We start from the raw sequence: 44,038 nt of genomic DNA on the forward strand, positions 1-44,038 counted from the left end.
TCAATGTCGTAGGTGCGGGCGGCGGCAAAGCCGATGTCACCACTACAGAGCGAGACCACTCGATAGGGCAAACCGAGTCGCCGCAACACCGCCTCGGCGTGCCCAGTCAGCGCCTCTAGTGCATTCCACGACTCGTGCGGCCGCACCACCTGCACCAACTCGACCTTCTCGAACTGGTGCTGACGAATCATACCGCGGGTATCTTTACCGTAGCTGCCCGCCTCCGCCCGAAAACAGGGGGTGTGGCTGACAAAGCGCAGCGGCATATCGTGCTCTTCAATGATCTGCCCCTGCACGAGATTGGTCACCGGCACCTCGGCCGTCGGTGCTAGATACCACTCCGGGTCGTGGTCGATGCAAAAAAGATCGTCGGCAAACTTCGGCAACTGCCCGGTTCCGATCAGCGCCTGGGCGTTGACTAGATAGGGGACGTAGACTTCTCGATAGCCGTGCTCACTGATGTGCAGATCGAGCATGTACTGGATCAACGCCCGATGCAGACGGGCGAGATCGCCGCTTAAGGTGACAAAGCGGCTGCCGGTGATGCGGGCAGCGGCCTCGAAGTCCATACCGCCGAGTTGCGCACCGAGGTCGACGTGATCGCGCGGAGTAAAATCGAAGACAGGAATACCGCCCCACTGCCGCAGCTCCAGGTTATCCGCCTCATCACTACCCTCCGGCACCCGCTCATCGAGCAGATTCGGCAGCTCGAGCTGCCATGCCTCAAGGCGCTGCTGCACCTCGGTCAGCCGCTGCTGTGCCTGTTCGAGGCGATCGCCGAGATCAGCGACCTCCACCTTCAACGGCTCGATCGCCTCGCCGCGCTGCTTCGCAGCACCGATCGCCTTCGAGCGCTGATTGCGTTCGTTCTGTAGCGCCTGCGTTACACTCTGTAACTCCCGGCGCTGCGCCTCAAGTGCACGATAGGCCGCAACATCGAAGACGTAGCCGCGACGGGCCAGATTGGCTGCAACCGCTTCCGGTTCGTTACGCAGGTGCTTCGGATCGATCATCGGTTGGGTTGGCTCCTTTGGTTAGCACTGATCCTTTCTCAGTCTGCCTTATAGACATCTACCCCAGCTGGCGGTTCAAAGCGCAGTTTTGCCTCATCGACCGACTCGTTGACGCGCACCTCCAGCAGTTCGACGCGGGTCGTCTGACCAAGCGCATCGTCGATCTCCAACGCAAACGGGCGGCCATCGCGCAAACCCAAACGCGCCTCATCGAAAGCTTGACCGGCCTCTTTCGGGACCAAGCGGACGAATTGCTCCTTTTCGATGATCTCAAAGGCCGCGGTGAGCGCGGCATAGTCACCGGAGAGCAGCTGCGCCGGGGCACTGCCAAGGGCGGCGTGCTGATCGCGCACTGTCACCTGATCGAGATCGACCTCGTAGACCCATAACCGCTCGCCATCAGCCACGATCTCTTGGGCAAAGGGCTCGGCGTACGACCAGCGAAAACGCGCCGGACGTTCGATGACAAACTCTCCGCTGGCCTGGTCGATGATGCGGTCACGTTCATCAATCGTCCACTGCTCAAAGAGTCCCTGCAGGGTCTCGGCACGCTCATAGTACGCCTCCAACTCGGCCTGCTGCCCCGCTGTGGCCGTAATCACCACACCGCCACCGACAACAAGAAGCCCGCTCAGGAGAACGATCCGCAATCGTTGCGCGTAGTCTTTCATTATTGATTCTCCGCAAATGCTCAAGGCTCAGGCGGCGGCGGGGGCGCAATCACCTCGCGCGCACCATTCGACTGCAGCGGCCCGACTACACCCGCCGCCTCCATCTCTTCGACCAAGCGCGCCGCCCGGTTGTAACCAATCTTCAGCCGACGCTGCACACCGGAGATCGAAGCACGCCGGCTCTCGGTGACGATCTGCACCGCCTGATCGTAGAGCGGATCGCTCTCTCCCGAAGAGCCCCCACCATTGCCTTCCCCCGGGATCCCCGGAATGGGGGTCGTCTCGGCAGTCTCTTGCAACACACCGTCGACGTAATCCGGCTCACCGAGCTGTTTTAGGTACTCGACGACCCGATGCACCTCGGCATCAGAGACGAAAGCGCCATGGACCCGCTGCGGCATCCCGCTGCCTGGGGGCAAAAAGAGCATATCACCGTGACCGAGCAAGGCTTCGGCGCCCTGTTGATCGAGAATCGTGCGCGAATCGACGCGCGAAGAGACCTGAAAGGCGATCCGCGTCGGGATATTGGCCTTTATCAAACCGGTGATGACATCGACCGACGGCCGCTGTGTTGCCAGGATAAGATGAATCCCCGCCGCCCGTGCCTTTTGCGCCAGTCGCGCGATCAGCTCTTCGACCTTCTTACCGACGATCATCATCATGTCGGCCAACTCATCGACGACGACCACAATCAGCGGCAACTCCTCCAACTCCGGAGCCTGCGGAACCTCGTCCTCCAGGGTCGCCTGCTGCGGATCGCCGGCATCGAAGAGCGGATCGCGCAGTGGTTCACCAGCCTCGCGCGCCCGTCGCACCTTCTGATTGAAACCGGTGATGTTGCGCACGCCCATTGCCGCCATCAAACGGTAACGCCGCTCCATCTCGGCGACACACCAGCGCAACGCATTGGCCGCGTCGTTCATATCGGTGACGACCGGGGCCAACAAGTGCGGGATGCCGTCGTAGACCGACAGCTCAAGCATCTTCGGATCGACCATGATCATCCGCACCTGCTCGGCACTATTGCGATAGAGCAGCGAAAGGATCATGGCGTTGATGCCGACCGACTTTCCTGAGCCCGTCGTCCCGGCGACCAATAGGTGTGGCATCTTAGCCAGATCGGCGACCTTCGGCTGACCACCGATATCGTGCCCTAAGGTAACCGTCAAAGGCGCCACACTACCGCTGTACGCCTTGGACCGGATGATCTCAGAGAGGCCAATGAGTTGGCGCTGTTCATTGGGGATCTCCAAACCGACGGTCGATTTGCCCGGGATGACTTCGATGACGCGCACCGCGATCACCGACATGGCACGTGCGAGATCTTTCGAAAGGTTGGTGATGCGGCTGACCTTGACCCCGGCCGCCGGTACGATCTCAAATCGTGTGATAACCGGCCCAGGCTGCACCGATTCGACCTCGACCGAGACGCCAAAATCGGCGAGTTTCTCTTCGAGCAGGCGCGACATCGAATCGAGCGTCTCTTGCGAATAACCGCCCTTGCGCTCCGGCGGGGAATCAAGCAGGTCGATCGGCGGTAGCGGGTCGGTCACAGCGACAGGGCGAGGCTCCGCCCGCCTCTTTTCCTGAGTCTGAGCCGCTGGCGCCGGCGCATGCACGCGCTGCACCTCAGGTGAAGAGTGCTGCGACGCCTCATCCTCTCTGCCACGACGGGCCGTCGCCCGCGGCGGCGGGCTCGCGGCCGGACGACTCACCTCCTCAGAAGGAGTGGTTACTGCCTCCGCTGCAGAGGGCGTCACTCGATCCAAAATGCCTTCTGGAATGCCACCACGCTGATCGGCTGTCACTGGATGCGGCGGTCCGATTCGTGGCAAATCGGTTGCCGGACTGCTGAACCGGTTGCGCCAGTACACTAGCCATGGGTGATCGGCAGCCCACCGCTGCAACTGCCACCGGTACTCAGCAAGGCGCTCAAAACGATGTCCTTGCCCGTGCCCCGAGAACAGAGTCCGCAGGCGCTCGACCGCTGCTAAGGTCCACCCCCCGACCCACTCGCTCACAGCTAACCATGACAAACCGGTCGACAAGGTGACCCCGGCCAACAACAATGCACTAGCAATCAAACAGGCACCGGTAAAACCCAGCACGGCGTAGAGTGCACCACCAACCAAAACACCGACCAGCCCTCCCGCGCCCTCGGGCATCCCCGCCCCAGTGGCGTTCAGGCTAGCCAGAGCAGCTCCGGCGAGCAGCACGAGTACGCCGCCGCCCACGCGGGTCAGTAGCCAACGCGCTTCGAGCGTACCTCGGCTATGGTGATAGTAGAGACGATAGGCGGCTACACCGATCAGCAGCGGCAGCAGGTAGGCCAGGTGTCCCAGCAAGAAAAAGACGCCATCGGCAAGAAGCGCACCGACCAATCCGCCAAGATTGGCAACGTGCTGTTCACTGACACTGCTGCTACGCCAAGTCGGGTCTTCGGGGTTATAACTCAACAGCGCCAAGAGGACGAAGGCCCCCACGGCAGTGAGCAGCACCATGCCCGCTTCGCGTAGACGCCGCGACAGTTGGTGACCGAGCAGGCGCTCCACCGCCTTACCATTGGCATCCGGGTCGTCACTGCTCACTGCGTTCGCTCACTGCTCCTGGTCGTTCTGACGATTGAGGATGAGGCATTCTATCAAATTGCGCCGCAGTGCTCCGCCCGTAGTTACTCACCTGGGGGCACACCCATGGCTTTTGGGGGCACGCTCGCCACTCACCGTGCGGTGCGCTATGCGGCGGGCTTGCACCGGAAGGCGAGCGATCGCACATCCTTGTGCGCGCTCGCCCGTTCGCTCCAAGCGAACGCCCTTACGGGTTGACTCCGGTGCTTCGCTGCGCCGCATGGACGCGAAAACCGCACGGTGAGTCGCTTCGCGCACCCCCCCCAGCCTTCCAAGGCCTACAAGGCGCCCTCTCCTGCCCATCCAAAAGAAACCAGCGCCGCATTTGCTCCCGGGAACCAGTCCCCGAAGAGTGCCAGCGGGGACGCCAGCGCCCCCAGGAACCAACCCCCAAAGAGTGCCAGCGGGGACGCCAGCGCTCCCAGGAACCAGCCCCCAAAGAGTGCCGGCGGGGACGCCAGCGCTCCCAGGAACCAGCCCCCAAAGAGTGCCGGCGGGGAGGTGACGTCGTAGCCCATCCCCCCTGGCGAGGTTCGCGTCTAGCGGCCGGCCAGCGCCGGATCAGGCCCGTAGGGCGCGCGCAGGGATGCGCGCGGTCGACTGGCGCACATCGGATGTGCGCTCAGTCGACCCCCGGCGATGGACCTGCCGCGTAGCGCCTCGCCAGCGGGGGGATGGCGCTGCGGCGGCACCGGTCAACGGCCATCGCAAAAATCAGCCGCCGTAGACAACAGACAACAGACAACAGACAACAGACAACAGACAGCGAAGCTACCAACCTCGACCACTCAACGGATCGAAATCGGCATCAAAGCACCACCTTAACCCCCACTCACAAGCACCACCAGCCCCAGAAGAGTCATCCCCCACCAGCGCCGCATCAAGACACCGAAGATACTCCGCGCGCGTCACCTCCCGCACCCCGAGTCGCTCCAAGTGCGGATTGCTCATCTGACAATCGAAAAAGTGGAACCCCCACCGCCACAGTTGCGGCAACAACCAAGCTAAAGCAAATTTCGAGGCATCGCGCGCGCTGCTGAACATCGACTCGCCAAAAAAGGCCCGATCCAGGGCTACACCGTAAAGCCCACCGACCAGCCCACCCTCATCGTCCCACACCTCGACCGTATGGACATGCCCTAAGTCGTAGAGTGCCAAATAAGCGGCCTGCATCTCGCGCGTAATCCAGGTGCCGGTATCCCCAATCCGAGGACTGGCACAACCGGCGATCACCGCCTCCGGCGCCTGATCGAGCGTTACCGCATAACGCCGCTGCCGCAGCGTACGAAGGAGACGACGGCTGAGGTAGAGATCGCCTGGACAAAAGAGCCCGCGCGGATCGGGGCTCCACCACAGAATCGGCTGCCCCTCACCGTACCACGGAAAGACTCCACTGCGGTAAGCGGAGAGTAGACGCGCAGGCGAGAGATCACCGCCGACGGCCAGCAGACCGTTCGGCTCCGCCAGCGCCTGCTCAGCCGGCGGGAAAGGTTCCTCTGGGCGGTTCGCGTTCAACCAACGTAGCGGCAACATAACCTTAAAACAGCACGGCGCCCCTTTGACCCCGAGGCCTCCGAGCGCACCCCCTCCTCTAAGTGAGTTGAGCCACTACATACGCCTTGTCGCCACGCGCAGACCCCTGTATAGTCTGCGACCTTATAAGGGCCTGCTACGCATGGTATCAGATGCGAGCAAGCGAGCGAATCCATCGAATCGATCCGAGAAACGGACCAGAGAGGCGCATGGCCAAAGAAGACTCCATCCGCATGCAAGGCGTCATCCTCGAGACGTTACCCAATACGATGTTTCGGGTAGAGCTTGAGAATGGACACGTTGTCACCGCTCACATCTCCGGAAAAATGCGCAAGCACTATATCCGCATCTTGACCGGAGACAAAGTCACCGTCGAACTGACGCCCTACGACCTCAACAAGGGCCGGATCGTCTACCGGGAACGCTGAACCCACGCGCCAAGACCAGGCAGGGCGACGACCGCTACACGAGGCCGCCTCTGCGGATCCGCGCCAGCCGCCCCTCCTCCCCGGGTCGGCCAGAGCGGCTTTTATCTCCACGGCCTTAGGCCCCCTCGGTATCGCGCTCCCGCACATGCACCGCCAACTCACCGTCGACGACCGTCACCTCGACCTCACCGCCGTCGGTTAGATCACCGAAGAGCAACTGCTCAGCCAGCGGCTTCTTAATATGCTGCTGAATGACCCGGGCCATTGGCCGCGCACCCATCCGCGGATCGTAGCCCTTCTCACCGAGCCAACGCCGGGCCGCACCATCAACCACCAGGGTCACCCGCTTCTCCGCCAACTGCACCGAGAGCTCGCGGATAAACTTATCCACCACCCGCTGCACCGTCTCGTGATCGAGCGGCTGGAACTGCACCACAGCGTCGATTCGGTTGCGGAACTCCGGAGAAAAGGTGCGCCGAATCGCCTCCATGCTGTCCTGAGCGTGCTCTTCTTCTGTGGTAAACCCGATCGCCCGCTTGCTCAACTCCTCGGCCCCGGCGTTCGTCGTCATCACCAGGATGATGTTGCGGAAATCGGCCTCCCGACCATTGTTATCGGTCAGCGTCCCGTGATCCATCACCTGCAGCAGCAGATTAAAGACATCCGGGTGCGCCTTTTCGATCTCATCCAGGAGGACAACCGAGTGAGGATGTTTCATCACCTCCTCGGTCAACAGCCCGCCCTGATCGTAACCAACGTAGCCTGGCGGCGCCCCGATCAGCCGCGAGACGGTGTGCCGCTCCATGTACTCCGACATATCGAAGCGCAGCAGCGGCACCCCCATCAACTCGGCCAACTGCCGTGTCACCTCGGTTTTACCGACGCCGGTCGGCCCCGAGAAGAGAAAACTGCCGACGGGGCGATCGGGAGTACCCAGCCCAGCACGCGACATCTTGATCGTCGAGGCCAGGCTCTCGATGGCTTCATCTTGCCCAAAGATGAGTCCCTTGAGTTCGCGCTCCAGACCCTCCAGCACCTTCATATCCTGCGCTGAGACCCGTTTCGGCGGGATCCGCGCAATCTTAGCGACGATCGACTCGATATCGGGCAGACCGACCGTCTTGCGCCGCTTCGAGCGCGGTCGCAGCCGCAGCCGTGCTCCCGCCTCATCGATGACATCAATCGCCTTATCCGGGAGTCGCCGATCGTTAATGTACTTCGCCGAAAGCTCCGCGGCCGCCTGCAGCGCCGGCTCGGTAAAGCGGACGTTGTGGTGCTCCTCGAACCGGCTCTTGAGCCCCTTGAGAATCTGCACGGTATCCTCAATCGACGGCTCACTGACATCGATCTTCTGAAAGCGCCGAGCCAACGCTCGGTCCTTCTCGAAGATCCCACGATACTCCTGATAGGTCGTCGATCCGATACAGCGCAGATCGCCCGAGGCGAGCATCGGCTTGATCAGATTTGAGGCGTCCATGACCCCGCCCGAGGCCGAACCGGCGCCGATGATCGTATGAATCTCATCGATGAAGAGGATCGACCCACGATCCCGCTTCAGCTGATGGAGCAGCCCCTTCAAGCGCTTTTCGAAATCGCCGCGATACTTCGTCCCTGCTACCAAGGCGCCGAGATCGAGCGCATAGATCGTACTCTGCTTGAGCACATCGGGGACCTCACCATCGACGATATGCTTCGCCAGCCCCTCGGCAATCGCGGTCTTGCCGACACCGGCCTCGCCGACGAAGAGCGGATTGTTCTTGCGCCGCCGACAGAGCACCTGCACGGTGCGCTCAATCTCGTAACGACGCCCGATCAGCGGGTCGATCTGCCCAGCGCGGGCGCGCGAGTTAAGGTTAGTCGCGTACTGCTCCAGCGGCGAGCTGCCACTCTGCGCCTGCTCAACCGCCCCCTCCTCTTCCGGCGGACCGCTCTCCTCCTTGCTCATATCCCCCTCCCCCCCAACCGAGGAGATCCCATGCGAGATGTAATTCACCACATCGAGCCGAGAGATGTTCTGCTTGTGCAAGAAGTATACCGCCTGCGACTCTTGCTCACTGAAGATGGCGACGAGAACATTCGCCCCCGTCACCTCACGCTTCCCGGAAGACTGCACATGGAGGATGGCGCGCTGCAGCACCCGCTGAAAACCGAGCGTCGGCTGCGTCTCGCGGGTATCGTTAACCGGTAACAGCGGTGTAGTTTCAGCCAGAAAGGCCTGCAGTTCGCGGCGCAACCGATCCAGGTCGGCGCCACACGACTTTAGCACCTGCGAGGCGGCCGGGTTATCGGTCAACGCAAGCAGCAGATGTTCGACCGTCAAGAACTCGTGGCGCCGCTCGCGCGCATCCTTAAAGGCCAGATTGAGGGTAAACTCCAGCTCTTTGCTCAACATGCCCTACCACCTCGCCTGGGGCCTCGATCCGCGACCGCCGCTGTTGCGGCTGGCGCTCTGGATCGGCGGCGTGATCTCTATCTGCCTCCCATTCTAAGCTTCTTCCATGGTACATAGTAGGGGGTGACCGTTCTCGCGGGCATAATCGTTCACCTGCACCACTTTACTCTCCGCTACATCACGACTATAGACCCCACAGACCCCTTTGCCGCGCGTATGCACGTGGAGCATCACCTGTGTGGCGCGACTTCGCCCCATGCCGAAGAAGCGCTGCAGCACCTCGACGACAAAGTCCATGGGCGTATAGTCGTCGTTGAGCAACACCACACGGTAGAGTGGTGGACAGCGCATCTGCGGGCGCGCCGTCTCGACGCCCGGCTCCTGCGGTTCGTCCTGGTGCGACTGCTCCTCACTCATGCTGGTCATTCTATCGGCTCGCAACAGGCCTCGCCAATCACTGGATTTTGCCGTTTCACAAATGGCTACGCCCCGCGCGGTGGCAACCACCGGCGGGGCGCAGAACAGTACACCACATCAACCAACGCAAAGGGGCTGGTCAACGCCTTTGCGCTTAGAACTGGCTCTCCTCGGTCGAGCCTTTAAGCGCTGTCACCGACGACTGCCCCGCCTGGATCACGTTGGTCACCTGGTCGAAGTAGCCAGCACCCACCTCACGCTGGTGACGAGTCGCCGTGTAGCCGTGCTTTTCGGCGGCGAACTCGGCCTGCTGCAGCTCGGAGTAAGCCGCCATCTGCCGCTCCTTGTAGCCGCGGGCCAGCTCAAACATCGAGTAGTTCAGGGAGTGGAAACCAGCCAGCGTGATGAACTGGAATTTGAAGCCCATCGCGCCGAGCTCATCCTGGAACTTACGGATGGTCGCCTCGTCGAGCTTGCCGGCCCAGTTGAACGACGGCGAGCAGTTGTAGGCGAGCAGCTTACCGGGGAACTTCTCGTGGATCGCCTGCGCAAAATCACGCGCAAAGCCGAGATCCGGGGTGCCGGTCTCGCACCAGATCAGGTCGGCATATGGGGCATAAGCCAGACCGCGGCTGATCGCCTGCTCAGCACCCGGCTTGGTGCGGTAGAAGCCCTCGACCGTACGCTCGCCGGTGATAAAGGGCTTGTCGTTATCGTCGACATCGGAAGTCAGCAGGTCGGCCGCCTCGGCGTCGGTCCGCGCCACCAAGACCGTCGGCACGTCAAGCACGTCGGCCGCCAGACGCGCAGCGATCAACTTCTGAACCGCCTCTTGCGTCGGCAGCAGCACTTTACCGCCCATGTGGCCACACTTCTTGACCGAGGCGAGCTGATCTTCGAAGTGCACCCCGGCAGCGCCGGCCCGGATCATCCCCTTCATCAGCTCGAAGGCGTTGAGCACACCACCGAAGCCGGCCTCGGCATCGGCCACGATCGGCTTCATGAAGTCGAACGGCGGGTTGCCTTCGGCGTGGTTGATCTCATCGGCGCGCAGCAGCGCGTTGTTGATCCGCTCGACGACCGCCGGGACCGAGTTGGCCGGGTAGAGCGACTGATCGGGATACATCGTGGAACCGAGGTTGGCATCGGCCGCCACCTGCCAGCCCGAGAGGTAGATCGCGTTCAGGCCGGCCTTAACTTGCTGCAGCGCTTGGTTGCCGGTCAGGGCGCCGAGGGCGTTGACGTACGGCATCTCATGCATATACCGCCACAGCTTCTCAGAGCCCAGACGGGCCAGCGTGTGCTCGACATGCACCGTCCCGCGCAGACGCACGACCTCTTCGGCCCCGTAACCGCGCTTGACCCCCTGCCACCGCGGGCTCTCTGCCCACTCACGCTCAATCGCCGCTTGATCTTTCTGATGCATAGATTCTGTCTCCAAAACAGTCCGTCCGGCCCAACTCAGGTGGGGAGCCATTCTATGGCGCGGCGCAACATTTGACAACACTTGCGAAACGATGCGTTTCTCTGATCCTTCGCGCGCTGCAGACCCGCACCGATCGGGCCGGATCGAGTCGCGCGGCAAGACACTTGCAGCGGTATAATGGTCGGATGACTGACCGATATCCACAACAACCGAAAAGGACGGACGCCGCCCCCACCCCTGCGGCGCCCACCGCGTCGGACGGTCCGCGCGTCGTTGTCGGCCTCTCCGGTGGCGTCGACTCAGCCGTCGCTGCGCTGTGGCTGCTGCGCGCCGGCTACCGGGTCGAGGGGCTCTTCATGAAAAACTGGGAGGATGACGACACCCTCCTCCACTGCGCTGCCGCGGAAGACTTCGCCGCGGCCGCAGCCGTTGCCGAACAACTCGGCATCAAACTGCATCGGGTCAACTTCGCCGCCGCCTATCGCGAACGCGTCTTCGCCGCCGCTTTAGATGAGCTGCGCGCCGGACGCACGCCCAACCCCGATATTCTCTGCAACCGTTACATCAAGTTCGATCTTTTCTTGCGCCATGCCCGCGAGCAACTCGGTGCCGAGTGGGTGGCAACCGGCCACTACGCCCGTCTGCGCCGCGACCCCGACACCCCCGACGGCGAACCACCGCAGCTGCTGCGCGGCCTCGATCCTGAAAAGGATCAAAGCTACTTTCTCGCTGCGATCGAGCCAGAGGCCTTACGCCACGTCCTCTTTCCGCTCGGCGAGCACACCAAAGAGACCATCCGCGACACCGCTCGCGCCGCCGGCCTAAGCAACGCCGAGCGCCCCGATAGCACCGGCATTTGCTTTATCGGCGAGCGCGACTTCGCTACCTTTATGCAGCGCTACATCGCACCAACCCCCGGCCCGATCCTCACCCCGGAGGGCGAATCGATCGGTGAGCACCAAGGGTTGGCCTTTTACACGCTCGGACAGCGCCGCGGCTTAAGAATCGGCGGTCGCTCAGGACAAGCAGCTGGTCCGTGGTACGTAGCGGCGAAAGATGCGAGCCGCAACGCCTTGATCGTCGTCCCAGGGGATGATCATCCGTGGCTCTTTAGCCGTGCGGTGATCAGCGCCCCGGTGCACTGGCTCGCCCCGCCGCCACCGGAGGGCAGTCTGCTTGAGGCACAGGTGCGCTATCGCCAACGCCCACAGCGTGGCCGCCTCTTCTACCACCCCGACGGCGGTGTCACCTTCCACTTTGAGCAGCCGCAACGGGCCGCCACACCGGGGCAGCAACTGGTACTCTACGCTGGCGCGCGCTGTCTCGGCAGCGCCCCGATTCAACAGACCCAGCCGAGCGAGGCAGCGGCGACCGAACAGCCGCTGCCCGGCGCAAACAGTTCGTCCCTTTCTTCTATTTCAGAACACTCGGAGGCCGTGTGAGCGAGTCCCAAGACTGTCAGCAGGCCTTGACCCTGGCTGTCATCCTCCAAGCCGTACAGTGCGTCAAAGACGTCGCCCACCACGGGCAGGCGGAGTCGGCGCGCTACCGCCCCTTGATCAGCGGACTCCTTGAGGAGTACCAGGGCAGCGCCGCGGCCCTCTATGGGCCGGAAAACCTCGCCCCGGGTCTGCGCCGCGTCGTCGGTCAGCTTGAGAACTTGCGCGAGGCCGAAACCACCCGTTACGCCGCCAATATCCTCCACTTGGAGCAGCGGTTGATGAAACGCCCCGAAGTCCTCGGGCGCATCACCGAGGGGCTGGCGCAAGCTCGGCAGAAGGCCGAATACTTCGGCGACATCCAGCATATCAACATCATCCACCACCTCGGCGAACTTTACGCTCAGACCATCAGCGAGATGGGGCCGCGCCTGCTCGTCCAAGGGGAGCAGAAACACTTAGAGAACGCCGATAACGCCGCCCTGATCCGCACCTTGTTGTTGTGCGCGATTCGCGCCGCAAGCCTCTGGCGGCAAAACGGCGGCGGCCGCCTCGCTCTAATCCTACGGCGCCGACGCATCACCAGGGCGTGCCGTGAACTGCTCGACGCTTTACCGGAGGAGGCGCTGACCTAAACCACTAGAGGCGCCTAGAGGCGCCGCTCTCTTAAGCCGAGAGGCAGCAACAGACAGCTACCGACGACGCGCCGACGGCAACAGCGCCGGTGCCACCTGCCGCGATCAGCCAACAAACTGCTAGAATCAGCTCCTTTTATCATCCACCAGACCTCGGAGGGACTATGCCGGACAGCTTTCAAGCACGGACTACACTGCACGCTGCGGGGACCGACTACGAGATCTTCAGTCTCGATGGCCCACGCCGTGAGTACGATGTCGACCGCCTACCCTACTCACTCAAGGTACTGCTCGAGAACCTGTTGCGCACCGAAGATGGCGTCAATATCACCCGCGAGCAGATCGAGGCGGTGCTGAACTGGGATCCACACGCCACACCGAAAGACCAGATCGCCTTTACGCCAGCCCGCGTTGTACTGCAGGACTTCACGGGCGTCCCGGCGGTGGTCGATCTAGCGGCGATGCGCGATGCCATGAGTGCGCTGGGCGGCGATCCAAACAAGATCAACCCGCTCTCACCAGCCGATTTGGTCATTGACCACTCGGTCATGGTCGATCACTACGGCTCGCCGGCCGCCCTCGGGCGCAACATCGAGATCGAGTATCAGCGCAACCGCGAGCGCTACGAGTTCTTGCGCTGGGGCCAGACCGCCTTTTCGAACTTCCGCGTCGTCCCGCCGGGCACCGGCATCGTCCACCAGGTCAACCTTGAGTACCTCGGACAGGTCGTCTTCTGTAACCGCAACGGCGAACGCCCACAGGCCTACCCCGACACCTTGGTCGGCACCGACTCGCACACCACCATGATCAACGGCCTCGGCATCCTCGGCTGGGGGGTCGGCGGCATCGAGGCCGAGGCGGCCATGCTCGGACAGCCGATCAGCATGCTAGTCCCCGAAGTCATCGGCTTTAAGCTTGAGGGCAAGGTCCCTGAAGGCGCCACCGCCACCGATTTGGTGCTCACCGTCACCGAGATGCTGCGCAAGAAGGGCGTGGTCGGCAAATTCGTCGAGTTTTACGGCGACGGGCTCGATCATCTGCCCCTGGCCGACCGGGCCACCATCGCAAATATGGCCCCGGAGTACGGCGCCACCTGCGGCATCTTCCCGATCGATCAAGAGACACTGCGCTACATGGAACTCAGCGGCCGCGACCCGGCGTTGATTGAGCTGACCGAGCGCTACGCCAAGACACAAGGCATGTGGCGTGAAACCGGCAGCCGCGAGGCGCAGTACAGCGATACCCTTAGCCTCGATATGAGCACCGTGGTACCGAGCCTGGCTGGACCGAAGCGGCCGCAAGATCGTATCGCTCTAACCGAGGCCAAGCCCCGCTTTATGCAGGTGCTCGACGATCACCTCGAGTCACACCACACCATCGCCGTCAGCCCCGAGGAGCAGAGCTTCGAGGGCGAAGGGGGGCATACCGCACCCGGAGTCGAAGATGCCCACGATAAGGGCGCGGTGGAGATCGAGATCGACGGTCAAAAGACCTTTTTACGCCACGGCGATGTCGTGATCGCTGCGATCACCTCGTGCACCAACACCTCGAACCCTGCAGTCTTGATCGCCGCCGGGCTGCTGGCACAGAAGGCGCGGCGGCGCGGCCTGCAACCGAAGCCGTGGGTCAAGACCAGCCTCGCCCCGGGCTCACAGGTGGTACCGGCCTATCTCAGCAGCGCCGGTCTGCTCGACGACTTAGAGGCACTCGGCTTTGCCGTCGTCGGTTTCGGCTGCACGACCTGTATCGGCAACTCCGGACCGCTGCCCGAGGCGGTCGCCGACGCCATCCGCGAGGGCGATCTCTGCGTCACCTCGGTGCTCTCCGGCAACCGCAACTTCGAGGGGCGGATCCACCCCGATATCCGCGCCAACTACCTCGCCTCGCCGCCGCTGGTGGTCGCCTACGCCTTAGCCGGCACCATGGCCAAAGACCTCTACAACGAGCCGATTGGCCAAGATAGCGACGGCAACGACGTCTATCTCAAAGAGATCTGGCCGAGCCAGCACGAGGTCGCCACCCTGGTGGCCCAACATATCTCGGCCGATATGTACCAGCAGCAGTACGCCGAGGTCTTTGCTGGCGATGAGAACTGGCGCTCGATCGACGCCCCGCAGGCCGAGCTCTACGACTGGCGCCCCTCGAGCTACGTCAAGAACCCGCCCTACTTCGCCGGTATGGGCAAAGAGCCGCAACCACTCGAAGACATCGAGAGTGCCCGCTGCCTGATCTACGTCGGTGACTCGATCACGACCGATCACATCTCGCCAGCCGGTGCCATCCACCCCGATAGCCCCGCCGGGCAGTATCTGCAAGAGCAGGGTGTGGCGCCGCAGGACTTCAACTCGTACGGGTCACGGCGTGGCAATCACGAGGTGATGATGCGCGGCACCTTCGCCAACGTGCGTTTGCGCAACAAGATGGCGCCGGGCACCGAGGGCGGCTGGACGACCTACGTGCCGACCCAGGAACAGATGACCGTCTACGACGCCTCGATGCGCTATCAGCAAGAAGGGACTCCGCTGATCGTACTCGCCGGCAAGGAGTACGGGACCGGATCGTCCCGCGACTGGGCGGCCAAGGGCACCAATCTGCTCGGCATCAAGGCCGTGATCGCCGAAAGCTACGAGCGCATCCACCGCTCGAATCTGGTCGGCTTCGGAGTGCTGCCGCTGCAGTTTACCGAGGGTGAGAACGCTGCCAGCCTCGGCCTTGCAGGCAATGAGACGTTTACGATCGCCGGGATCGCGGCGGAGCCGCAACACGTCGACGTCATCGCCCGCCGCCCCGACGGCAGCGAGCTGACCTTTACCGCCCGTGTCCGCGTCGATACGCCGCAGGAGTGGGCGTACTACCGCCACGGCAGCATCCTTCACTACGTGCTGCGCAACCTCGCCTAGAAGGCAGAAGGTGCGCGCTGGCAGGGAGGCCGGCGCCCACCGCACCGCCACTGGGCAACTGGCCGCTGCGCGCGGCCGCCCCACACGGAAACGCCCCGGCCACTCACTGCGACCGGGGCGTTTTCTTCATGCGCAACCCGTAAAACGGGCCGCACGGGGCAAATGAGCGCTCCGCAGACCGAAAAAAAGCCGACGGGACTGAAGAGACTGTCCCGCCGGCCTTGCCGGTATGCCGCCTCACGCAACATCCCTCCCTGGCTCGCTTAGCCTAGAGAGGGACCCCGCGTCCGACCCGTTGTACGCGCAACGCGCTAACAACGAATCTTAGACTCAACGAGTCTTAGACTGTGCGCGGCGACAGCGCCGTGCTGTCCTCAATCACCTCACTGTAATACTCTGCAGCCGGCGCGCCCTGCAGCCAGTTGAACCGCTCCGTGTGCATAAGAATCACATGGATCGTCAACGAGATGATGATGAGCCACAGCGCCGTCGCGATTAGGATGCGGCGGGGATCAAATACCTTCCAAATTCTCCACATAGCTCACTCTCTCCTCATCCAGCAAAGGGCGCGATGGTATTGACTACCGTAGCCAGTTGGGCAGCCACCTGGTTGAGCCCTTCGGTCAGGGAATTCCAAGAGGTCGTCGGCAGGAAGTCGCTATAGAAGGAGTCCGTCCGGACCTCTTCCGGTGCAAAATCCTCCAGACGATAGCCTTGCTCCGGTGGCCAAAACGGCCGCCACGCCCAAACCAGAAGGTGCGCCACAAAGGCTACCGCGATATAGAGGAAGAAGCTCTGCACAGCAGCGTTGTGAAACTCCTGAGCCTCTTCGTCCGTAAAGTCTCTGAGTGGCCTTATATCATTAGCCATAAGTTTTCGTCCTCCGTTCAGCGTTTCAGCCAGCGCCCGCGCACTACCCCTGCGCGGTAAGGGATTCCCCCACGCTTACGTGGGACTGCCTTAGTCGGACCAAGCCCGGTCCCCAGCACCGAGCCCGAAGCATTCGCTGCGCCCACCTCCAGGACCTCGCCACTCTCTGGGTCCGTCCATCACCAACATGGTCCACGAGCACAGCTTCCATACCTTCCGATGCAAGAGCACGATAACGCAAAACAGGGACGAGGTGTGGTGGCGTATAACCGCATCCCCCACCCCGTCCAGCGCGCGCTACCGCCGCCCGCCTTCCCCGTCCAAGCATCGTGGGGCCGCCTTAAGTCTATCGAACTCGTGCCGACAATACTGGATGTAGCGTCATAATGCACCCCTTCGGCGGCCCGCTAACCAGCTGGTGCGGCGAGTCGCCACCTGGCCAACCGAGGCGACCCCGGGTGAGTCCAAGTGAACCCGGGCTGTCCAGCCGAGGCAGCACGGGATAAGAAGGAAGGGGCGGTAAGGGGATGGACGATTGAGCCGCGAGAGCCGAGCAGCCATGGAACGACAACAACGGGTATCCGCTAAGCCAGTCAGTGTGCCGCGCTGCCGCGTGCGCAAGCATCGGCGCAGCGTCGCCGCGATCCTTGCCGGTGGAGTGTCGCTAGCGCTGCTGCCGCTTGCGCTTCTAGCCCTCCCCGTAGCTGCACTGGCTGGGCATCCCGACCTGGAGCGCCTCGTTCACCGGGCGACTCCGCACGAAGCTCGCTGGCACGCCTTCGAGGGGCGCTCTGGCTGCCATATGGTTCACGAGGTCCGCGGCGCCGGAACCGCCATAGTGACCTATCGCCACGACAACGCGCGGCGTTTTTTGAGCTTTTTCGCTCATCAGCCACCTCGTCAACTCCGCGAGGGCGATCTCTATATCGGCGAACCGATATGGCGCGGCGATCGCCGGCACCACGTCGAACGACTGCGCGTCCACCCCGAACCACGCACCCTGCGCTTTAGCAGCCGCACCACCGATCAACTGCTCGACGCCCTACGCTCTGGCCTTGAGCCGCGGTTTCGCTACGCGGGTGGCTTTGGCAATCAGCAGATCGAGATCGCCCTAACCCCGGCCTCTTTTCAACACGCTCACCACCACTTTATCGACTGCATCGACCGCCATGAGCGCGTCGACGCTGGCACCGCAACCCGCGGCCTGGTCATCCCCGGGCGCACCGGTGAAGCGCTGGCCGACAGTGCTGCCGATGCCACCTGGGAAGGCGACCTGCCACGCTTACCGCGCGGCCCCCGCACTGAGGTCTTCTTTGCCACCGCCAGCGCCGACCTGACCCACGATGCCATCAACAGCATCCGCGGCTTCGTGCGCGACCTAGAAGACAACCCGCACTGGGGCGTGGTCCTCTCGATCGGCTACGCCGACACCCGCGGCGCCCCCGAGGCCAACGAGGCGCTGGCCCGCCAGCGCGCCTCTCGGGTCCGCGACGAACTGATCCGCATGGGGATCCCACAAGGGCGCATCGAGGTCGAGGCGCGTCTTCTCGACCCCGAAAACCGGGAGGAGGACACACTGGAACTGGCCAAGAACCGCCGTGTCGAGCTGCGTACCGCGCTCTAGGAGGCGGCGGCCACCCCGCGCTCCAGGGCGACATCGCACTCGGCCTGCTGGAGCACGCGACGCGCCACACTACCGACAACGGCCCCATACCAGTGCGATAGGCCTCGTGTACCCAAGACGATCAGATCGGCGCTACGCTCCAGCGAGGTTGCTACAATCTCGGCCGGCGGATAGCCGGAGCGTACATGCTGGGCGCTGATCCGCTCAGCCAGCTGCGGCGCCGCCACCTCCAAGCGTGCCAACCACCGTTCAAGCGCCTGCTGACTCTCTCGGCCACCCAATTCGACGACTTCGCGCAACCGACTGCCGGCGGAACTGGCGCTGTAAAGGCGCTCGAACGGCATCGAGTCAAAGACGTGAACCACCTCGAGATCGGCGTTAGGCGCCAGCTGCACAGCGTGCTCAAGAGCGTGCTGGGCGCGATCGGAGAAATCGAGCGGCACCAACACCCGCTGATACGGCTCAACCTGTGACGACTTCACCACCAATACGGTCTGTTCAAGGGCGTGAACGAGGTTTTCAGCCGTCGTCCCAAGCAGAAAATCACGCATACCGTGGTGACCATGGGCTCCAATAACGACCAAATCGGCCCCCCAAGCTTGCGCTTCGGCAGCGATCTCCGGGTGCCCCCGTCCGACAGTACAAAAGACCGAGTAATCGGCCAGCGAACGACCGGCAAGGGCGTGCTCAATACGCGCCGCCACACTCTCCTGGGTGTTTTCGATGAGCTCAGTGGCGATCTGCTCAACCCCGGGACCATCCCGAAAGAGGCGCTGCAACTGCACCTCTTCTAGATCGGCTTCGATAATGTGCACGGCACGCAGCTCGGACTGCTGTGCCTGCGCAAGCACGACCGCTCGTTGCGTAGCACGATCGGCGCGCACCGAAAGATCGGTGGCCAACAGAATCTTATCCATAGCGAGGAGTCCATAGCAGGTCTGCTGCAGCGAGGCGCGCGCGCTCCGAGACATCCGACCAACCCAAGAGCGAGCGTCCACCCCAAAGAGAGACGGGCCCGCTCATAGCGCGAGCCCGCCCGCCCAACCACCTAGCCGTGCGCTTTCACCAGGCGGCTTCAGTGGCTAAAGAACCGCACTCGGGGGTCGGCCATGTACTCACCGATCTCATCCGGGGTCGCAACTCCAACTCCTTCAACCAGATTCTCTTCGGTGTGTCGAGTATTGGGCAGGAAGACGCCGCAGACCTGCACCGTCACCTCGTGCTCCTCGATCAACGTCTTCATCATCTGCTGTGGATTGGCCCCCGCCGGCTCCAACGTCGCACCGCGGTAGCGCCCAACGGCAAGCTTAGTGCCATCACCGCAGAGCAGCACCCGGACCTCTTGGCCACGCTTGACCGCCTGTGTAGCTAGGATCATGGCCATGCCCTGAGTGTGATTGTGATCCGAGGTCACTGTGATCAAAAGCTTGCTCGGCTCCGCAGCGGCCTCCGTGCCGTGCTCATCGGCCTGTGCTGCCGTCATGGCAAAGAGGGCCAACCCGAGAACCACCCCTAAGCGTTTTATCATGCTCATTGAATCCTCCTTCTCAGACAACCTATTCTATTTTTTTATGTCAGCGGCATTTCGCCGACACGTTCTTATTTCGACGACACGCTCACTGCAACAACGCGCCTTGCGATCGATCTCACCACACCAGGCCGGGCCAGGGCCAGGCCGTGCCGCCGCTCAGTGTTTGACTGGGCGCTTGCTCAATTTGCGCTGCAGCGTCCGCCGGTGGATCCCAAGTGCGCGCGCTGCCGCCGAGATATTGCCGTCGTGCTCGTTCAGGACGCGCTGAATCTGCTCCCACTCCAGACGGCGCAGCGACATCGGCCGCTGCGGCGGCTTGTCCGGCTCGGTCGTCGCCTTGCCCTCTAGCGTTGCGAGCACGGTATCGGCATCAGTCGGTTTCGGCAAGTAGTTGAAGGCACCCAGTTTGATCGCTTCGACGGCGGTCGGAATGCTCGCATAGCCAGTCAGCACAAGGATGCGGGACTGCTGCGGCAGGGCCTCCTTGAGCGGCTCGACCAACGTCAACCCAGAGTAATCGCCCAACTTAAGATCAAGCACCACGTACTGCGGCTGCATACTTCGCGCCTTCTGGATCGCGCTCTCTGGCTCCTCCGCCGTCTCAATCTGACACCCGCGGCGCGACAGCGACCGCCCAAGCACCGCAGAAAAGGTTGTATCGTCGTCAATGATGAGGATCGATGGGCCGTTCAGCATGGTCTGCCTCCTTCTACTGCCATCTCGCCGTACTCATCATCCGAAGTGTAGACACCGCCAGAGCGGAGTCGATCAAGGGGCAGTTCGATATGGGTCCGTGCCCCACTGCTGCGCGGAGAGTCCATCAGCGTCACTCGCCCCCCGAAGCGGTCGACCGTCGCGTTCGCTAAGACCAGCCCGATCCCCATGCCCGATGGCTTGGTGGTCTGAATGACTCGCCCGGCACAGCGAACCCGATCGGAGTCCAGCCCCGTACCCTGATCGTCGATGGTCAGCACCAGTGTCTGGCCATCGCTGCGCACCGAAACCTCAACGCCAGTGTGCCGATTCTCGACCGAGGCCTCCGCGGCGTTGTTGAGCAGATTCAACAGCGCGTGCATCAGCGTCGGATCTTGGCGCAACTCGACATCGACAAACGGCTCTTCATACTGAATACGCGGCTCAATCTTCGGATGCATCAAACGCCATGTATCGAGAATGCGCGCAATATAGTCGTACAAGTCGACTGCACGCCCTCCCTGCTCTTTGCTTCCCGCTTCGATATTGCGCAGGTCCGCCTTAAGATCCTCCATAGTCTCCTTACAGACCGCGAGCTGCGAACGCAATAGTTCCAACTCCTGCTGCAGCTCTTCGTCGTCCTGCCGCTCGCGGCGCAACTCATCAACCACCATCGCCATCGTCGACAGGGGGGTGCCGAGCTGGTGTGCCGCCCCGGCAGCTGCCGTGCCCCAGGCAACGATCTGCTCGTTGCGCAGCGTCTGCTCGCGCGCGCGCGACAGGCGCAAATCCTGTCGGCGCAGCATCGAGGCCATAAACCGGACAAAGACGGTGATCATCCACGCCGCAATGACGAAATTAACCCACATACCAATCAGGTGCAGATTAAAGTCACCACCCAGCACGGGATGCGGCTCCTCCATCGGCAGGAAGAGCCCAAGCAGCATCCCGTAGAGCAGCACGCAGAGGACGGTAATGATGGTCGCCTGGCGTGTCGGCATCGCCACCGTCGCCAAAGCAACCGGCACCAAGTAGAGCGAGACGAAAGGATTCGACGGCCCCCCCGCCAACCCCAACAGGGCGGTCAAGGCAGCCACATCGATGAGCAGGTGAAAGAGCACCTCGTAGTGGGTAATCTGCTCGGGAGCGCTGCGCAAACGGATAAAGACGACGCCGTTCCAAGCCGCCAGCCCAGCAACAATCAGCAACATCGGCCCCAGGGGCAAGCTAAGACCGAGTACAAAGTGGACAAAGAGAATCGTGATCAGCTTACCGGTGATCGCCGAGACACGCATCCACGCCAAGATCCGCGCAGCACGCGCCGGCTCGAAACGCAACATACCCTCTGCCGTTGTAGAACCCGCCATGTTCACCGCGCCATCCGTCGCACCGCCTAACCCGAATCCGGGCGGTTGCAGTAGAGTTGGTAGAGACAACTTAGCAACGCTTCGGTCTCGGTGCTCGCCAAGCGGTAGTAGATCGTGCGTGACTCGCGCCGTGTAGCCACCAACCCCTCCTCACGCAGCCGTGCTAGCTGTTGCGAAAGCGCCGGCTGCCGCATCTGCAGCAACTCCTCAAGCTCACTGACCGAGCGCTCCCCCTCGACCAAGTGGCAGAGGATCATCAAGCGACGCTCGTTAGCCATCGTCTTCAGGAAGGCCGCGGCCTCTGCTGCCTTACTCTCCATCTCAGCTGGATCGGGCTTACCCGCTGGCGCCATTTCTTGCTCCATCCACGACTCCCGCCTCATCGGCTGTAGCCTGTAGTTCAGCCATCGATCGTCTCGAAATAGTGCATCAGATGATCTTGTTTGTCTGGGTCATCGTCCACAAAGCGCAGTGTGATCTTCAAAAAATCGGTGTCCTGGCGCTTCTCTCCCGCCTGCAGGGCGTAAATGTAGGCATTAACGCGCGAGGTGCGGTCGTCGTCCTCAGTGGTAAAGTCGAACGTTGCCTGCTCGAGCAACCCCGGCATCGACTCCGGGCGCTTGGTAATCCCGATCAGTTGCTGCAGATCGATCTCCTTGACCAGGCAGGCCATGATCCCGCCCGCGTAACGAATCTGACCGACGATCTTCTCGCGCGGCACCGCCCGTTTGCGCCGGCGCGCCGGCGCCGGGGCGTCGGCCTGGATCGTCTCCGCAATACTCAGATCGCCGGAGAGGCCGCCGGCGAGCAGCGAGGCCGACTCCCCGGCCGAGGAGTGCCCCTCGAAACTGCCAAGCTTCTTGAGTGCCCGCGCTGAAATCCCCTTCGACCGCGTCAAGGCCCGCGTTACGACATCGAGCAGCTTCTCGTTGGTAAAGGGTTTGACGATGTAATTCGTCGCGCCCCGCTCGACGGCCTGGACGACGTGCTCACGATCCCCACGGCTCGTGATCATAACAAACGGCACCGTCGCCAAACTCTCATCCTGGCGCATCCACTCCAGCACCTCGAGACCGCTGAGCTCCGGCATCTCCCAATCGCAGAGCACCAGATCGAACCCCCCGGCGGTGAGCTTGTTCTGCGCCTGCCGACCATTGGCCGCCTCGTGGACGACAAACCCGGGATAGCCCGCCCGGACTCCCTTCTTGACCAGATCGCGAGTAAAGCTTGCATCGTCGACGATCAGTACGTGCACCTTCTCAGTCATCGCGCCTCCCCATCCGATCCGTCGGCCAGCTTACCAGATCGCAGAGGAGAGCCCCACATCGGTGCACGACCTGCGCGCAAACCTTCACGCGCGAGCGCGAGCCACAGCACGGTGCCACTGCTCCAGGCGCTGCTGCGCCTGATCACGCGAGCACTGCGGTTCAAACCGCCGCGCGACCTGCCACTGCGCCGCCAACTGCGCCTCGTCGGCCCAAAAGCCAGTCGCCAAACCAGCCAAATAGGCCGCCCCTAGCGCGGTGGTCTCGAACGTCGCCGGACGCACCACCGGCACCCCGAGCAGATCGGCTTGAGTCTGCAGCAGCAGGTCGTTGGCCGCCGCGCCGCCGTCGGCCCGCAACTCATCGAGTGGCCACCCAGCATCGGCCTCCATCGCCTGGACCACATCACAGACTTGCAGCGCGATCGCATCGAGCGCAGCGCGGGCGATATGCGCCGCACTCGTCCCGCGCGTCAGACCGCAGAGCAGGCCGCGCGCCTCGGCATCCCACCACGGCGCCCCGAGGCCGACGAACGCCGGCACCAGATGGACCCCGCCGGAATCTTTGACACTCGCCGCCAGGCTCTCGACCTCCTCCGATTTGCGGATGATACCGAGCCCATCGCGGAGCCACTGCACGACCGCACCAGCGACAAAGACACTGCCCTCCAAAGCGTAGTGATCGACGCCGTTGCGGCGCCAAGCGATCGTCGTCAGCAGACCATTGGCCGACGGGACGGCCTGCTCGCCGGTGTTGAGCAGGACAAACCCCCCGGTACCATACGTGACCTTGGCCAACCCTGGGCGTAGACAGGCTTGGCCAAAGAGGGCAGCCTGCTGATCGCCGGCCACACCGGCAACGACAGGCCCCGGCGGCACTCCGGGGCACTCGACCGGCGCAGCAAAACCGCTGCTGTTGCGTACTTCGGGCAACAGGGTCCGGGGAATGTCGAACACCCCGAGCAGCTCGTCATCCCACTCACCGCGGTGGATATCAAACAGCAAGGTGCGCGAGGCGTTGCTGGCGTCGGTAGCGTGGACCCGCCCACCGGTCAAGCGCCAAATCAGCCAGCTGTCGACGGTTCCAAAGGCCAACTCGCCGGCCTCAGCCCGCTGCTGCGCCCCCTCGACGTGATCGAGCAGCCAGCGGATCTTGGTTCCAGAGAGGTAGGGATCGAGCAGCAGCCCAGTACGCTCGCGAAAGAGTGTCTCTTTGCCCTGGTCGCGCAACGCTTGGCAGAGCGGCGCGGTGCGCCGGTCTTGCCAGACGATCGCCGGATGGATCGGCTCACCGCTGCTGCGCTCCCAGATCAGGGTCGTCTCGCGCTGATTGGCCACCCCAATCGCGGCCACATGCGACCAGTCGAGGTTGGCACGCAGCAACGCCCGCCCCATGACCGCATTCTGCGTCGCCCAGATCTCCTCGGGATCGTGTTCGACCCACCCCGGTTGCGGGTAGCGCTGCGTAAACTCCTCCTGCGCCAGCGCGAGTATTCGCCCGTGAACGTCGAAAAGAATCGCCCGCGAACTGGTCGTACCCTGATCGAGGGCCAGGATGACGCCGCCTTCAGTCGAAGATGGACTCTTGCGGATAGCCGGCACGCTCCAAGACCTCCCGTAGGCGACATAAAGCATCGATCTGGATCTGCCGCACCCGTTCGCGCGTCAGTCCCACCGCAGCACTGGTCTGTGCCAACGTCAACGGCTCCCCTCGCTGCAACCCGAAACGCTTCTCCAGGACGAGCCGCTGGCGCTCATCCAGTTCTGCCAACCAGTCCTGCAACTGCCCCAAAACCTGCTCCTGCAGCAGATTGGTCTCGATCATACACGCCCGCGCCTGACTGTCCCCCTGTTGCACACGGCGTGCTAGCGTGCATTCCTCATCAGCAGTAAGCAGGGGCAGATAGCCAATCTCCTTTAGATAGAGATAGGTTGCATCGAGCGCCGTCGACGCACCCGTGCTGCCGCGCTGCCGCGCCGTCTTGGCAGTGTCACTCTGCCGCTCTTCCACCCCATCCACCCACCGATTCGCGACCATACCACGCCCCCCCCGTTACCCAGCGGGCAAAATCAGACGATAATACGCCGGTCGCTGCAGCGCAATAGCACAGCCGAGCCGACGATCGGTATCTATGTTTGGCACAAAAAAACGGGTAGAATGTGGCGGTAATGAAGCTCTTTGGCCCCCTTTACCGCTGGACAATCCGCTGGGCCGCACACCCGCGCGCGCCGTGGGTATTGGGCGGCGTGAGTGTCGCCGAATCTTCCTTCTTCCCGATCCCCCCCGATGTGCTGCTCGCTCCGATGAGTTTAGCCAAACCGCGACGAGCGTTGCACTTCGCCTTAATCACGACGCTCGGCTCAGTCGCTGGCGGTCTGATCGGCTATGCCCTCGGTTACTTCGCCCTCTCTCTGGTCGAGCCGTGGATTGCAGCGGCCGGTTATACGGGGCACTACCAGACGGCCGTCACCTGGTTCCAGACGTGGGGCTTCTGGATCGTTTTGGTTGCTGGTTTTTCGCCGATCCCTTATAAGGTCTTTACCATCGCCGCCGGAGCGACCGGGGTCGGCCTCATTCTCTTTATCATCGCCTCGCTCATCGGCCGCGGGGCGCGCTTTTTTATGGTCGCTCTCCTGGTAGGCTGGGGCGGAGCGCAGCTTGAACCGTGGCTGCTGCGCCACGTCGAACGCATCGGCTGGCTCAGCGTAGTGGCGCTGCTGCTGGCCATGCTGTGGTTGCAGTACGGGTGACGATGACCGACTCGAATCGGCTCGACTAACAACCCACAGCAACCCGGCTAACGAGGCTTTGCGGATAGTACCGATGTCGTTCCGCCGCTGGCTCTTACAAGTTGTACTCTCTCTCTTGCTCGCTGCGCTGGCGAGCGGCTGCGGGCTCATGTGGCGCGGGGACTGGGAGGCGGACGGTCACCGCCGCATCTACCTCTATGAAGTCGAGGCCGGCGACACCCTCCACTCAATCGCCTGGCGGCACGGGCTGCGCGTCGAGCAGCTGGTCTCGTGGAATCAGATCGAGAATCCGGATCACATCCGAGTGGGACAACGGCTGGTACTCAACCCGCCGGCGGGCGGCCGTCGCGAGCGCCCAAGCGACGCTGATGAGGCTGAGCGTTCGGCGCGCGCCGAATCGCCGCACGATGCCCCAACCACCGCGCCACCGCCGCCGCCACGGCGACTGCCTGATCATCAGTTAGAGTGGACCTGGCCAGCCGAGGGAGAGATCATCCGCGCCTACGCCACCGACAGCGGCGGCAAGAGCGGCATCCAGATCGGCGGCTCGGCTGGCGATCCCATCCGCGCCGCCGCCGCCGGCGAGGTCGTCTACAGTGGCAGCGGGCTGCGCGGCTACGGCAACCTGGTTATCATCATGCACGATGACGACTATCTTTCAGCCTACGGCTACAATCGGCGTATTCTTGTCGCTGAGGGCGATCGGGTCAGCGCTGGCGACCGGATCGCCGAGATGGGTTATGCCAGCGGCTCGGAGCAGGCCAGCCTCCACTTCGAGATCCGCATCGGCGGCCAGGCCGTCGACCCGGAGGACTACCTGCCCGAATAGCATCTCGCTCCGCCCCTTATTGCCTCGATGAGCAAGCCCGCACCAGCGAGCAGGCACCACAGCCGCCCTTGCCACCGCACCCCTGCCCCTCCTCTTTAGCCGGACCGAAGTGCGGATGGCGAGCGGCAAAACGCCGCGCGAGCCCCTGCACCGCGGCCCAAAGGGCAAGTAGACCGAAGATCACCCCGCTGCTCACCAGATAGCTGCCCACGCCCTAGCCTCCCAACCCCGAAAAGCCCATAAAAGCGAGCGACAGCACCCCGGCCAACATCAGGCTCATCGCGGCACCGCGGGCAATCGACGGCACATCGGCCAGATCGACCCGTTCACGCAGCCCAGCCATCAAGACAATCGCCAGGATAAAGCCGGCGCCCGCTCCCAGGCTATAAAAGAGCGACTGCACAAAGTCGTACTCATAGCTCGTTTGAAAGAGTGCCACCCCGAGAATCGCACAATTGCTAGTGATCAATGGCAAAAAGATGCCGAGTGCGCGGTAGAGGGGGGGGGAGAACTTCTTAACCGTCATCTCGACGAGCTGGACCGCCGAGGCGATCACTGCGATATAGGCAATTAAGCTTAGAAACTCGAGCCCAAAATGGTTAAGAATGATATTAATCAGCCACGCCGAGACCGAGGCGATCAGCATCACGAAGGCGGTTGCAACGCCCATCGGAAAGGCGGTGCTGAGCTTTCCTGAAACGCCGAGAATCGGGCAGATGCCGAGAAAGAGCGCCAGCACAAAGTTATTGATAATTGCCGCATTAAGAAAGATATACGAGAGCGAATCAGCGGACATCGTGACCGGCCTCCTCTGTCCGTTGACGGACTGCACGCTGCTGCTGCCGCTCCTTGATCCAGGCAAAGAGCAGCAGCCAGCCACCGAGGACGAAGAACCCACCGGGCGGCAGGAGCATGATGACCCACGGCTCGAAGGCCGCACCGAAGACCGGGTAGCCAAGCAACTCGCCGGACCCGAGCAATTCGCGCACCGAGCCGAGACAGAGCAACGCAATGGTAAAGCCGATCCCCATCCCGAGCGAGTTGACCATCGTTCGGCTCAGCCGATTGCGCGAGGCGAAGGCCTCGGCCCGCCCAAGGATCATGCAGTTGACGACGATCAGCTGGATAAAGGCGCCAAGGGCGTTGTAGATCTCAAGGCTGATCGCCTGAATCAGATAGTCGACCACCGTGACAAAGGTGGCGATGATGACGATGTAGGCCGCGATCCGCACCTCCTTAGGGATCACGCTGCGCAAGATCGAGACCATCCCCGTCGAGCAGAGCAGCACGAAGGTCGTCGCCAACCCCATCGCTAAGGCGTTGGCGACCGAGTTCGTCACCGCCAACACCGGGCACATCCCGAGCAGCATGACGAAGACCGGGTTTTCGCGCCAGAGCCCGACCAAAAAGGTATCCATTGTGATCGGCTGTTGCTGCTGACCTGCGGCCATCACCTCTCTCCCTCAATAACGGGCGTTCCAGTCACCCCGCCATCCGCTTCATCTTCATCGTCTTCGTCGTCTTCGTCGTCAGCGGGTGCAGCCTGCAGCACCTCCTCAAGATCGATCTGCAAATCGTCCCGATGCGGCACGATTCGCGGCACCCACTGCTGCGCACTGTGGTTGACGATACGACCGACCGCTTCGGCCGAGACCGTTGCACCGGTGATCCCGTCGATCTCCCCAGGCGCTGCTGCCGCCCCCGGGGCGACGGTGCGGATCGTATGCGCCAGCCCCTCGCCATCGTCGGCCAGTGCAGCAGCCAAATCACGGAACGAGGCTAAAAAGCGCTCATCGCTCTCGATCCGATCACCGAGCCCCGGTGTCTCGCGACTCGATAAGATCGTCATACCGATGATCCGCTCGCGCTGCGGGTCAAAGCCGTAGAGCACCCGGATGACGTCTTCGTAGCCGCGACCTGAACCGCTGAGGGCGACTCCGACCAGGGCTCCGTCGGCGTCGTAGCCGGCGTGGATGCGCTGCGCCTTCGGGTCGGTTGTAGACTCCTCGCTCCCGCGCACCGGGGCTAAGCCATCCTCGCTGACGATAAAATCGACCCGGTTGACCGCCCCCGGTAAGACCTCGAAGACTGCGCGCTCGAGCGCAATGCGGTGGTTTTCGGCGATCGCCGAGCGAGTCGCCTCGACTACGCTGACCACCAGCAGCCCGGAGAGTAAGGCGATCAGCCCGAGGGTTGCGATGAGTTTGAGGCTGGAGGTCGGCGCGGGCGCGTGAGCGTGATCCGGCTGCTGCACGGCCTGATTCGCCGTGCTTTCAGTGACCCCGTTGGCCCCGTTGGCCTCACTCGCCTTGTTGTCGGTGCCCTTGGCTTGGCTCATGACGCCCTCCTGCGGCCGCGCCTGCCGTAGGGCCGCGGCTGGGTATAGCGCTCAATCAGCGGTACCGCGGCGTTACCGAGCAAGATGGCGTACATCACCCCCTCCGGCAGGCCGCCGAAAAAGCGAATAATGACCGCTAAAAAACCGATCAACAGCCCGTAGATCCAGATCCCGGCCGATGTCACCGGCGAGGTCGACAGGTCACTGGCCATAAAGACGGCCCCGAGCATCAAGCCGCCCGAGAAGAGCACAAAGAGCGGCGTCGGATAGTGCCCCGGATCGAGAAGATAGAAGACCCCAGCCGTCGCCGCCGCACCGCCGAGCACCGCCGCCGGGATGCGCCAATCGAGCATCCCACGAGCGATCAAATAGAGCCCACCGAGGGCGATGATCAGCGCCGAGGTCTCTCCGAGCGAGCCCGGCGTCATCCCAGTAAAGAGCGGCAGCAGTGCGCCGTGCACCTCGTCGAACTTCCACTGCGCCAGCGGGGTTGCCGCGGTATAGGCATCGACCGAGGCCGGCGAGGTGAAAGGAAGCGCCAGAGTCGAGGGCAAAAACTCGCTAAAGCGCTCCGGTAGCCCGGCCTGCGTCCAGGTCGAGGCGGCCTCGGGGAAGGCGGCAGCGGCAAAGGCCCGGCCGATCAGCGCCGGATTGAAGGGATTGAAACCCAAGCCGCCGAAGAGCGCCTTGCCCAGGGCGATGGCGACCACCCCGGAGAGGGCCGCCATCCACAAGGGAAAGGCCGGCGGCAGCGTCAAGGCGAGCAGCAGGCCGGTGATCACAGCACTGTAATCACCCAGCGTGCTGGCCCGCCCGGAGAGGCGATTGAGAAACTGCTCGGTGAGCAGGCAGGCCAGCGTCGTCGTCGCTAGCAGTGCTAGGGCGCTCAAGCCGAAGTGGTAGACGGCGAAGGCACAGACCGGCAACAGCGCCAAGACGACGTTGCGCATGATCTGCTCGACGCTGCTCGCCTGCTTCATGTGCGGCGAGCTTTTCAGTTCGATGCGCGGTGGAGTCAAGACATACGCTCCCGATTCAGCGATTTGGCGATACGAAAATACTGCACAAGGGGGATATTCGAGGGACAGACGAAGCTGCAGCAGCCGCACTCGAAACAATCATTCAGATGGTACTGCTCGGCCATCGCCTCGTACTCGCGGGCGGCGGCCAGGCGTGCCAACTCGGCCGGATTGAGGCCGACCGGACACGCCCCAAGACAGTTGCCGCAGCGGATGCACGGCTGAATGCGCGGCCCGACCTCCAGCGCCTCACGCTCCGGCAAGATCACCACCCCGGAGACCCCCTTAGTGATCGGCACATCAAGGGCTGAGACCGTATTGCCCATCATCGGCCCACCGAGAATGATTCGGCTCGGGTCGGCCGATGGGTAGCCGACCTGCTCAAGCAAGTAGCGCAGCGGCGTCCCGATCGGCACTCGATAGTTGCCGGGGCGCTCGACCCCGGGGCCGGCGACGGTGATCACCCGCTCGATCAACCCCTGACCGCGCGGCACCAACTGCCCGACCTGCGCCATCGTCCCGACGTTGTTGACGACGACACCGACGTGGTACGGGAAGCCGCCCGAAGGCACCTCGCGCCCGAGCAGCGCCTTGATCAGCATCTTCTCGGAGCCCTGCGGGTACTTACTCTGCAGGGCAACGACCTCGATCGGATCGGCGGCACTGAGCTGCGCGCGCAGCGCGGCGATCGCCTCCGGCTTATCGTCCTCGACACCGATGACCGTCTTCGCGGCCGTGACCGCCCGCATGACGAGGCGAATGCCGGCGATGACCTCGGCGCTGTGCTCGATCATGGTGCGGTGATCGGCGGTCAAATACGGCTCGCACTCACAGCCGTTGATCACCAGCGTATCGACCGTAAACCCATCGGGTACGGCCAACTTCCGGTGGGTTGGGAAAGCCGCCCCACCCTGGCCGACGATCCCGGCCTGTTGAATCGCGGTCAGCAGTTCCTCGGCGCTGCAGCGGCGCAAATCGCGCGGATCGGCCCATCGCACATGCTGACTATCACCCGGAGTGGTGCGCAGCAGGATCGCTTCGGTCTTCGGCCCGCGCGCCGTCGGCATCAGCTCGATCCCTTCGATCACGCCGGTAACCGGGGCGTGAATCGGCACCGCGTAGACATCGCCGGCGGCCGCAATCGGCTCGCCACGGACCACCTCTTGATGGCGGGTCACCAGCGGACGGGCCGGTGGCCCGTAGTGCTGATCGAGCGGCAACACCATCCGCGGGGCAAACTCAAGACGCCGGATCGGCAGATCGCGGGTCTCCTCTTTAAGCCCCGGCGGACGCACCCCGCGCGGGAAGGTTAAACCGTGTAAGAAAGACAACCAGCCCATCGCCCATCGCTCCTCTCACAACCGCTTGCGAGGCCTTGGCCTTGAGTCCGCCGGGCCGTGGCAACCGTCGCAGTCGCAACACTGCCGCGCCTAGCCCTACGGTCGCCGCGCACACCGGCGGACTCACCAACTGCCTCTAGCCTGCTCGTCTCACTCTGCTCAATTAAGCTTTTCAGCTCGCTTCATGAGCTTATCGAGACCCGGCTCGTTCGGATCGAAGGGCGTTCCGGGGTGGACCGCCAGCGAGGCGCACTTCTCGGCCGCCTTGACGATGTCCTTAAACGGCGCCCCCTTCGCATCCTTGACGATGACCTGCTTGTTGTCGTCGTAGGCGAAGACGCCAGGAGCGACATCGATGCAGTCGTCACAGGCGGTGCACTCGTTGCTCTCGACCCAGACCGGCTCGTAGGGCCAATCGAGCCCCGCAGTGGCATTCGCCGCCGCTGCCGCCGTGCCACCGCTGCCATCAGCGGCCTCACCGGCGCTGCCGCCGGCCGCCGCCGGGGCCGCTGCAGCCCCCTGCAGACTTGCCGCCAGCTCCCCGGCTCCAGCACCTTCACCCGAGCCGAGGGCCACCAGAGCGGCACTGATCCGCTGTGCCATCTCCTGCCGAGTCCGGGCAGCGACCTCCTCCGGGCTCGGGCCTTCCCGATCGAGGCCCAGCAGCCCTTTCAGCTGCAACCAGAAGTCGCGCCGCTCCTCGGTCGAGCGCACCAGCTCCTCGGAGACGATCACCCGCTTGAGGCGGTTCTCACCATCGACCGCCCATAGGTAAGGGAAGAGCCCCTCACGATCGTCCTCGGGCATTTCCAGCAGCTCGGTCAGCGGGATCATCGCCTCATCGTCCCACTGCTCCGGCGCCACCGGCTTAAAGTGCTTGCGGAAACGGCCCTCCGTCAGCGCGAAGTCGGCAAAGGTCATCGGCAGCTCCATGCTCTGCTCGGCCCCCTGCTCATCGACGTAGCGCAGCGTATAGGTCGCCCACTCCTGCTCGATCGCCGGATTGCCCTCAAGATCGCTACACTCGCGGAAGGTCGTGCCGCGATCGGGGTTGTAGCGGAAGAGCGGATAGGCCCGTGAGTCGACCGCCAACCGCGACTGCAGGAAGGCGACATCGTCACCGATGCCGTGCTCCGGCGGACAGGCGGCGTAGACGTTAAAGAGCGCCGGACGGCGTGAGTTGAGCCCTTCGATAAAGCTCTCAAGCAGGTGCGTCACATTGCTGATGCTCCCCTGGGCGACGTAGCTTGAGCGGTGGGCCAGCCCGATCAGGCTGATCTCCTTACGGATCTCCTCTTTACCCTTCCACGCCTTACCGTACGGCGCCATGTCCGAGACCTGGCTGATAAAGCCGGAGGTACAGGCCTGACCGCCGGTATTGGAGTAGACCTGCGTATCGAGCACCAGCACCTTGATCGGCATCCCCGAGATCAGCGCCCGTGAGAGATTCTGGAAGCCGATGTCGTACATCGCCCCATCACCACCAAGGCTGACCACCGGCGGGCAGAGGGCGAACTCCGCATCGCTGAACTTCTCCCAGTTAAACTGGGCGAAGAACTCGTCGTGCTCGATCGGATCGTACTTGCCGGCCAACTCCAGCTCGGCCATCCGGATCGCCTTAAAGCCGTCAGCCATCTTCTGCATGTGGCCCTCGAAGATGCCGATGGCCATCGACGGGCTGTCCTGGAAGAGGTGGCTGGTCCACGGCACCGGATAGGGGTTGTAGGGGTAGGTGCTGCCCCAGACCGAGGTACAGCCGGTGGCGTTGATCACCCCCATATCGCAGCGGCCGCGCCCGGTCGGTCCCTCGGTGTAGCGCCAGCGCAGATCCTTCAGCTTAGCGAGCAGGCCGCTGACCCAACGCAGCCAGTCGGGATCGACCGTCTGCGGATGACCACTGCCACCGAGTGCATCGGAGAGGCGCGAGAGGGTCAGATCCTTGTCGGCGTGGGCGTCGACCACCTCATTCACCGCCCCGAAATCGGACAGATCCATGCCGGCGGCCAGCTGCAGCCGGATATGCTGCTCTAAGCGGTTGATCAGGTTATCGAGCTTCTCCACTTCGGCCTTGACGCGCGGCTGCATCAGCGCCGTGACCGTCGCTGTAAAGAGATGCACGGTCGTCTTCTCACCGCAGCCGATACACGCCCCATCGCCAGAGTTCAGCGACTGATAGGCGCTCTTATCGAGCAGCAGCGTCTCCAGCGCACCGATCCCTTGATCGAGGTCGTCGATGCGGATGTAGTCGCGCCGCGTGCTCGGCAGATCGAGCCAGATCTCCCAGTTGCGGCGCATCCGCGCGACGTCTTCCGGCGTCTGGGTCACCGCCGAGAGCGCATCCTCCTCGCAGATCTTCACACACTCCATACACCCCTTACAGGTGTAGGGGTTGACCGTCAGCGAGAAGAGCCCGCCGCTGCCCGGAGAACGCTTCTCTTGCGCCGTGAAGAAGGGCTTAGTCGCAGCGAACTGGAACTCATCGAGACTATTGCGCAACCACCCGAGTTCCTCGGCCAAACGCCGCTTATCCCCCTCTTGCAGGGTGCTTTCACTGAGCAGGCCATCGATCGCCCAAGCGAGCTCGGCGCGCACATCGGCACCATCGCCGGCCTCCACGAGCGCCGCTCGCAGCCGCTTCTCCAGATCGCGCACCGCCCGGCGCAGATGGCGCGTCGGTCGGCCGCCGGTCTCAATGCGGCGCACGGCGGTATCGAGCACCTCGCCGATGGTATTGACCAAGCCCGGTAGCGCCGTATCGGGACAGACCGCGTAGCAGTCGCCACAGGCGGTACACTTGCTCGGCTCCCAGGCCGGGTACTCGAAGCGCACCTGCGTCATGTCGCGATAGAGTCCGGTCGAGGCCGGGATCAGCGACTGCGCCATGAAGGGGTCGACGAGGTTATCGCTGCCCTGACCGGCGACGTAGAAGCTGCCGGTGCGCTCCCAGAAGCGGTGGATATCGGAGCGGGCATCCGTGCCGGTCGGCAGGCGCTTGACCATCACCGGCAGCTCCGGCAGCGCATTCGCCTCCGCACTCGGCACCAACGCGGCGCTCTTACCGACTGGCTTCTCGGTGATCTCATGCAGCTCTTCAAAGCCGCGCCGCACCACGCGCAAGTTGTCCTCGACGACGCGCGCGCCCTTGCTGCCGAACTTCTCCTGCAGCTGCTGCTCGATGGCGCCGAATAGTGAATCACGTGTCAGTCCACGGCGCGCCATAAGCGGCGAAGCGGCAAAGAAAGCCCCCTGGAAAGCGATCCCCTGCATGCGGAACTGCAGATCGGCATCCGAGGCCTCATCGCGCGCAATCTGGAAGGCATCAAGATAGAAGACGCGGATCTCGTTCTCGACGATGTAGCGCTGTGCTGCCTCCGGGAAGGTTTTCCAGACCGCTTCCGGTGAGTCGAGATTCGACTGAATCACGAAGGTCCCACCCTTGGCCAAGCCGGCCAGCGGGTTCGAGTGGTCGAAGACGTTCGGATCGGGCGAGAGGACGACCTCGACCTCTTTGAGCTCGCAGCTGATCCGGATCGGCTCCGGAGCGGCGGCCAGATAGTAAGTCGTCGGCTGGCCCTTCTTCTCCGAGCCGTACTTCGGGTTGGCCTTGATGTGGTAGTCGAGCAGGTCGAAGAGGGTCATGGCCAGGTTCTTGCCGGTGGTCACCGCGCCCCAGCCACCGACTGAGTGCAGACGGGCCGTGATCGCCCCCTCCGGCAGCAGACTCGGGTTCTCCGAACCGCGCAGTGCCAGCTGCTCGATCCTCGGGTAGGCCTCCAGCAGCTCCTGCTGACGCAACTCCTCCTTCGGGGTCGCCGGGGTGCTGCGAACGAAGTCGACCGAGAGGTAGAAGAAGGGACGCTGCGCCCCCTCGGGAAGCATATTCTCAATGGCGGCGATCAGCGCTTCCGGCTGCAGATCGCGCGACCCGAGCCCATAAGCGCCGGAGTAGATGCGCGGCAGCTCGCCGCCACTGAAGGAGGGGTAGTCGGGATAGGGCTGCCCCTTGCCGGCGATGCGATTCTCCAGACACTTCGTCAGCGCCGCGCGGGCCTCGCGGGCGAGCGGCAGATCTTCGGCCAGCGGCTGATCGACCCGCTCTAGGATGGCCACACCGCGCCGTCCCTTGAGCAGCTTAGCGAGCTCGGCCCCCGGGAAGGGGCGGAACATCGTCAGGTTGACCACGCCAACGGCGATCCCGCGCGTCTCCCACAGGTAGTCGGCCACCGCCTCAGCGCTCGCCACCATGCTGCCCTGCCCCAGGATCAGGTACTCGGCACCATCGGTGCGATAGCCCGAGACCCGGGCATAGGGCCGCCCAGTGAGCAGGAAGTACTCCTCCATGCACTGATCGGTGAGCTCGGCGATATGGTCGTAGAAGTAGGGACGCTGTCCGGCGACCTGCTGCATATAGGCGTCTTGGTTCTGCACCGAGCCGGAGAGCATCGGATTATCGACATCCCAGATCGCCGGAATCCGCCGCCGCTTCTCACCGTAGAGCAGCCGCTGCGCTGGGGTCGGGCACTCGATCCAATCTTCAGGCCGGCCGAGGAACTCAGCGATCAGCTCACGCTCCGGGATGCGCAGCGAGTCGATCAGGTGGGTCGTTAAAAAGCCGTCCTGGGCGACGATACCGGGGGTCAGCCCCAACTCGGCGACCTTATGGGCGATGATATTGAGGTCGGCGACCTCCTGGGCGTTCTTGGCAAAGACCTGGAAGAAGCCGGTGTCGTCGACGCAGTGGTAGTCGTCGTGGCCGGCGTGGACGTTCAACGCTCCCTTAGTCAGCGCCCGGCACCCCATGTTGAGGATATAGGGCAGACGCTTGCCGGCCGCCGCATAGAGCGACTCGTGCATAAAGGCGACGCCCTGCGCCGATGAGAAGTTGATCGCGCGCATGCCGGTCATCGCCAACCCGGCGGTCACCGCCGCCGCGGCGTGCTCCGACTCCGGCTCGATAAACTTCAGGGCCCGTCCGGAGATATTAATATGCCCCTTCGAGACCTCTTCGGCCCACCGCTCGCCCATATCGGTCGAGGGCGTGATCGGATAGGCGCCGGCGGCATCCGAGGCCTCCCGCTCACACTGAATGACTGCGGAATTGCCGTCCATGGCACCGCGCAGCCCCTGATACTTGATCATCTCGGGTGAGATTTTGCGTTTAAAGAGCATGTCGCCTCCCTCTCCTACCGGCCGCGAGGACCGTTCTTGTAGCTTGAATGCGTTGAAAGCAAAAACCCAGGACCACAATTCGGCCTTCAATTGGGCCTTAGAGGGCCTAGACGGCGGTCAGGGCTCAGGGGGGGGAAAGAGCAGGCGCGACGCTGCCGATGGCGCCGCACTTCTGCCCTCGAACCACCGCCAGGCCACGCTAGATCAGCGACCGGCGGTGCTCTCCTGCCTTACCCCTGCCTGACGCACGCCCGCCCCTCTACACTCGGGGCAAAGGCTCCATGCGCGGCAATGGCTCCTTGCGCGTAATTTTGCGCGCCCCAGCCCCTTTGCGAGGCTTTTGACCCTCTAGCCAGACGATGGCGCCGGTTGGGCAACGCTCGATGGCGACGGGTGAGGCCAAAGCGTTTTTCTCGTAATCGATGATTGCGAGGTTACGCTCGATACGGATGAGCCCTTCTGGGGCATCGGCAGCACAACGACCACAGCCAGTACAGACCACTTCACACTGGGCCATGGCCTCATCCTGCGGATCTTGGTTACGGCAATTGACCCACAACCGATGACTCTCCGGCTGCAGGCTCAGCAAATCTTTCGGACAGATCTCGACACAATCATTGCAGGCGGTGCAGCGCTGCGGGTCGATCATCGGCAGGCCGTAGCGATTCAGGCGAATGGCATCGAAACGGCAGACCACCGCGCAATCACCCAAACCCAGACAGCCCCAGGTGCACCCCTTGCCACCGCCGGCGACCAAGGCCGCGGCGCGGCACGACTTCAGCCCTTCGTAGCGCGCTCGCGTCGCTGCCACGTGGGTGCCTCCAGCACACGCCAAGCGGGCAATCTGCCGCTCCTGATTGCCGAGGGCGACACCGAGCCGATCGGCGATCTCTTGATTGAGCTCGGCCGAATTCGCCGTGCAGCGCGCCGGCTCCGTCTCGCCTTTGACCAGCGCCTCGGCGAAGGGGCGGCAGCCGGCCAACCCGCACGCCCCGCAGTTCGCGCGCGGCAACAGATCCTCGAGTTCGTCGATGCGCGGATCTTCGAAGACGTACAGACGCCGATTGGCCACCGCTAGAATGCCCGCCAGCAAGACGCCGAGGGCGGCCATAACGCCGCCCGCTAAGGCGATTTGTACGATCAGAGCCGAAGACATGGGTCGTGCGATCTACCGTTTAGTTAGTCGTGCATCCGTGGATCCACGGTTTGAACCGGGGTCAACTCGGTTTATTGTGCAGTGAACAATAAGCCGGGGCAAGCTACCCTGCAGCCGGCTGCGGGTCAAGCGTTACCGAGGCAGAACGCGCACCTTTTAGGTGCTAATATTACCCGTCAACGGCGGCCGCGACAACTTGCCGCAACCCCAAAGACCCCGATTCGCGAACCTTAAGGGGGCGAGCCACAATCGAGGAGTGGCGCCACACTCCGTTTGCCAGTATCCTCCCAAACCCGCCGAAAATCGGTACACCCATGCTTCAGCGTGTTACTCGGCGCGATACCGATTGACCGGAGCTAGCGCACAAGAGGTCCAACATGAGCTTCCACGCCTTACCGCCCAAGCAGGGCCTGTACGATCCTGCCTACGAGCACGACGCCTGCGGCATCGGCTTCGTCTGCCATATCCGCAACGAGAAGAGCCATCACATCGTCGCGCAAGGGTTGGAGATCCTTGAGCGCCTGCACCACCGCGGGGCCGTCGGCGCCGATCCGAAGGCCGGCGACGGTGCCGGCCTCCTTGTACAGATCCCCGACGCCTTCTTCCGCGATGTGGTCGATTTCACCCTGCCGCAACCGGGCGACTACGGCGTAGCCATGCTCTTTCTCAGCGCCGATGCGAAGCAGCGCAGCGAACTGCGCGCCCGCGTCGAGCAGCACATTACTGAGGGCGGGCAACAGGTCCTGGGCTGGCGTGAAGTACCAGTCGATAACGCCGATCTCGGCGAAACGGTCCGCCCGACCGAGCCGGTCATTCAGCAGCTCTTTATCGGCCGCGGCAGCAACTGTCCCGATCAGGAGAGCTTTGAGCGCAAGCTCTTCGTCATCCGCAAGCGCATGGACAACGCCATCCACGCGGCCGGCTACGCCGTCGGCGACTACTACGTCACCTCGATGTCGTCGCGCACCATCACCTATAAGGGGATGCTGCTCGCTGGGCAGGTCGGCAGCTACTACCGCGACCTGCACGATGAGCGCTTTGTCAGCGCGCTGGCCTTGGTCCACCAGCGCTTCTCGACCAACACCTTCCCGACCTGGGATCTAGCACAGCCGTTTCGCATGATCTGCCACAACGGCGAGATCAACACCTTGCGCGGCAACGTCAACTGGATGGCGGCACGGCGCCACACCATGCGCTCGAAGGTGCTCGGCGACGATCTCGACACCATCTGGCCGCTGATCCCTGAGGGGCAGTCCGACTCGGCCTGCTTCGATAACGCCTTAGAGCTGCTGGTCATGGGCGGCTACTCGTTGGCCCACGCCATGATGATCCTGATCCCCGAGGCGTGGTCGGGCAACACCCTTATGGATGAGAAGCGGCGCGCTTTCTACGAGTACCACGAGGCACTGATGGAGCCGTGGGACGGCCCGGCGGCGATCGCCTTTACCGACGGCCGGCAAATCGGCGCCACGCTTGACCGCAACGGCCTGCGCCCGGCGCGCTATCTGGTCACCGACGACGATCTGGTCATTCTCGGCTCGGAGATGGGCGTGCTCGACATCCCCGAGGAGAAGATCGTTCAGAAGTGGCGCCTGCAGCCGGGGCTGATGCTGCTGATCGACCTCGAAGAGGGGCGCATCATCAGCGATCAGGAGATCAAAAAGCAGCTCGCCGAGGCCCATCCCTACACCGACTGGTTGCGCCGCACCCAGATTCGTCTTGAGGAGCTGCCGACCAGCGTCGGGCCGATGGCCCCCGATGAGAGCACGCTGCTCAATCAGCAGCAGGCCTTCGGCTACACCCAGGAAGATCTCAAATTCCTGCTCCAGCCGATGGTCATCAGCGGTGCCGAGGCGATCGGCTCGATGGGCGCTGATAACCCGCTCTCGGTGCTCTCGAACCGGCCCAAGCACCTGTCGAGCTACTTCAAGCAGAACTTCGCTCAGGTCACCAACCCGCCGATCGACCCGATCCGCGAGGAGCTGGTGATGTCGCTGGTCTGCATGATCGGCCCGCGCCCCAACTTGCTCGGCTTCGATGAGGCCGGTCAGAACTGGCGCTTGGAGACGCCGCAACCGGTTCTGACCAACGAGGACTTAGAGCGCATCCGCCACATCGAGTACAGCTCGGCTGGCGCCTTCCGCACCCGCACCCTCGATGTCAGCTATCCAGCCAGCGCCGGCTCTGCGGGGATGGAGGCGGCACTGGAGCAGCTGTGCCAGGAGGCGGAGAACGCCGTTCTGGATGGCTACAACATCCTGATCCTCTCTGATCGCAACACCAACCTCGACCACATCCCGATCCCGATGCTGCTCGCCACCTCGGCGGTCCACCACCACCTGATCCGCCGCGGCCTGCGCACCAGCTCCGGGCTGGTCGTCGAGACCGGTGCTGCGCTCGAGGTCCACCACTTCGCCACCCTATCGGGCTACGGCGCCGAGGCGATCAACCCCTACTTGGCCTTCGACACCATCGAGTCGCTGCTGCCGGGGCTGCCCGAGTCGCTGCACTTCGCCGAGGCGCAGCAGCGCTACATCAAGGCGATCGGCAAGGGGCTGCTCAAGGTCATGTCGAAGATGGGCATCTCGACGCTTGAGTCGTACTGCGGGGCACAGATCTTCGATGCCGTCGGTCTGAACAGCGCCTTTATCGAGCGCTACTTCGCCGGCACGCCGACCCGTATCGAGGGGGTTGGCCTCGCTGAGGTCGCCGAAGAGGCGGTGCGCTGGCACCAGATCGCCTACGGCAACGCCGAGATCTACCGTCATCACCTTGATGTCGGCGGCGACTACGCCTACCGGCTGCGCGGCGAGGATCACGTCTGGACGCCGGAGGCGATCGCGAAGCTCCAGCACGCCACGCGCGCCAACGATGCTAAGACCTACGCCGAGTTTACCCAGCTGATCAACGATCAAAGCGAACGGCTGCTGACCCTGCGTGGGCTGATGGACTTTAAGCCGGCCGCCGGCGGCCCGATCCCGCTTGCGGAGGTCGAGCCGGCGAGCGAGATCGTCAAGCGCTTCGCCACCGGGGCGATCTCCTTCGGCGCGATCTCCTACGAGGCCCACTCGGCCCTCGCCCGCGCCATGAACACCCTCGGCGGCAAGTCGAACACCGGCGAAGGCGGCGAGGAGGCCGAGCGCTTCGCCGCGCTGCCCGACGGCACCATGAACCCGGAGCGCTCGTCGATCAAGCAGGTCGCCTCGGGCCGTTTCGGGGTCACGACCGAGTATCTGGTCAACTCCGACGACATCCAGATCAAGATCGCCCAGGGGGCAAAACCGGGCGAAGGCGGTCAGCTACCGGGCCATAAGGTCGATCGCAATATTGCCAAGGTGCGTCACTCGACCCCGGGCGTTGGCCTGATCTCGCCGCCGCCGCACCACGACATCTACTCGATCGAGGATCTGGCACAGCTGATCCACGATCTTAAGAACGTCCAGCCGCGGGCACGGATCTCGGTCAAACTGGTCTCCGAGGTCGGGGTCGGCACGGTCGCCGCCGGCGTCTCTAAGGCGCACGCCGATCAGATCACCATTGCCGGCTACGACGGCGGCACCGGGGCGAGCCCGCTGACCTCGATCAAGCACGCCGGCAGTGCCTGGGAGATCGGCTTAGCCGAGACCCACCAAACGCTGGTGCTCAACCGGCTGCGTGGACGCGTCTCGCTGCAGGTCGACGGCGGTCTGCGCACCGGGCGCGATGTCGTCATCGGGGCGCTGCTCGGGGCCGATGAGTTCGGCTTTGCGACCGCACCGCTGATCGTCGAAGGCTGCATCATGATGCGTAAGTGCCACCTCAACACCTGCCCGGTCGGGGTCGCGACCCAAGACCCGGAGCTGCGGCGGCGCTTCCGCGGTCAGCCCGAGCATCTGGTCAACTACTTCTTCTTCGTCGCTGAAGAGGTCCGGCAAATCATGGCCGAGCTCGGCTTCCGCACCATGAACGAGATGATCGGCCAGTCGGATCGCCTCGAACTGCGCCCAGCCATCGAGCACTGGAAGGCGCGCGGTCTCGACTTCTCGCAGATCCTGGCGAAGCCGGAGGCGGCCCCCGGGGTGGCCACGTACAACTGCGAGACGCAAGACCACGGTCTCGATCAGGCGCTCGATCACCAGCTCATCGCTCAGGCCGAGCCGGCACTGGAGCGCGGCGAGGCGGTGCGCATCGAGACCCCGGTCTTTAACTACCACCGCACGGTCGGCACCATGCTCTCCGGGCGGGTCGCCGAGCGCTACGGCCACGCCGGGCTGCCCGACGATACGATCTACATCCGCGCCCACGGCACCGGCGGGCAGTCGTTCGGGGCGTGGCTCGCCCGCGGGGTCACCATCGAACTCGCCGGTGATGCCAACGACTACGTCGGCAAGGGGCTCTCCGGTGGGCGCTTGATCATCTACCCGCCGGCGCACGCCAAGATCACCCAGGTCTCCAAGGCTGAGGCCAACATCATCGTCGGCAACACGGTCCTCTACGGCGCCATCGCCGGGGAGTGTTTCTTCAACGGGGTCGCCGGTGAGCGCTTCTGCGTTCGCAACTCCGGGGCAACCGCTGTCGTCGAAGGGGTCGGGGATCACGGCTGCGAGTACATGACCGGCGGTGTCATGGTCTGTCTCGGCTCCACCGGACGCAACTTCGCCGCCGGCATGTCGGGCGGCATCGCCTACGTGCTCGATGAGGCCGGCACCTTCGCTGAACGCTGCAATCAGGCGATGGTCGAGCTGGTCCCACTGAGCCTTGAGGATGCCTACTTAGAGAGTCTTGAGGAGGCCGAACGGGGTACGCCGATCGACATCTACGAAGATCCGCGCCGCCACGACGTCAAGCGGTTGCGCACTTTGGTTGAGCGACACGCCGCGGCGACCGGCTCGCAGCGGGCGCAGGCGATCCTCGCCGACTGGGAGACCTACCTGCCGCGCTTTATCAAGGTCATGCCGCTCGATTTCCGCCGTGCGCTCAACGAGATTGAGGCGCAGCAGGCGCAGCCACCGGCGCCGAGTCGGCCGCCGAAGTTCCATCAAGCCCTGGAGGGGAGCGTCGCCCATGGGTAAAGAGACCGGTTTTTTGGAGATCTCGCGCCGCGTGCACGGCTGTCAGCCGGCCAAAGAGCGCATCTACCACTACGGCGAGTTCATGATCCCGCTCACCGCCGAGCAGGTCAGTGACCAGGGCGCCCGCTGCATGGACTGCGGCATCCCTTACTGCCACTACGGCTGCCCGGTCGATAACCTGATCCCAGACTGGAACGATCTGGTCTATCGCGGCGATTGGGCAACAGCGATTCAGGTATTGCACTCGACCAACAACTTCCCGGAGTTTACCGGTCGGGTCTGTCCGGCGCCGTGTGAGGCCGCCTGCACCCTCAATCTCGAAGAGACCCCGGTCTCGATCAAGGCCATTGAGTGCAGCATCGTCGATCGTGCCTGGCAAGCCGGCCTGATCCGCCCGCAAGTGGCGCGGCGGCGCACCGGCAAGCGGGTGGCGATCGTCGGCTCGGGACCGGCCGGGCTGGCTTGCGCCCAGCAGCTCGCCCGGGTTGGCCACAACGTCGAAGTCTTTGAAAAGGCCGACGCCATCGGCGGGCTGCTGCGCTACGGCATCCCCGACTTTAAGCTCGATAAGCGCCACATCGACCGTCGGGTTGCACAGATGCGCACCGAGGGGGTGCAGTTCCACACCCAGACCCACGTCGGTGTCGATCTGCCGATCGCGCGCCTGCGCGAGGGCTTCGATGCGGTGGTCTTGGCCGGCGGCAGCGAGCAGCCACGCGATCTGCCGGTGCCGGGCCGCGAGCTGACCGGGGTCCACTACGCCATGGACTTCTTGACCGCTAACAGCAAGCGGGTCCAGGGGGTCTATGTGCCGGATGAGGCCTTTATCAGCGCCCGCGATAAGCACGTCGTCGTCATCGGTGGCGGCGACACCGGCTCCGACTGCGTCGGCACCTCGAACCGGCATGGCGCCCGCTCGATCAAGCAGGTGGAGATCCTCAACAAGCCGCCGGAGCGGGAGAATAAGGAGCTGACCTGGCCGCACTGGCCGCACCGCCTCGCGACCTCGACCTCGCACGAAGAGGGGTGTGAGCGGCGCTGGAACTTCCTAACGAAGGCCTTTATCGGCGATGAGGCCGGCCATGTGCGAGCCATCCGCTATGCCCAAGTCGAGTGGCATCAAGAGAGCGATGGGTCGTGGCAGATGAGCGAGGTGCCCGGCTCCGAGGCCGAGATGCCGGCCGATCTGGTGCTGCTGGCGATGGGTTTTGTCCACCCGGTGCGCGAGGGGATGCTGGCGGAGCTGGAAGGCGACGGATTGACCTTCGATGGGCGCGGCAACGTCGCCGGCACCACCGAAGGCGAGGCGGCCTACCGGACAAGCATCGACGGGCTCTTCGCCGCCGGCGACATGCGCCGCGGCCAGTCGCTGGTGGTCTGGGCGATTCGCGAGGGACGACAGTGCGCCCGCGCCGTCGATCTGTGGCTGCAGGGACGCTCCGACTTGCCGCGTTAAGCCGCTGCGTTTTGTGGCGTTTTGTGGTTATGGGGGGCGGGAGAGAGCGGGCTTCGGCGTCGCTTCACCCGCCCTCCCCCGCTCTCGCCCGCCCGCGGA

Annotated in this window: 33 protein-coding genes and 2 pseudogenes (1 of these 35 running past the window's edge); 9 read left to right on the forward strand and 26 right to left on the reverse strand. The window is 63.6% G+C overall.

Translation table 11 applies throughout. The features are described 5' to 3' along the window. The 5 genes and pseudogenes from serS to aat all read right to left on the reverse strand — a co-directional run. Positions 1–1,013: the 5' portion of a serine--tRNA ligase gene (serS, locus tag CKO15_RS01305; RefSeq protein WP_200191717.1), read on the reverse strand. The gene continues 277 nt to the left of window position 1, outside the view; the window shows 1,013 of its 1,290 coding nt (coding positions 1–1,013); its start codon is at positions 1,011–1,013; its stop codon lies beyond the left edge, outside the window. Between the two features lie 38 nt (positions 1,014–1,051). Further along, positions 1,052–1,684 carry an outer membrane lipoprotein periplasmic chaperone LolA gene (lolA, locus tag CKO15_RS01310; RefSeq protein WP_200191719.1) on the reverse strand — a complete coding sequence of 211 codons (633 nt, stop codon included), beginning with the start codon at positions 1,682–1,684 and terminating at the stop codon, positions 1,052–1,054. Positions 1,685–1,704: 20 nt separating this feature from the next. Continuing rightward, a pseudogene (locus tag CKO15_RS14635) lies at positions 1,705–3,228 on the reverse strand (DNA translocase FtsK); the annotation flags it as partial. Between the two features lie 471 nt (positions 3,229–3,699). After that, a pseudogene (locus tag CKO15_RS14640) lies at positions 3,700–4,272 on the reverse strand (DNA translocase FtsK 4TM domain-containing protein); the annotation flags it as partial. Between the two features lie 810 nt (positions 4,273–5,082). After that, positions 5,083–5,844, reverse strand: a complete 762-nt coding sequence (aat, locus tag CKO15_RS01320) for a leucyl/phenylalanyl-tRNA--protein transferase (protein ID WP_200191725.1) — start codon at positions 5,842–5,844, stop codon at positions 5,083–5,085. A 209-nt stretch (positions 5,845–6,053) separates the two neighbouring features. On the opposite strand from aat, the gene infA reads away from it, so the two are divergent. Beyond that, positions 6,054–6,272 carry a translation initiation factor IF-1 gene (infA, locus tag CKO15_RS01325; RefSeq protein ID WP_200191727.1) on the forward strand — a complete coding sequence of 73 codons (219 nt, stop codon included), beginning with the start codon at positions 6,054–6,056 and terminating at the stop codon, positions 6,270–6,272. Positions 6,273–6,387: 115 nt separating this feature from the next. Here the strand turns inward: infA and clpA are convergent, their stop codons facing one another. From clpA to aceA, 3 genes are all read right to left on the reverse strand, one after another. Beyond that, positions 6,388–8,664 carry an ATP-dependent Clp protease ATP-binding subunit ClpA gene (clpA, locus tag CKO15_RS01330; protein ID WP_200191729.1) on the reverse strand — a complete coding sequence of 759 codons (2,277 nt, stop codon included), beginning with the start codon at positions 8,662–8,664 and terminating at the stop codon, positions 6,388–6,390. A gap of 93 nt (positions 8,665–8,757) precedes the next feature. Next, entirely contained in the window at positions 8,758–9,081 is a 324-nt protein-coding gene (gene clpS / locus CKO15_RS01335; RefSeq protein WP_200191731.1) for an ATP-dependent Clp protease adapter ClpS, read from the reverse strand. A 154-nt stretch (positions 9,082–9,235) separates the two neighbouring features. Further along, complete coding sequence (gene aceA, locus CKO15_RS01340) at positions 9,236–10,507, reverse strand: isocitrate lyase (protein WP_200191733.1); 1,272 nt, start codon at positions 10,505–10,507, stop codon at positions 9,236–9,238. A 185-nt stretch (positions 10,508–10,692) separates the two neighbouring features. Here aceA and mnmA point away from each other — a divergent pair, with 185 nt between their 5' ends. The 3 genes from mnmA to acnA all read left to right on the forward strand — a co-directional run bounded on the left by mnmA (position 10,693) and on the right by acnA (position 15,481). After that, positions 10,693–11,949: a tRNA 2-thiouridine(34) synthase MnmA gene (gene mnmA, locus CKO15_RS01345; protein ID WP_200191735.1), complete on the forward strand. Its 1,257-nt coding sequence runs from the start codon at positions 10,693–10,695 to the stop codon at positions 11,947–11,949. After that, positions 11,946–12,581, forward strand: coding sequence for a high frequency lysogenization protein HflD (gene hflD / locus CKO15_RS01350; protein ID WP_200191737.1), 636 nt, complete (start codon positions 11,946–11,948; stop codon positions 12,579–12,581). Before mnmA ends, hflD begins: the two co-directional genes overlap by 4 nt. A 164-nt stretch (positions 12,582–12,745) precedes the next feature. Further along, positions 12,746–15,481: an aconitate hydratase AcnA gene (gene acnA / locus CKO15_RS01355; RefSeq protein ID WP_200191739.1), complete on the forward strand. Its 2,736-nt coding sequence runs from the start codon at positions 12,746–12,748 to the stop codon at positions 15,479–15,481. A gap of 340 nt (positions 15,482–15,821) precedes the next feature. On the opposite strand, the gene pufA is transcribed toward acnA, so the two are convergent. Together pufA and CKO15_RS01365 are read right to left on the reverse strand one after the other, a co-directional pair. Next, positions 15,822–16,019, reverse strand: a complete 198-nt coding sequence (gene pufA, locus CKO15_RS01360; RefSeq protein WP_200191741.1) for a light-harvesting antenna LH1, alpha subunit — start codon at positions 16,017–16,019, stop codon at positions 15,822–15,824. Between the two features lie 14 nt (positions 16,020–16,033). Then, a complete protein-coding gene (locus CKO15_RS01365; protein ID WP_200191743.1) occupies positions 16,034–16,351 on the reverse strand; it encodes a light-harvesting protein in 318 nt (105 codons plus the stop codon). 559 nt (positions 16,352–16,910) lie between these two features. Here CKO15_RS01365 and CKO15_RS01370 point away from each other — a divergent pair. Continuing rightward, positions 16,911–17,975: an OmpA family protein gene (locus CKO15_RS01370; protein ID WP_200191745.1), complete on the forward strand. Its 1,065-nt coding sequence runs from the start codon at positions 16,911–16,913 to the stop codon at positions 17,973–17,975. Here the strand turns inward: CKO15_RS01370 and CKO15_RS01375 are convergent. From CKO15_RS01375 to CKO15_RS01410, 8 genes are all read right to left on the reverse strand, one after another. Further along, the gene (locus CKO15_RS01375; RefSeq protein WP_200191747.1) at positions 17,972–18,892 is read right to left on the reverse strand and encodes a universal stress protein; all 921 of its coding nucleotides are present in this window, start codon (positions 18,890–18,892) and stop codon (positions 17,972–17,974) included. The two genes, CKO15_RS01370 and CKO15_RS01375, sit on opposite strands and share 4 nt — an antisense overlap. A gap of 158 nt (positions 18,893–19,050) precedes the next feature. Then, positions 19,051–19,509, reverse strand: a complete 459-nt coding sequence (locus CKO15_RS01380; RefSeq protein ID WP_242464468.1) for a DsrE family protein — start codon at positions 19,507–19,509, stop codon at positions 19,051–19,053. 153 nt (positions 19,510–19,662) lie between these two features. Beyond that, the gene (locus CKO15_RS01385) at positions 19,663–20,202 is read right to left on the reverse strand and encodes a response regulator transcription factor (RefSeq protein ID WP_200191749.1); all 540 of its coding nucleotides are present in this window, start codon (positions 20,200–20,202) and stop codon (positions 19,663–19,665) included. Then, the gene (locus CKO15_RS01390) at positions 20,196–21,566 is read right to left on the reverse strand and encodes an ATP-binding protein (protein WP_200191751.1); all 1,371 of its coding nucleotides are present in this window, start codon (positions 21,564–21,566) and stop codon (positions 20,196–20,198) included. Before CKO15_RS01390 ends, CKO15_RS01385 begins: the two co-directional genes overlap by 7 nt. Before the next feature lie 26 nt (positions 21,567–21,592). Beyond that, the gene (locus CKO15_RS01395) at positions 21,593–21,931 is read right to left on the reverse strand and encodes an ArsR/SmtB family transcription factor (RefSeq protein ID WP_242464469.1); all 339 of its coding nucleotides are present in this window, start codon (positions 21,929–21,931) and stop codon (positions 21,593–21,595) included. A 35-nt stretch (positions 21,932–21,966) separates the two neighbouring features. Then, a complete protein-coding gene (locus CKO15_RS01400; protein WP_200191753.1) occupies positions 21,967–22,833 on the reverse strand; it encodes a response regulator in 867 nt (288 codons plus the stop codon). Between the two features lie 84 nt (positions 22,834–22,917). Beyond that, positions 22,918–24,432: a glycerol kinase GlpK gene (glpK, locus tag CKO15_RS01405; RefSeq protein ID WP_338035971.1), complete on the reverse strand. Its 1,515-nt coding sequence runs from the start codon at positions 24,430–24,432 to the stop codon at positions 22,918–22,920. Continuing rightward, positions 24,398–24,868 (reverse strand): sigma factor-like helix-turn-helix DNA-binding protein, encoded by a 471-nt coding sequence (locus CKO15_RS01410; RefSeq protein WP_200191757.1) that lies wholly within the window; start codon positions 24,866–24,868, stop codon positions 24,398–24,400. Before CKO15_RS01410 ends, glpK begins: the two co-directional genes overlap by 35 nt. Positions 24,869–24,999: 131 nt before the next feature. On the opposite strand from CKO15_RS01410, the gene CKO15_RS01415 reads away from it, so the two are divergent. Then, the gene (locus tag CKO15_RS01415) at positions 25,000–25,581 is read left to right on the forward strand and encodes a YqaA family protein (protein WP_200191796.1); all 582 of its coding nucleotides are present in this window, start codon (positions 25,000–25,002) and stop codon (positions 25,579–25,581) included. Between the two features lie 73 nt (positions 25,582–25,654). After that, positions 25,655–26,410: a peptidoglycan DD-metalloendopeptidase family protein gene (locus CKO15_RS01420; protein WP_200191759.1), complete on the forward strand. Its 756-nt coding sequence runs from the start codon at positions 25,655–25,657 to the stop codon at positions 26,408–26,410. A 16-nt stretch (positions 26,411–26,426) separates the two neighbouring features. Here the strand turns inward: CKO15_RS01420 and CKO15_RS01425 are convergent, their stop codons facing one another. From CKO15_RS01425 to CKO15_RS01460, 8 genes are all read right to left on the reverse strand, one after another. Then, entirely contained in the window at positions 26,427–26,621 is a 195-nt protein-coding gene (locus CKO15_RS01425) for a hypothetical protein (RefSeq protein ID WP_200191761.1), read from the reverse strand. 3 nt (positions 26,622–26,624) lie between these two features. Continuing rightward, entirely contained in the window at positions 26,625–27,206 is a 582-nt protein-coding gene (locus CKO15_RS01430) for an electron transport complex protein RnfA (RefSeq protein ID WP_200191762.1), read from the reverse strand. Beyond that, positions 27,196–27,861: an electron transport complex subunit RsxE gene (rsxE, locus tag CKO15_RS01435; protein WP_200191764.1), complete on the reverse strand. Its 666-nt coding sequence runs from the start codon at positions 27,859–27,861 to the stop codon at positions 27,196–27,198. The genes CKO15_RS01430 and rsxE overlap by 11 nt, the downstream gene beginning before the upstream one ends. Continuing rightward, positions 27,861–28,748 (reverse strand): RnfABCDGE type electron transport complex subunit G, encoded by an 888-nt coding sequence (locus tag CKO15_RS01440; protein ID WP_200191766.1) that lies wholly within the window; start codon positions 28,746–28,748, stop codon positions 27,861–27,863. The genes rsxE and CKO15_RS01440 overlap by 1 nt, the downstream gene beginning before the upstream one ends. Next, the gene (locus tag CKO15_RS01445) at positions 28,745–29,767 is read right to left on the reverse strand and encodes an RnfABCDGE type electron transport complex subunit D (protein ID WP_242464470.1); all 1,023 of its coding nucleotides are present in this window, start codon (positions 29,765–29,767) and stop codon (positions 28,745–28,747) included. Before CKO15_RS01445 ends, CKO15_RS01440 begins: the two co-directional genes overlap by 4 nt. After that, entirely contained in the window at positions 29,764–31,107 is a 1,344-nt protein-coding gene (gene rsxC, locus CKO15_RS01450) for an electron transport complex subunit RsxC (protein WP_200191768.1), read from the reverse strand. Before rsxC ends, CKO15_RS01445 begins: the two co-directional genes overlap by 4 nt. Positions 31,108–31,266: 159 nt before the next feature. After that, the gene (locus tag CKO15_RS01455; protein WP_200191770.1) at positions 31,267–36,276 is read right to left on the reverse strand and encodes a 2-oxoacid:acceptor oxidoreductase family protein; all 5,010 of its coding nucleotides are present in this window, start codon (positions 36,274–36,276) and stop codon (positions 31,267–31,269) included. 259 nt (positions 36,277–36,535) lie between these two features. Continuing rightward, the gene (locus tag CKO15_RS01460; protein ID WP_242464471.1) at positions 36,536–37,432 is read right to left on the reverse strand and encodes an RnfABCDGE type electron transport complex subunit B; all 897 of its coding nucleotides are present in this window, start codon (positions 37,430–37,432) and stop codon (positions 36,536–36,538) included. Between the two features lie 377 nt (positions 37,433–37,809). Between CKO15_RS01460 and gltB the strand changes: the two genes are divergently transcribed. Both gltB and CKO15_RS01470 read left to right on the forward strand, forming a co-directional pair. Further along, positions 37,810–42,483 (forward strand): glutamate synthase large subunit, encoded by a 4,674-nt coding sequence (gene gltB, locus CKO15_RS01465; RefSeq protein ID WP_200191773.1) that lies wholly within the window; start codon positions 37,810–37,812, stop codon positions 42,481–42,483. Beyond that, positions 42,476–43,939 (forward strand): glutamate synthase subunit beta, encoded by a 1,464-nt coding sequence (locus tag CKO15_RS01470; protein WP_200191775.1) that lies wholly within the window; start codon positions 42,476–42,478, stop codon positions 43,937–43,939. Before gltB ends, CKO15_RS01470 begins: the two co-directional genes overlap by 8 nt. Positions 43,940–44,038 lie beyond the last annotated feature (99 nt).

Source organism: Halorhodospira abdelmalekii (assembly GCF_016583625.1).
In the GTDB taxonomy this organism is placed as follows: domain Bacteria; phylum Pseudomonadota; class Gammaproteobacteria; order Nitrococcales; family Halorhodospiraceae; genus Halorhodospira; species Halorhodospira abdelmalekii.

Bases quoted from the DNA above. Each gene is read 5' to 3' on its own strand.
- lolA (WP_200191719.1), bottom strand. From the start codon at position 1,684: ATGAAAGACTACGCGCAACGATTGCGGATCGTTCTCCTGAGCGGGCTT.
- aat (WP_200191725.1), bottom strand. From the start codon at position 5,844: ATGTTGCCGCTACGTTGGTTGAACGCGAACCGCCCAGAGGAACCTTTC.
- infA (WP_200191727.1), top strand. From the start codon at position 6,054: ATGGCCAAAGAAGACTCCATCCGCATGCAAGGCGTCATCCTCGAGACG.
- clpA (WP_200191729.1), bottom strand. From the start codon at position 8,664: ATGTTGAGCAAAGAGCTGGAGTTTACCCTCAATCTGGCCTTTAAGGAT.
- clpS (WP_200191731.1), bottom strand. From the start codon at position 9,081: ATGAGTGAGGAGCAGTCGCACCAGGACGAACCGCAGGAGCCGGGCGTC.
- aceA (WP_200191733.1), bottom strand. From the start codon at position 10,507: ATGCATCAGAAAGATCAAGCGGCGATTGAGCGTGAGTGGGCAGAGAGC.
- mnmA (WP_200191735.1), top strand. From the start codon at position 10,693: ATGACTGACCGATATCCACAACAACCGAAAAGGACGGACGCCGCCCCC.
- acnA (WP_200191739.1), top strand. From the start codon at position 12,746: ATGCCGGACAGCTTTCAAGCACGGACTACACTGCACGCTGCGGGGACC.
- pufA (WP_200191741.1), bottom strand. From the start codon at position 16,019: ATGTGGAGAATTTGGAAGGTATTTGATCCCCGCCGCATCCTAATCGCG.
- CKO15_RS01365 (WP_200191743.1), bottom strand. From the start codon at position 16,351: ATGGCTAATGATATAAGGCCACTCAGAGACTTTACGGACGAAGAGGCT.
- CKO15_RS01370 (WP_200191745.1), top strand. From the start codon at position 16,911: ATGGAACGACAACAACGGGTATCCGCTAAGCCAGTCAGTGTGCCGCGC.
- CKO15_RS01375 (WP_200191747.1), bottom strand. From the start codon at position 18,892: ATGGATAAGATTCTGTTGGCCACCGATCTTTCGGTGCGCGCCGATCGT.
- CKO15_RS01380 (WP_242464468.1), bottom strand. From the start codon at position 19,509: ATGAGCATGATAAAACGCTTAGGGGTGGTTCTCGGGTTGGCCCTCTTT.
- CKO15_RS01385 (WP_200191749.1), bottom strand. From the start codon at position 20,202: ATGCTGAACGGCCCATCGATCCTCATCATTGACGACGATACAACCTTT.
- CKO15_RS01390 (WP_200191751.1), bottom strand. From the start codon at position 21,566: ATGGCGGGTTCTACAACGGCAGAGGGTATGTTGCGTTTCGAGCCGGCG.
- CKO15_RS01395 (WP_242464469.1), bottom strand. From the start codon at position 21,931: ATGGAGCAAGAAATGGCGCCAGCGGGTAAGCCCGATCCAGCTGAGATG.
- CKO15_RS01400 (WP_200191753.1), bottom strand. From the start codon at position 22,833: ATGACTGAGAAGGTGCACGTACTGATCGTCGACGATGCAAGCTTTACT.
- CKO15_RS01410 (WP_200191757.1), bottom strand. From the start codon at position 24,868: ATGGTCGCGAATCGGTGGGTGGATGGGGTGGAAGAGCGGCAGAGTGAC.
- CKO15_RS01415 (WP_200191796.1), top strand. From the start codon at position 25,000: ATGAAGCTCTTTGGCCCCCTTTACCGCTGGACAATCCGCTGGGCCGCA.
- CKO15_RS01420 (WP_200191759.1), top strand. From the start codon at position 25,655: ATGTCGTTCCGCCGCTGGCTCTTACAAGTTGTACTCTCTCTCTTGCTC.
- CKO15_RS01430 (WP_200191762.1), bottom strand. From the start codon at position 27,206: ATGTCCGCTGATTCGCTCTCGTATATCTTTCTTAATGCGGCAATTATC.
- rsxE (WP_200191764.1), bottom strand. From the start codon at position 27,861: ATGGCCGCAGGTCAGCAGCAACAGCCGATCACAATGGATACCTTTTTG.
- CKO15_RS01440 (WP_200191766.1), bottom strand. From the start codon at position 28,748: ATGAGCCAAGCCAAGGGCACCGACAACAAGGCGAGTGAGGCCAACGGG.
- rsxC (WP_200191768.1), bottom strand. From the start codon at position 31,107: ATGGGCTGGTTGTCTTTCTTACACGGTTTAACCTTCCCGCGCGGGGTG.
- CKO15_RS01455 (WP_200191770.1), bottom strand. From the start codon at position 36,276: ATGCTCTTTAAACGCAAAATCTCACCCGAGATGATCAAGTATCAGGGG.
- CKO15_RS01460 (WP_242464471.1), bottom strand. From the start codon at position 37,432: ATGTCTTCGGCTCTGATCGTACAAATCGCCTTAGCGGGCGGCGTTATG.
- gltB (WP_200191773.1), top strand. From the start codon at position 37,810: ATGAGCTTCCACGCCTTACCGCCCAAGCAGGGCCTGTACGATCCTGCC.
- CKO15_RS01470 (WP_200191775.1), top strand. From the start codon at position 42,476: ATGGGTAAAGAGACCGGTTTTTTGGAGATCTCGCGCCGCGTGCACGGC.